Below are 56662 nucleotides of genomic sequence, written 5' to 3' on the forward strand. Positions count from 1 at the left end.
GTCGTCGACCTCGCCCCCGCCGCGCGGCTACTCCAGGTCCGCGATCCCCGGGACGGGGAGTCCCTGGGTACATGGCTCGGGGCGCCCACCCGGCGGGCCCCCCCCGGGGGGGGGGGGGGGCCCCCCGGCCGCGTACGACGGTTCGGGGCGGTTACGCCTCGAACACCTCACGCACCAGCTGCTCCTGCTCCGCCTGGTGCCGCTTGGCGGAACCGACGGCCGGGGACGAGCTGTGCGGGCGGGAGATCCGCCGCAGGCGCTCGCCGTGGGGCACGTCCGCGCCGACCGCGAGGTCCAGGTGGTCGATCAGGTTCAGGGCGATGAACGGCCAGGCGCCCTGGTTGGCCGGCTCCTCCTGGGCCCACAGGTACTTCTCGACGTTCGGGTACTTGTTGACCTCCGCCTGGAGCTCGGCACCCGGCAGCGGGTACAGGCGCTCGACGCGGATGATCGCCACGTCCGTGGTGCCGCGCTTGGCGCGCTCGGCCTCCAGGTCGTAGTACAGCTTGCCCGTGACGAAGACGACCTTGCGGACGTTCGCGGGGTCCGTCACCGTCTCGTCGCCGATGACCGGGCGGAACTGGCCCGTCGTGAACTCCTCCGTCTTCGACGCGGCGGCCTTGAGACGCAGCATCGACTTCGGGGTGAAGACCACCAGCGGCTTGTGGTGCGGGTTGTGCACCTGCCACCGCAGGAGGTGGAAGTAGTTCGACGGGAGCGTGGGCATCGCCACCGTCATGTTGTTCTGCGCGCAGAGCTGGAGGAAGCGCTCGACGCGGGCCGAGGAGTGGTCCGGGCCCTGGCCCTCGTAGCCGTGCGGGAGGAGCAGGGTGACGCCGGACGTCTGGCCCCACTTCTGCTCCGCCGCCGAGATGTACTCGTCGACCACGGACTGCGCGCCGTTGACGAAGTCGCCGAACTGCGCCTCCCACATCACGAGCGCGTCGGGGCGGGCCAGCGAGTAGCCGTACTCGAAGCCCATGACCGCGTACTCGGAGAGGAGGGAGTCGTAGACGTTGTAACGCGCCTGGTCCTCGGCGAGGTACTGGAGCGGGGTGTAGTCCTCGCCCGTCCGACGGTCGATGAGGACCGCGTGGCGCTGGCCGAAGGTGCCCCGTCGGGAGTCCTGGCCGGACAACCTGACAGGCGTGCCTTCGAGCAGCAACGAACCGATCGCGAGCGTCTCGCCCATGCCCCAGTCGATCGTGCCGTCCTCGACCATCGTCGCCCGGCGCTGCAGCTGGGGCAGCAGGCGCGGGTGGACGTGGAAGCTGTCCGGGATGTTGACCTGGGACTCGGCGATCCGCTTGACGACCTCCGTGGAGATCGCGGTGGAGACCGCGACGGGGAACTCGGCCTGCGGGTCCGACATCGGGGCGGCGCCGGGCTGGGCGGTCGCCTCGCGGACCTCGGTGAAGACCTTCTCCAGCTGGCCCTGGTAGTCCTGGAGGGCCTGCTCGGCCTCCTCAAGGGTGATGTCGCCGCGACCGATGAGGGACTCGGTGTAGAGCTTGCGCACCGAGCGCTTCTTGTCGATCAGGTCGTACATCAGGGGCTGGGTGAAGGCCGGGTTGTCCGACTCGTTGTGACCGCGGCGGCGGTAGCAGATGAGGTCGATCACCACGTCCTTGTTGAACGCCTGACGGAACTCGAAGGCTAGCCGCGCGACGCGGACCACGGCCTCCGGGTCGTCGCCGTTCACGTGGAAGATCGGGGCCTCGATCATCCTCGCCACGTCCGTCGCGTACATGGAGGAACGCGAGGACTCCGGGGCGGCCGTGAAGCCGACCTGGTTGTTGATGACGATGTGGATCGTGCCGCCGGTGCGGTAGCCGCGCAGCTGCGACATGTTGAGCGTCTCGGCCACCACGCCCTGGCCCGCGAAGGCCGCGTCACCGTGCAGGGCCAGCGGCAGGACCGTGAAGTCCGTGCCGCCCTTGTTGATGATGTCCTGGCGGGCGCGGACGATGCCCTCGATGATCGGGTCGACCGTCTCCAGGTGGGACGGGTTCGCCGCGAGGGTGACCTTGATCTGCTCGCCGTCCAGGCCGGTGAACGTGCCCTTGGCGCCCAGGTGGTACTTCACGTCGCCGGAGCCGTGCATCGACTTCGGGTCGAGGTTGCCCTCGAACTCGCGGAAGATCTGGGCGTACGACTTGCCGACGATGTTCGCCAGCACATTGAGCCGGCCTCGGTGGGCCATGCCGATGACGACCTCGTCGAGGCGCGACTCGGCCGCGCTGTCGATGACCGCGTCCAGCAGCGGGATGACGGACTCGCCGCCCTCCAGGGAGAAGCGCTTCTGGCCGACGTACTTCGTCTGCAGGAAGGTCTCGAAGGCCTCCGCCGCGTTCAGCCGGCGCAGGATGCGCAGCTGCTCCTCGCGCTCCGGCTTGGAGTGCGAGCGCTCGATGCGGTCCTGGATCCACTTGCGCTGCTTCGGGTCCTGGATGTGCATGAACTCGATGCCGGTGGTGCGGCAGTACGAGTCGCGCAGCACGCCCAGGATGTCGCGCAGCTTCATCAGGGACTTGCCGGCGAAGCCGCCGACCGCGAACTCCCGCTCCAGGTCCCACAGGGTGAGGCCGTGCTCGGTGATGTCCAGGTCGGGGTGCTTGCGCTGGCGGTACTCCAGCGGGTCGGTGTCGGCCATGACGTGACCGCGGACCCGGTAGGAGTGGATCAGCTCGAAGACGCGGGCGGCCTTCGTCACGTCGTTGTCGTGCGAGGCGTCGATGTCCTTGAGCCAGCGGACCGGCTCGTACGGGATGCGCAGCGCCTCGAAGATCTCGTCGTAGAAGCCGCTCTCGCCGAGCAGGAGGTTCGCGACGATCCGCAGGAACTCGCCGGAGGCGGCGCCCTGGATGACCCGGTGGTCGTAGGTCGACGTGAGCGTCATGACCTTCGAGATGCCGAGCTTGTTGAGCGTGTCCTGGCTCGTGCCCTGGAACTCGGCCGGGTAGTCCATGGAGCCGACACCCATGATGACCGACTGACCGGGCATCAGGCGGGGGACCGAGTGGACCGTGCCGAGGCCACCCGGGTTGGTCAACGACACGGTGACGCCGGTGAAGTCGTCCATCGTCAGCTTGCCGTCGCGGGCGCGGCGGACGATGTCCTCGTAGGCCTGCCAGAACTCGAAGAAGTTCAGCGTCTCGGCCTTCTTGATGCCGGCGACGACGAGCTGGCGGTCGCCGTTGGGCTTCACCAGGTCGATGGCGAGACCGAAGTTGATGTGCTCCGGCTTGACCAGGGTCGGCTTGCCGTCCTTCTCCTGGAAGGAGTGGTTCATCGACGGCATGGCCTTGATGGCCTGCACCATCGCGTAGCCGATGAGGTGGGTGAAGGAGATCTTCCCGCCCCGGGCGCGCTTCAGGTGGTTGTTGATGACGATGCGGTTGTCGAAGAGCAGCTTGACCGGGACCGCGCGCACGGACGTGGCCGTGGGCACCTCGATCGAGGCGTTCATGTTCTTCGCGACCGCGGCGGCGGGGCCGCGCAGCGTCACGTACTCGGGGCCGGCGGGGGCCTCGGTCGCGGGCTCGGCCTTCTTCGGCTGGGCGGCCGGAGCCGCCGCCTTCACAGGGGCCGGAGCGGCGACGGGAGCCGGGGCCGGAGCGGCGGCTGCGGGCGCCGGAGCCGGGACCGCCGGAGCCGCGGGCGCGGCAGGAGCAGCCGGGGCCGGAGCCGGGGCTACGGGGGCGGCCTGGGCCGGAGTGGAGGTCCCTGCGGCCCCCGCGGCCGCAGTACCCGCCGAGGTCGAGGTCGGGGCGGAGGCCGCGCCCGGCTTGTAGTCGGCGAAGAAGTCCCACCAGGCTCGGTCTACCGAGTTCGGATCCTGGAGGTACTGCTGATAGATCTCGTCGACGAGCCACTCGTTGGGGCCGAACGCCGCCGCGGGATTCTTACCCGCGGCTTGGTCGGACTCGGTCGAGATGGTCGAGTTACTGGGGGACTGTGACGACACGGCGGCAACCGCCCTCTTCCGCTTCACAAGGTGATGGACAGCGGGAATTAAGGCTACGCCCCCATGAGCGCCAAGGTCAGGTCGGGCCGGTCCATCGTCGCGTAAGTCACACCGGAAAGTGTGTTTCGAGGGCTGAAATGGCGGGAAACAACCGTGGTTCCGCTACAGACGGGGTGAGTTGACGCGGACCGGGCGCACGAACGGCGCGGGCCTGTGCCTGATCACACGTGTCCGTCAGCGCGGACCGCCGTGGATCTTGAGGCTCCGGTTCGAACTTTACGTCAACTTGGCACGGATGACAGTCCCGGAAGGGTGACGATAATCCTGCAGCCGCGGTCGGATTCGGCCACACCGATCCGGCCGCCGTGCAGATCCACCGCCCAGCGGGCGATCGCCAGTCCGAGGCCCGTACCGCCGTCGCTGCCGGGTCCGTGCGGCGAGCTCACCGCTCCCCGGTTGAACCGCTCGAAGATGTGCGCCCACTCCGCCTTCGGGATGCCGGGCCCCTCGTCCAGGACCTCCAGCTCCAGCGACTGCGGCAGCGACCCGCGGCGCGCCCTGACCGTCACCCGGCCGTGCGCGGGGCTGTGCTTCACCGCGTTGTCGATGAGGTTGGCGACGACCTGGTGGATGCGCTCCGGGTCCGCGAGCGCGGTCAGCTCCGGCGGGGACACGTCCAGGTGCAGATGGACATCCGTCCGCGTGTGACTCCCCGAGCCCGACGCGATGCCCCCGCGCGCGGAGGCGACCATGTTGGCCTCCTTGAGCACGCCCGAGAGATACGGCCACACCTCGAAGCGGCGCGTCTTCAGCGGTACGACGCCGTTGTCCAGCCGGGAGAGGTCGAGCAGCGTCTCCACGAGGCGCCCGAGCCGCTCCGTCTGCTTCAGCGCCGTCCGCATGGTCTCCGGATCGGCGGCCGAGACGCCGTCGACGACGTTCTCCAGTACGGCGCGCAGGCCCGCGATGGGGGTGCGCAGCTCGTGCGAGACGTTCGCGACGAGTTCCTTGCGCTGGCGCTCCTGGGCCTCCAGCTCGTCGGCCATGACGTTGATCGTCCCGGCCAGGTCGCCCAGTTCGTCACGGCGGTTCTCGCGCACCCGGCGCGTGTAGTCGCCGCGCGAGATGGACCGGGCCACCGTGTTCATCTCGTCCAGCGGCGCGGTGAGCGAATGGGCCACGAACTGCGTTATCAGCAGTGTGGCGATCATCGAGAAGACCGTGATGAAGCGCAGCTCCGTCGCCGTGCGCATGGCGATCATCATCAGCCCGGTGGTGATGAGCACCGAGATGACGACGAGCGCGCCCAGCTTGGTCTTGATCGAGAACGGGCGTACGCCGCCCCAGGGTTCCCCGGGGCTCCTCCGTGACGTCGGCCCTTCGTTCATGGCGTAGGTGTCTCCAGTGCGTAGCCGACGCCGTGGACGGTGCGGATCCGCTCGGCGCCGATCTTCCGGCGCAGCGCCTTGATGTGGCTGTCGACGGTACGGGTCCCGGAGGCGTCCGCCCAGTCCCACACCTCCGCGAGCAGCTGCTCGCGCGAGAGCACGGCACGCGGGGTGTTCGCCAGACAGACCAGCAGGTCGAACTCGGTGGGCGTGAGGTGCACGTCCTCGCTGCGCACCCGTACCCGGCGCTGCGCGTGGTCGATCTCCAGCTCGCCGAGGCGCAGGATGCCCGAGCGCGGGGTGGACGCGGCCACCACGGCACGCTCCATGCGGCGCAGCAGGACGTGCACCCGCGCCGCCAGCTCCCGCATCGAGAACGGCTTGGTCATGTAGTCGTCGGCGCCGACCCCGAGTCCGACCAGCATGTCGGTCTCGTCGTCGCGCGCGGTGAGCATCAGCACCGGCACCGGGCGGGCGGCCTGCACACGGCGGCAGACCTCCAGTCCGTCGAAACCGGGCAGCATGATGTCGAGGATCAGCAGATCGGGCTGCCATGCCTCGGCGGTGTCGACGGCGGAAGGCCCGTCGCCCGCGGTTTGCACGAGAAATCCCTCGGCGCGCAGACGGGCGGCGATCGCGTCGACGATCGTCGGGTCGTCCTCGACCACCAGTACCCGGCGCTGTGCGCCCGGTGTGGCCGTGGCCGTACCGTTGTGGGAGGTATGTGTCTGCTCCATCGCCCGCCCCTGAAGTGTGCTTTCCGGAACCAGTGGGGTGATCCCATGACTGCGCTCGACGCTTGAATGATCCGCGTCAGGCAGCAGGGTACGGGCAGCGGCAACCCGTTTGCTATCCAGGTCGGACGGCGAGGTGCACGACGTCGGGAACTCCTCGGGCAACGGGGATCTCTTCGGTACGCACCTGTTGGAACCCGGCATTCCATAAGGTTCGCTCAAATTCCGGAGAGGGCTGCGCCGACCATACGGCGAGCACCCCGCCGGGCCTCAACACCCTTGCGCAGCTTGCCAGTCCGGCCTGCGAGTAGAGGCTCTCGTTGCTGTCGGTGACGGTCCAGTCGGGGCCGTTGTCGATGTCCAGGCAGAGCGCGTCGAAAGTGGCGCAAGTCTCATTGACGAATGCGACCAGATCCGTTTTCAGAATGTCGGTGCGCGGATCGGCGAGAGCGGACGCGGAGAGGGCCGACAACGGCCCGGAGCGGTGCCATTCGACGATCGCGGGCTCCCTCTCCACGACCGTGATCCGCCCCCAGCGGCGATCGGCCGCGGCATGCGCCAGCGAGAACCCCACGCCCAACCCGCCGATCAGCACGTCCGGTTCGGGGCGCCCGTCGAGCGCGTCGTACGCGGCGTCGACCAGCAGCCGCTCCGAGCGGCCGTCCGAGGTGTCCATCAGGAAACAGCCGTTGGCGATGATCTGCAGCAACTCCCCGTGCCGGCGCAGCACCACCTCGCCGTAGGGGCCCTCGCGACGGTCCAGGACAACAGGAGTGTCGTACGCGGCGGTCATGTGACCCATCCTGGCAGTTTCACCGGAAAGAGCAGCCGAATTAACCGTGGGGAGACACCTCCGGGTGCAAGCTGTCCGCGGACGCGTAAGAAAGCTCTGGGGTTGCTGTGAATCGGCTCTCGCGTGGCGTCGGTCATAGACAGCGGCGTGGGGGACGGCGAAGGGTGGGCCGAAACGTAAGGAGCGCCTCAGAGTGGAACGGACCGCGACGGCCGGCACAAAGGCCTCCGCCACGCCTTCGGGCACACCCTCGGCCGAGCTGTCCGGGCTGGATCCGGACCTGGATTCGGATCTGGATTCGGGCCTGGATGCCGGTCTGCTGGAGGCGATGCCGAGACAGCGGGAAGTCGCGGCCACGGCCGGGGAGTTGGCCCTCGCCCTCCGGGCCCCGGCGGCCGTGTCCGTCTCGGCGTCCACTCCCGCCGTTCCCGGAGAGTCGTGGCTCCTGCTCGCACTCCGCAGCCTCCACCCCTGGCGACTGCTGCCGACGCCCACCGGGACGCCGTTCACCTTCGCCTACGCGATGCTGCTCCTCGTCACCTCCCTCGTGGCGCAGTACGCCGATGCGACCCTCGTGAACGAACTGCACCAGGCCTCCAGCACCGATGTCGCCCACCTCGTACGCGACCCGCTGCTGGTGCTGGTCGCCAGTGCGCTGTGGATCGTCGGCGGAATGATGTCGCCGTACGCGATCCTCTTCCTGCTCGTGCTGACCGCGCTGGAACGGCGGATCGGCGGGATGCGGGCCGCCGCGGTGTTCGTGTCCGGGCACATCCTGGCCACGCTCGCGACCGAAGGGACCGTGGGAATCGCCGTGTTGGCGGGGCATCTGCCCAACAGCTCGCTGCACCGCCTCGACTACGGCATCAGCTTCGGCGTGGCGACGAGCATAGGAGCGCTGTCCGGTCTGCTGCGGCCGTGGCTCGGCCTGCCGTTGATCGGCCTGTTCGGCTGGTCGCTGGTCGAGGACCTGATCGAGTTCACCGACCCCATGACGAACTGGGGCCACTTGATCTCCCTGACGATAGGCGTCGCGACCTGGCCGTTGATACGGCGCTGGCATCGGGCCGCGCGGGTGACTCGGCTTGAGGCGGCCCGGTTCGAGGCAGCCCGGTTCGAGGTGGCTCCGGTTGAGGTGGCTCGGGTCTAACTGCCCTCCCGTCTGGCGGCGTTCAGTTTCTTCGCCAGTGCCGGGATGCCAAGTCGCGCTTCCTGCGCGGCGGTTGCCGAGTGACGGTCGTCGGAGGTGCCCCTGGGCGAGCCCCACCCCGTGCGCGGAGTGGGACACCCGAGCCGTTCTCCACCACACGGTGGGCGGCATGCGCATCTTCGCCGCCGAACTGAACGACATCGATCCGGGCGCCGAGCACGAGTCCGACTGGCTGGGCGGAGATCCGGAGGGCGCGCTGCCCGGGGGTGAGGCGATGTCCGTCAGCCTGTGGGCGTGCCGATCTGCTTGTGCTCTAGCGCCGAGCGCAGCTTCGAAAGGGCCTGTGCGGCGGCCGACGCCGAGGAGTTGTCGAGAGCGGTTCCGATCAGGTCGGCCACTCCGTCGGTGAAGGTCTTCTCCGCCGCATCGACAAGCTGCGAGCCGTCGTCGGTCAGGGCCAGCAGTGAGGACCGGCGATCGGACGGATTCGGGAGCCGGACGGCCCAGCCCTGCTTTTCCAGACGGTCGACGGTCTTGCTGGTCGCCCCGATGCCGATGGCGAATTCGGCGGCAAGGTCCGCCACGCGGGACTCGGGACGGTCGCGCAGGTAGCGCAGGGCCTCGAACTGCGACGTGACGATCCCATGCCGCTCCCGGAGGCGGTCGTTGAGGGCGTTGTACAGACGTGTCTCACATCGGACCAGGTCGGCGAAGAAGCCCGCGAGGTCGACTGTCCCACTGCTCACTTTGAATGCCACGGCATATAGTTTACGATATATTCCTCGGCATATAGTGCTGTGGAAGTTACTTGCGACGGGAGTGGACGCATGAGCAAGGACCAGCGCGTGCAGGTGGACGCGATGCTGCGACAGCCGCGACCTGAGGGCCCCCGGTCGGTCGAGGCGATCCGAGCGGGGTTCGAGGCGCTGATGGCCCGGATGATCGTGCCCGACGGTATGCGCACCGTGCGGACAACTCTCGGCGGCCGGCCCGCGCTGCATGTCCAGCCTGACAACGGGCCACGCGACAACGGGCCACGCGACAACGGGCCTCGCGACAACGGGCCTCGCGACAACGGGCCTCGCGACAACGGGCCTCGCGACAACGGGCCTCGCGACAACGGGCCTCGCGACAACGGGCCTCGCGCCGGGACGATCCTGTACTTCCACGGCGGCGGCTGGGTGTACGGCTCCCCCGAAAGCGTGCTGTCGCTGACGGGACACCTCGTCGCCAAGACCGGCTTCGGGGCGTACTCGGTGGACTACCGGCTCGCCCCCGAGCATCCGTTCCCGGCCGCGATCGAAGACGCGCTGAGCGCCTACCGCGCCCTCCTCGACGGCGGTCAGGACCCTTCGGCCGTCGTGTTCGCCGGGGACTCGGCCGGCGGCGGCCTCGCCGTCACGACCTGCCTGGCCGCCCGCGACGCGGGCCTTCCGCTGCCCGCCGCCCTCGTGGCGTTCTCGCCGGGCCTCGACGCCACCCGCACGGGCAGGAGCATGGACGCCAAGGAAGGCATCGACCCGATCCTCACCCGCAAGTCCGTGGAACACACCGGAGCCATGTACCTCGCCGGAGCCGACCCCCATCAGCCCATGCTCAGCCCAGCCGTCCTCGCCGACCTGACCGGCTTTCCGCCCATGCTCATCCAGGTGGGCACCAACGAGATCCTCCTGGACGACTCCACACGCCTGGCCGCGCGGGCGAGGGCAGCCGGAGTGGACGTCATCCTGGACGTCACCGCCGACGTACCGCACGTGTTCCAGGCGTTCGCAGGTGTCCTGGACGAGGCCGACGAGGCACTGGACCGTGCGGCTCTCTTCCTCGGTCAGCGCATCCGGGCCGCGGGCGCAGCGCACACGTCAGCAGCGTAGGGCTGCCCCGGCCTCGCTCAGGTCAGGCCTCGGCGCCTCAGGCCTCGGCCCCGGGCCTCCCGCCTGAGGCGCCGAGGAATACGACTCCCCCGCGAGGGTCTGCCCGCTGCCCGCTGCCCGCTGCCGACGGCGGACGGCGGACCGTCGCCACCGAGGAAGTCATCCGCGTCCATTGTGCGCACCCCGCCGCGCGGAGTCCCGGAAGCGTGCGGCCGGAGCGGCCGGAGCGGCCGGAGCTGCCGGTTCTGGCGGGAAGCCGCGACGCCGATTCCGCGTTGACCTCGGGTGAGGCGGTTGTGGAGCGGCTGATCGCTCACGGCGAACAACAGGTGGGGAACAATCGAAGGCGCCCAAGCATTGAGTCGGCATAGCTCAACTTGACTGCCTAAGGGGAGATCATGGCTTCGACGTCCACACCGCTCACCCTGCCCGTGCTGCCGCTCGACGACGAGGTCGTGCTGCCCGGAATGGTGGTTCCGCTGGACCTGAACGACACCGATGTACGCGCCGCCGTGGAGGCCGCCCAGGCCGCCGCGCGGTCCGAGCCCGGAAAGCCCAAGGTCCTGCTGGTGCCACGCATCGACGGGACGTACGCGAGCACGGGTGTGCTCGGCACCGTCGAGCAGGTCGGCCGGCTGGCCGACGGCGACCCGGGCGCGCTGATCCGCGGCCGTAGCCGCGTGAAGATCGGGGCCGGGACCACCGGTCCTGGTGCCGCGCTCTGGGTCGAGGGCACCGCGCTCGACGAGAGCCTGCCCGAACCGTTGCCCGGCTCGGTGACCGAGCTGGTGAAGGAGTACAAGGCGCTGGCCACCGCGTGGCTGCGCAAGCGGGGGGCCTGGCAGGTCGTCGATCGCGTGCAGGCCATTGATGACGTGTCCACCCTCGCTGACAACTCTGGTTACTCGCCCTTCCTGACCACCGAACAGAAGATCGAGCTGCTGGAGACCGCCGACCCGGTCGCCCGGCTGAAGCTCGCCACCCAGCATCTGCGCGACCACCTCGCCGAGCAGGACGTCGCCGAGACCATCGCCAAGGACGTGCAGGAAGGTGTCGACAAGCAGCAGCGCGAGTTCCTGCTGCGGCGCCAGCTCGAAGCCGTTCGCAAGGAACTGCGCGAGCTGAACGGCGACTCCGCCAAGGACGGCGAGGAGTCCGACGACTACCGCGCGCGCGTGGAGGCCGCCGACCTGCCGGAGAAGGTGCGTGAGGCCGCCCTCAAGGAGGTCGACAAGCTGGAGCGGTCCTCCGACCAGTCGCCCGAGGGGTCGTGGATCCGCACCTGGCTGGACACCGTCCTTGAACTGCCGTGGAACGAGCGGACCGAGGACGAGTACGACATCCGGGGCGCCAAGGCGATCCTGGACGCCGAGCACGCCGGTCTGGAGGACGTGAAGGCGCGCATTACTGAGTACCTCGCTGTGCGCAAGCGCCGTAGCGAGCGCGGGCTGGGTGTCGTCGGCGGGCGGCGCGGCGGTGCCGTACTGGCCCTTGTCGGTCCGCCCGGTGTCGGCAAGACCTCGCTCGGCGAGTCCGTCGCGCACGCGATGGGGCGGAAGTTCGTGCGGGTCGCGCTGGGCGGTGTGCGGGACGAGGCCGAGATCCGCGGTCACCGGCGTACGTATGTCGGCGCGCTGCCTGGTCGTGTCGTCCGGGCCATCAAGGAGGCCGGGTCCATGAACCCCGTCGTCCTGCTCGACGAGATCGACAAGGTGGGGTCCGACTACCGGGGCGACCCGGCGGCGGCGCTTCTCGAAGTCCTCGACCCCGCGCAGAACCACACCTTCCGTGACCACTACCTGGAGGTCGAACTCGACCTGAGCGATGTGGTGTTCCTGGCGACGGCCAACGTGCTCGAAGCCATCCCGGAGGCGCTGCTCGACCGGATGGAACTGGTCCGGCTGGACGGCTACACCGAGGACGAGAAGGTCGTCATCGCGCGTGACCACCTGCTCCCGCGTCAGCTGGAGCGGGCGGGGCTCAAGGACGACGAGGTCGTCATCGACGAGAGCGCGCTGCGCAAGCTCGCCGGTGAGTACACCCGCGAGGCGGGCGTCCGCACCCTGGAGCGGTCGATCGCCCGGCTGCTGCGCAAGATCGCGGCCCAGCACGAACTGGGCGAGCGGAAGCTGCCGTTCACGGTGACCGACGCCGATCTGCGCGGTCTGATCGGCCGGCCGCACCACGTGCCCGAGTCCGCCCAGGACCCGGCCGAGCGCCGCACGGCGGTGCCCGGTGTCGCCACCGGCCTCGCGGTCACCGGCGCGGGCGGTGACGTCCTCTACGTCGAGGCGTCGCTGGCCGACCCGGAGACGGGCGCGGCGGGTCTGACCCTGACCGGTCAGCTCGGTGACGTGATGAAGGAGAGCGCGCAGATCGCCCTGTCGTTCCTGCGCTCGCACGGCGCCGAACTGGAGCTGCCCGTCGCCGACTTGAAGGACCGGGGCGTGCACATCCACTTCCCGGCGGGTTCGGTGCCGAAGGACGGCCCGAGCGCGGGTGTCACGATGACGACGGCCCTGGCGTCGCTGCTGAGCGGCCGACTGGTCCGCACGGACGTGGCGATGACCGGTGAGGTCTCCCTGACCGGTCGGGTCCTCCCGATCGGCGGCGTGAAGCAGAAGCTGCTCGCCGCCCACCAGGCCGGGGTCACCACGGTGATCATCCCGAAGCGCAACGAGCCCGACCTGGACGACGTCCCGGCCGAGGTCCTGGACAAGCTCGACGTGCATGCCGTGACGGATGTCCGGCAGGTGCTGGAGCTGGCGCTGTCGCCGGCGACGAACGGCGCGACGTCGGAGGTTCCGGTAGCGGCGTGACGCGGTGTCCCAGAGCGGGCTCCGCCCGCGCGCATCGGTAGGTGAAAGCCCGGGTCCCCTTTCGCGAGGGGGCCCGGGCCTTCGTCGTAGAACGTCGTACCGATGGCCCGTCAGCCGCTGGCGAGTGCCACCACCCGGTCCAGCGCCCCGTTGAACACGTCGTGGGGAGAGTAAGGCGGTGATCCAACCGGCTACCGCCTGGTGGAAGAAGCTGCGCACCGGGAACACCGGGTGGGCAGGGGGTCCGGACGCCGCCGTAGGTCCAGCCCTGCGAAATACTGGCGGAGCTGCGGCGATGACGGCTTTTGGCGGAAACTTTCACGAGCGGGAAAGCGGACCAATGCGTGCTGACGTGCACAAGGACGAGGACAGAAGCGACAGCGGGAGGGACGACAGCGGGAGGGACGACGACGGGAGGGACGACGACGGGATGGGTGACAACGGGATTCCGGACCCCGAATACCTGTCCCTGGAACGCGAGTTGACGTTTCTCCTCCGCCGGGCCCGGGCCAACCAGGGCGAGATGGCCCGTGAGGTCCACCCCGACCTGGAGTCCGCCGCGTACGGTCTGCTGGTGCGGCTGGAGGAGTACGGCCGGCAGCGGGCCACCGAGCTGGCCGCCTACATCGGCGTCGGCAAGGCCACCATGTCCCGCCAGTTGCGCGCCCTGGAGGACCTGGGCCTGATCGCCCGCGAGCCCGACCCGGCGGACGGCCGTGCCTGGCTGGTCGACCTCACCGACGAGGGCCGCCGCCGCGTCACCCACGTCCGCGAGGCCCGGCGGGCCCGCTACGTCACCCAGCTCGCCCACTGGGACCGTCGGGAGGTCGCCGAACTCGCCCGGCTGCTCCACCAGTTGAACGGCGTCATGGAGAAGTAGGAGGGCGACAGGGGCTCACAGCTCGACGTACACGACCGTCGCGTCGTCGTGCGTCTTGCTCCGCCGCAGATACGTCCGGGTCTCCTCGTCGGCGCGTTCCAACGCCCGTACGCGGGCCACCAGTTCCGCCGCCCCCTCCTTCCGTACGAGGGCGAAGCAGTCCGCCCAGTCGCCCTCGTGGAACTTCTCGACCCACCTCGTCGCCCCGTCCGTCAGGGCGGCGAGCGCGCGGGCGTCGGAGCGGGGGAGTGACCCCGTCACCGCCCGTGCCGCGACCGACGGATCGGCGGCGGCCGTGAAGAAGCCGCCCTCCTTGTTGCGGAGCGTGCTGTCGATCAGGGCGTCCGTCGCCAGGGCGCTGCGCGGCAGGCGGGACAGGCGGTCGTCCAGTACGGCGGTCACCTCGCCCGAGGGGGATGCGACGAGCAGGGCCGAGTCGGAGAGGACCAGGTATTCGATCTCCCGGGGTGACCAGCGGGCCAGCACCACCGTTGCCTGAGGGGTGCGTGGGTGAGAAAGGTCACAGGTGTCGGCGTGGGCCTCGGATGTGCGGAGGATCGCCCGGGAGAGAATCTCCGCCAGGGTCAGATCCCGGCAGGAAACGGTCAGTTCGGTCAGGGCCCCGCCCAGCCGCGCGGTGTACCAGGGAACCGAATGGAGACAGCCCGTCTCGCCTCTCGGTGGTGTCACTCCGTCCAGGACGATCAGCGAACCGCCCTGTCCCGAGGCTGGAAGGCCGACACTCGCGAAGTCCTCGTTGGGGCGGGCCGGGTCACCGGGTTCCGACACAAGTTCCGTACGCATTCGGCCAGTCTGCACGACCTCTTCACAGGGTCCGCAAAAGCTTGGCACGCATGGCCGAATCGGCGCAGCCGCGCAGGTCAGACGCCTGGTTTGGGAGGGAATGGATCACTCCGGGAATGCGTGGCGGCGAATCCTGCCAAAGCCCGCCGCTCACGTCCAACCGGCACCCCGCGCAAGGGTGTCGGACCGGCCGCCGGAACTTGCCCGCCAACTCCCCTCCGGGGTTCACTCCTTCGGGTGGCGGCCCGGATGATGCGCGACCGCTGCCCACCGGCACTGGGAGGGTCACCGTACCGGGATGACGGAGCGTCACCCGGGCCCATGGGTATCACGAGTCAGGAATGCGAGCACCGGTGCAGAAAAAGCGGCCTCGGCGCCCAGGCAAGCAGACGGCCCCTCAGGGGAGCGCCACCGGTGCCGCCGCGCCCGACCCCGCGGGCAGGGGGCGCGGCACCCATGTACGCAACCGGCTCATCGTCGCCGTCGCCGTCGTGGCCGCCGCCATCGCCGCGGCCGGTGTCCCCTCACTCCTCACCGCCTCGGGTCAACTCAGCGACTCCCAGGACCTGGTGACGTTCGCCGAGCAGACCCAGGACGCCCTGTCGCTGGCCCACTCCCTCGCCGACGAGCGGGACACGGTCACCCCGTACATCGCCGCCGGACGCCCCAAGTCCCAGGCGCCCGACGAGGACCGCAGCGCCCGAGTCGACCGGCAGGTCCAGGAGTTGCGTGCCGACACCGGCATCTCCGCCGCGCTCCGCTCGGACCTCGACGGCGTCGCCGCCGTACGGCGGGCCGCGCTCACCGGCAAGACCAGCGCGCTGGAGGCGCACGACGCGTACTCCGGCGCCATCACCGAACTGCACCGGCTCGCCGGGCAGTTGGCCGAGAAGACGCCGCCGCGGGCCGGTTCCGGCGCCTACGCGCTCGCCGAACTCGACGCCGCCGTCCAGCAGGCCGCCGCCGCCCGAGGGCTGCTCCTCGCGGCCCTGAAGGTGCCGACGACCACCCAGACGGTCATCAGCCCCATCACCGGCCTCGCGGTCACCGAGACCACCTCCACGAAGGCCCAGTCCAAGCAGCGCGACGCCCTCAGCACCGCCGCCCAGCAGGCCCGGCTGCGCTCGGACGCGGCCCTCGCCGACTTCCGCGAGACCGCGCCGAAGGCGGCCGTCGCCGGCTACGACTCCACGGTCACCGGACCCGAGGTCAACTCCGCCGAGCAGTACCTCGCCTCCCTCACCGACCAGCCCACGCTGTCCGACAGCGAGTTGGACACCAGCACCAAGAAGCTCGACGCGGCGCTCTCCGCCCGGGTCGACCTGATGCGCGGCGACGAGTCCGCGCTCTACGTGGACCGCGTCAAGGACCTCGCCCAGCTGCGCGACGACGACGTCAAGGCGCTGGAACTCCGCGTCGCGATCCTCGGCGCCCTGATGCTGCTGGCCGTGGGCATCGCCACCGCCATGGCCCGCACCCTCACCCGCCCCCTGTCGGTGCTGCGCCGGGGCTCGGCGCGGCTGGCCGGGGCCGAGGACCCGAGCGCCGAAGAGGCCATCAAGTTCACCGGCCGCAACGACGAGTTCGCCCAGGTCGTCCGCTCGGTCAACACCCTGCACGCGCACGCCGCCGCCCTCCACGAGCGCATCGCCACCCTGGAGGCCGACCGCAAGCACCTCGTCGGCCAGCGCCAGAAGATGGCCGACGCCCGCGAGGAACTCCGCGCCGAAGTCACCGACTCCGCCGGTCAGTTGGATCGGCTGCGCACCAGCATCGGCGGCACCTTCGTCAACCTCGCCCTGCGCACGCTGGGCCTGGTCGAGCGCCAACTCGCCGTCATCGAGGGCCTGGAGGAGCGCGAACAGGACCCCGACCGGCTCTCCACCCTCTTCAAGCTCGACCACTTCGCCACGGTCATGCGCCGGCACAGCGAGAACCTCCTCGTCCTCGCCGGCACCGAACACGTCCAGCAGCACGCGGGCCCGGTCCCGCTGGTCGACGTCGTCCGGGCGGCCGTCAGCGAGATCGAGCGCTACGAACGCGTCCGCATCTCGGCACTCCCGCCGCACGCGCACGTGGCGGGCTTCGCCGCGGACGACCTCTCCCACCTCCTGGCCGAACTGATGGAGAACGCCACGTCGTTCTCCCCGCCGGACACCCCCGTCGAGATCTCCGGCTGGCTCCTGGAGAACGGCGAGGTCATGCTCTCCGTCCAGGACGAGGGCATCGGCATGACCGTCAGCCGCCTGAACAGCCTCAACACCCGCCTCACCGAGTTCGACCCGGACTCCCCCTACGACCACGAGGGCGAGGAGGGCCTGGGCCTCGGCCTGTACGTCGTCGCCCGCCTGGCCCACCGCCACGCCGTCCGCGTCCAGCTCCGCGACCAGAAGCAGGGCGGCATCGCGGCGGTCGTGGTCCTCCCGGGCCCCCTGCTGGCACCGGCCCCCGCGTCGGCGGTCCCGTCGTCCAGGCCGGTGACCGGCGACACCCACTCCTACTCCCTGCCGGGCGCGGACGCGGAGGTCAACTCCAATGTCCTGTACGGCCGCTCGGAGCACGGCGACCCCTTGGTCGCCCTCGCGGAGAAGGCGGTAAGGGAGACCACTCCGGCGGAGTCCCCGGCGGAAATGACGATGGAACTCCTGCTACCGCCGGCGCCGGAGGACCGGGCATTCACGGCCGCAGACGAACGGTCGGCCGCCGACGGCGAGTCCGCCCCACAGGGGCCACCCGCACCCGGCAGCGATGCCCGCACGGGCGGTGCGGGTGGGAGTCAGATCACGGCTGAAGGCGAAGCCGAAGCCGTGGAACACGAGCGAGCACCGGACGAGGACCCCGTCACAGACAAGGGCCTCCCCAAACGCACCCCCAAGATCACCCAACCCGCCCAAGCCCCGCGCCAGCGAACCGGCGCCGTGGACGCCGACGCCCTGCGCCGCAGACTGGGCGGCTTCCGCGCGGGCGCCTCCGCCGGCTACCGGGACGTAGAAGCGGAGATCGCCGAGAAGACCGGCCAGAATCCGGTCCCGGCACCGCGAAGCGCAACCGCACGATCCGAAGCAGCCACGGGGGGCACCGTCGAGGAGGCAAGCAGTTGACCGCGCCCAGTACCTTCGGCCTGAGCAGTGAAGCCCGCAACCTGCACTGGCTGCTGAGCAACCTCGTCGAGGAGGTGCCCGGCATCCAGTCGGTGGCGGTCGTCTCCTCCGACGGCCTGCTGCTCCTCTCCTCCGACCCGGGGAGGAACACCGAGGCCCGCGAGGCACTCGAAGCCAGGCGCATTGGACCACGGGGTTCCGCCGCCGACCTGGCCACCATCGTCTCCGGCATCGGCAGCCTCACCATCGGCGCCGCGAAGCTGATGGACTCCGGCCCGGTGAAGCACACGATGGTCGCCATGGAGGAGGGCAGCCTCTTCGTGATGTCGATCAGCGACGGTTCGCTGCTCGGCGTGCACGGCTCCGCGGACTGCGACATGAGCGTCGTGGCGTACCACATGGCGCTCTTCGTGGGCCGGGCCGGCCATGTGCTGACGCCCGAACTCCGCAGCGAGCTACGGAAATCCCTCGAAGACGCGTCCGCCGGGAGCGCCCGATGAGCCGTAAGCCCAACAAACTCCCGGTGCGCGGCGGCGACCGCAAGCCCGCCCGCGTACGCCCCTACTCGCTCACCGGCGGCCGTACCCGCTTCGGCCATGTCCTCCTCGTGGAGACCTTCGTGGCGGCGCTCGAAGCCCCGGAGGAACGCAAGGAGTTGACGAACGGTTCGCTCAACACCCGGGTCATGCCGGAGATGCGGGCCATCGTCGAACTCTGCCGCCGTATGCGCACGGTGGCCGAGATCGCCGCGCTGCTGAAGATGCCGCTCGGTGTGGTCCGCGTGCTCCTGAGCGATCTCGCGGACCAGGGAAAGATCCGTGTGTACGGAACCGGAACCGCGCACGGTACGGGCCGTCCTGACCGCGCTCTGCTGGAAAAGGTGCTGAGTGGACTCCGTCGTCTCTGACGCCGCCGCCTACGGCGTCACCCCGCTCCTCAACGACGAGGAGCAACTGCGGCCCTGGCAGAAGGACCGCACCCGCGCGCCCGTCGCCACGAAGATCGTGGTGGCCGGCGGCTTCGGCGTCGGCAAGACCACCCTGGTCGGCGCCGTCTCCGAGATCGAGCCCCTCCAGACGGAGGCGCTGATGACCGAGGCGAGCGAGGAGACCGACGACCTCACGGCCACCCCCGGCAAGATGACCACCACGGTCGCCATGGACTACGGCCGCCTCACGCTCGACGACGACCTCGTGCTCTACCTGTTCGGTACGCCGGGGCAGCAGCGGTTCTGGTTCATGTGGGACGACCTGGTGCGCGGGGCTATCGGCGCCGTCGTCCTTGCCGACACCCGCCGCCTCAAGGACTGCTTCCCCGCGCTGGACTACTTCGAGAGCTGCGGGCTGCCGTACATCGTCGCGGTCAACCACTTCGTCGGCAGCGAGCGGTTCGAACCGGAGGACGTGCGGGAGGCATTGACGATCCCCGCGCACATACCTGTAATGATCATGGACGCGCGGCGGCGGATCTCGGCCATCGAGACCCTGCTGACGCTCGTCGGCCACGCGCTGGACGTCACCCCCGAGTAGCCCCGAGCAGTCCCTGAGCAGTCGCGACCAAGGAGCCACCACCCGTATGCGGAAGATACTCGTCGTCGGAGCCGGTCAGTCCGGGCTCCAACTCGCCCTCGGACTCCAGTCGCACGGGTACGAGGTCACCCTGATGTCCAACCGGACGGCGGACGAGATCCGCTCCGGTCGGGTCATGTCGACGCAGTGCATGTTCGACACGGCACTGGGCCACGAGCGCGAGCTCCAGGTGAACTTCTGGGAATCCCAGGCCCCGAAGATCGAAGGACTCGGCGTCTCGGTCGCGGCCCCCGGCTCGCACGACCCGGGGCCGACACAGCGCGCGATCGACTGGGCGGGCAAGCTCGACGGGTACGCGCAGTCGGTCGACCAGCGGGTCAAGATGGCCGGCTGGATGGAGACGTTCGCCCAGCGCGGCGGCCAACTGGTCATCCACGGCGCGGCCGTCGGCGACCTCGACTACTTCTCCCGTACGTACGACCTCGTCCTCGTGTCGGCCGGCAAGGGCGAGCTGGTCTCCATGTTCGCCCGCGACCCGGAGCGCTCCCCGTACACCGAGCCGCAGCGGGCCCTCGCGGTCTCCTACGTCCACGGTCTTGGCCCGCGCCCGGAGCACCCGGAGTTCGAGGCGGTCCGCTGCAACCTGGTGCCGGGCGTGGGCGAGTTGTTCGTCATGCCGACGCTCACCACGTCCGGGCGCGCGGACATCCTGTTCTGGGAGGGCATACCCGGCGGGCCGTTGGACGTCTTCAACGGCGTCAAGGACCCGGCGGAACATCTCTCCCTGACCCTGGAACTCATGGAGAAGTTCACGCCGTGGGAGTACGAGCGGGCGCGGGGTGTCGAACTGACCGATGCGGGCGGGACGTTGGCCGGGCGTTACGCGCCCACCGTCCGTAATCCGGTGGGGCAGCTGCCGGGTGGCGGGCTGGTGCTGGGTGTCGCCGACGTCGTCGTCGCGAACGACCCGATCACCGGGCAGGGCTCCAACTCCGCGTCCAAGTGCGCCGCTTCTTACCTCGCGTCGATCCTCGACCACGGGGAGAAGGAGTTCGACGGGGACTGGATGACGGCGACGTTCGAGCGCTACTGGTCGACTGCGCGGCACGTTACGAAGTGGACCAACGCGATGCTGGGTCCGCCGCCGGAGCATGTTCTCAACCTCATTGGGGCGGCTGGGGAGTTGCAGCCGGTGGCGGATCGGTTCGCCAACGCGTTTGATGATCCGGCTGATTTCGAGAACTTCTTCTATGAGCCGGAGAAGACGGGGGCGTACCTGGCTTCTGTGACGGCCTAGGCTGCGGCTTCGTCGTGGCTGGTCGCGCAGTTCCCCGCGCCCCTTCAGTGCGCCTGGTCTGGGCGTACGGCTCCGAGGATCGGGTAGGTCGCGATCGGCAAAACCTGGACCTTCTCGCCTGTGCGCGGAGCCTGGACGATCTTTCCGTCGCCCAAATACATTGCCACGTGTGTCGCCTTGGGGAAGTAGATCACCAGGTCGCCGGGGCGCAACTCCTTCAGTGGGACTCTGGGGAGTTGCGCCCACTGCTCTTCACTGGTCCTCGGGATCGGGGTGCCCGCGTGTCCCCATGCCTCAGATGTCAGGCCGGAGCAGTCGTACGTCTTCGGGCCCTCCGCGCCCCACTCGTACGGCTTGCCGATCTGCTGGACGGCGTAGCGCAGGGCGCGGTCTCCCTCCCGTGAGGGCTCGCGGTTGTCGTCTTCGCCCAGAGCACCCGAAGTGACCAACTTCTGCTGGGCCTTGTCGACGTCTGTCTTCTCGAAGGCGGCCAGTGCGGTGAGTTGGTCGGGGGTGAGGGAGGTGAGGAGCTTCTCGATGTCGTCGAGCCGCTTGCGTACGTCGTCGCGGTCCTTCTTCTGCCGTGCGGCGAGCGTGAGTTGACCGTCCAGCGCCTTGCGGGCCGCGCGGGCCAGGCCGTCGCTCTTCTTCTCGCTGCCGACCAGCCGGCCCACCGTCTCGGCCCGCTCCCGCGCCAACTGCCCGATGACATGGCCCTCGTCGAGCGCGTGCTGCGGATCGCGGGCGAGGAGCAGGCGTACGTACGGGGAGATGGCGGTGCTGTTCTGGTACTGCTCGCGGGCCAGCCGGCCGGCCGCGCCCCGGCTGTCGTGCAGGGTCAGGCGGGCGCGGGCCAGCGCGGAGTCGAGGCGGTCGACCTCGGCGCGCTGCTTCTTCAGCTTCTCCGCGGTGGCGTTGTACGTCTCCGTGGCCTGCTCGGCGTCCCGGTACATCGTCCGAAGGTCCGTCAGCAGCTCGGCCACGGGCCGCTGTCCGGGGGCCTGCGGCTCGGGTACGGCCGCGGCGGGCAGCGGTGCGAGGACGGTGCCGGCCGCCACCGCCGCCGTACAGACCAGACGCGGAAGCCTTCCTGACATGTCATCACCTCCGGTGCGCGGCGGTCCTTCCGCCCCGCACCGTGAGCATCAGTCGCGGGCGCCGGGTCCGCGCGCCGGGTGTGCGCGGTTCGGCGCAACGGGGTCACCCGTGGGTGTCGTCCGGCTTGCCGCCCGGCGTGGCGTCTGGTGCGGAGTCCGGTGCGGCGTCCGGCTTGGACCATGGCCACCGGAGGGTGCTGCCGCTCTTGCCCTGGGGGTCGTACTCGTACTTCCAGCCCTTGGGCAGGCCCAGCCGCTTGCTGTGGCCCCGGGGCACCCGGCGGTACACGAGCACCGTCGGCGGGCCGCCGGCCGCGTCGGGGACCGGGATGCGGTAGGTCTTCGGCGGGGTTCCGGTGGGGCCGAGCAGGATGGGCAGGGAGCGGCCGTCCATGGGGCCGCCCTCGAACGGGGTGTCTTCGCTCTTCACGCCACCAGTGTCAGCCATCCACCGCGAGGCCCCGCACAAGCGCGGCGGTCTGCGGATCCCGCCGGGCCGTCACCGAGAGCACCGCCGCGAACTGCTCGACCAGCCAGTCCCGCAGTTCGTCGACGGGCGGCTGCTTGTCCTCGTCGAGCCAGATGAGGGACGCCGCTTCTACGGCCGTGATCCACATCCGCACGGTCATCCGCAGCCGCGGTCCGGGTTCGGCCACGCCGAGATGGCTGAGGATGTGCACGGCGGCGGCCCGCCGGACCCCGTCCACGATGGCCGTCGTACGGGAGGTCTCCACGACACTTCCGCCCTGGAGCAGCGCGCTGAACCCGGCGTCGTGCTGGTCGACGAAGCCGAGGTAGCGGTCGAGGGCGCGGGAGAGACGGGGGAGGAGCGGGCCCTCGCGGGGTTCGTCGAAGCACTGCTCCAGTTCTTCGGCGGCGGAGCGGAGGGCGGCTTCGTAGAGCTGCTGCTTGCCGCCCGGGAAGTACCGGTACACGAGGGGGCGTGAGACCCCGGCTGCCTCTGCCACGTCGTCGAGGGAGATCTCTTCGGGGGCGCGGTGCGCGAAGAGGGTGAGGGCGGCTTCGAGGAGCTGGCTGCGCCGCTCCTCGACGTTGAGGCGGCGGTAGGCGGGGGTAGGGGCGGCGGGGGTCATGGGGTGCAGCGTAGTCGGGCGGCTGCGGGTCGGTGGGGCTGGTCGCGCCCACGCGGCGGAGCCGCACATCGACACAGCCCCGCGCCCCTCAAAAGCACCTGAACCGGTCCGGCGTTCAGGGGCGCGGGGAACTGCGCGACCAGCCCCCACCGGGCCGCACTGTGAACTCAAGCCAGCAGCCCCGACGCCTTCCACAGCCGTCGCCCGACACCCCGCAGCACCCCGATGTCGTCCAAGAAGTCCGTCAGCTTCTTCGCGCCGCTCTGCATGACCTCCCGCCGATGCCCACTCGCCCGCACCTGCGCCACCGCCTCCCGCTGATCGAGCCCCACGTTCGTGTACACCTCGGGATTCACGAACGCGATCGAGAAGATCCGCGCGAACTCACCGGAGGTGACCCGGGTGAACTCCTGCGACCAGCGCGACGCGGTCACCATCTGGCGCCGCAACTCCTCCCGGGCGTACCGCACATGACGTGCCTCCTCGACGACATGGATCCGCGTGACACCCCGGACCAGCGTCTGCACCCGCTCGTCCGGAAACGTCAACCGCTGCATCCAGTCGAGGACTTCCTCCCCAAGCAGCGTCGCGGTGAAGGAACCGGGCGTGGTGGAGATGGTCTTGAACAACCGCCCCAGGTTCTGGTGGGCGCGGCTCACCGGATACCAGGGCGTGTCCCCGCGCGATATCAGCCGCGCGAACATCTTCGAGTGCCGGCACTCGTCCTCGATCTCGGTGAGCGCGTAGCGGACGTGCGCACTCGTCGCCGCCTTGTCGTAGATGTGCCGGACGAGCAGCTGCATCAGGATCAGCTCGAACCAGATGCCCAGCGAGGCGAGCGCCGCGGCCTCGTGCTGCGAGAGCAGAAGCCGCTGCTCCTCGCCCATCCGCTTCCACAGCGGGGTGTCGTACAGCGACACCAGTTCCGGCGGCCAGAACCACTTGCCCTCCTCGAAGGGCGCGGCCCAGTCGAGTTCCTTGTCGGGGTCGAAGGAGTGCTTCGCGGAGGAGGCGAGCAGCCGCTCGGCGACCTGCTCGCGGTCTCTCAGCAGCCCGAGTGCGTCGCGCAGCCCGACCATGGCGTCCACGTCCGTGAGGCTCGTCATGGCACTTATGAGACTGCTTGTCAGCAAGCCCCGTCAACCCCCTCGCAGGACCCCGCTGTCCTAGACCGAACAGCCCAGCCCCTCCGGGATGTCCACCGGTGCCACCGGCTCGGCACCCTGTGCCGGGAACGACGTCCGCAGCGTGAACGCGTACGGTGTCGGCCCGTGTGCCCGCAGGTGGAGGAGGCGGTCCTCCGCCTCGCGCACCGTGGGCCGGTGGCCCGCCGGTACCCACCACAGGACCGCCATCGCCTCCCGCATCCGCTCGAACCAGTCCCGGCGGCGGGCCAGCAACTCCCGGTGCCGCCCTTGGTACATGAACGCGGTCAGGGCGTTCGTGTCGCGCCACACCGACATGTTGACGATCAGCCAGTCGTCGCCGAGGACGGGGACGTCGGTCGCGTTGCCGGTGTCGGACTGGAGGCGCCACACGAAACCCCCGGCCGTGTCGGCGACGGCGTTCACCGGGTCGAGGGCGTCCACGAAGTCCTTCAACTCCGGGGAATCCAGGGGGAATCGGAGACGGGCGATATTGACCTGGGCGAGTTCGTGCGCGGCTGCTCTCAAGGACTCGGTCGCTCGCAAGGGCTCAGTCATGTACCGAACGGTAGGTCGGGGCCCATGACTCCCGGTACCCCCGTCTCACGAACCGAGCACCGCCTCCATCACCGCCTTCGCGATCGGCGCCGCGTCCCCGCCCCCGCTGATGTCCCCCCGGTCCGCCGACGCGTCCTCCACCACCACCGCGACCGCCACCCTCGGCTCCATGTCCCGCTCGCCCTGCGCCCAGGACACGAACCAGGCGTACGGCGTACCGGAGTTGCCGATGCCGTGCTGGGCGGTACCGGTCTTGCCGCCGACGGTCGCGCCGGGGATCGCCGCGTTCGTGCCGGTGCCCTCGGTGACCACGTCCTCCATGAGTTCCTTCATCTGTACGGCGGTCGCGGGGTGCATGGCCTGGCGGACCGGGCGGGATCCGGCCGTCGAGACGGTCTCGCCGCCGCGCCTCGTCGTCCGCTCCACCAGGTACGGCGGCCGTACCTGCCCCCCGTTCGCGACCGCCGCCGCGACCATCGCCATCTGCAACGGCGTGGCCCGCGTGTTGTACTGCCCGATCGACGACAGCGCCAACTGGGCCTTGTCCACTGATGTGTCGAAGGTGCTGGGGGAGACCGCGAAGGGGATCTTCACGTCGGCGTCGTTGAAGCCGAACGCCTCCGCCGTGGCGCTCATGTTCCGCACGCCCACATCCACGCCCAGCTTCGCGAACACCGTGTTGCAGGACCACTCGAAGGCGGACCGGAGCGGCGCGTCCCCGCAGCCGTCGCCCTCGTTCGTCAGCGTCGTCGACGTGCCGGGGAGGGTGTACGGGTCGGGTGACGTCGTCGCCGCGTCCAGGTCCGTCACCACACCCGCGTCGAGCGCCGCCGCCGCGGTCACCACCTTGAACGTCGAACCCGGCGGATACGTCTGCCGTACCGCCCGGTTGAGCATCGGCTTGTTCGTGTCGGCGTTCAGCCGCGCCCAAGCCCGGTTCGCGGCACGGCCGTTGCCCGACAGGGCCCCGGGGTCGTAGGACGGGGTGGAGACCAGAGCCAGGATGCGGCCGGTGGACGGTTCGATCGCGGCCACCGCGCCGGTGCGTGCGCCGAGTCCGTCGTAAGCCGCCTGCTGTGCGGCCGGGTTGAGGGTGGTGACGACGTCGCCACCGGGGTTCTGGGCGCGGGTCAGGTCGTTCCACAGGGGGAACGGGGAGAGCATCGCGTCGGTGCCGGAGAGGATGTCGTCCTCGGAGTGCTCCAGGAACGTCGTGCCGTACTCCTGCGAGGCGAAGCCGGTCACCGGTGCGTACAACGGGCCGTTCCTGTACGTCCGTTCGTAGCGGAGCTGCTCGCCGGAGTCGCGGGAGCCGGTGACCGGTCGGCCGCCGACGAGGATGGCGCCACGCGGCTGGTCGTAACGGGCGATCGTGGGGCGGCGGTTGGCGGGGTTGCCGTCGTAGGCGGGGGACTGGAAGACCTGGATGCGGGTGGCGTTCACCAGCAGGGCGAGCAGGAGCAGGGTGCAGAAGGCCGCCGCGAGGCGGATGTGCCGGGTCATCGAGCCGTTGCCGGTCATGCGGCCATCTCGCCTTCGTACGGGTACTGACCGCGGGACGAGTCGCTCACCCGGATCAGCAGGGCCACGATCGCCCAGTTGGTGACGACCGAGGAGCCGCCCTGGGCGAGGAACGGCATCGCCATGCCGGTGAGCGGGATCAGGCCCGTCACCCCGCCCGCGATGACGAACACCTGGAGCGCGACGATCGAGGCGAGGCCGACCGCGAGCAGCCTCCCGAAGGGGTCGCGCAGGGCCAGGCCCGCCCGGTAGCCGCGCTCCACGAGAAGGCCGTAGAGGATGAAGATCGCGGAGAGGCCGGACAGGCCCAGTTCCTCGCCCGCCGTCGCCAGGATGAAGTCCGACTTGGCGGCGAAGCCGATGAGGACCGAGTGGCCGAGGCCCAGGCCCGTGCCGAGGATGCCGCCGGCCGCGAACGCGAAGAGGGACTGGGCGAGTTGGTTCGGGCCCTGGCCCGCCTCGATCGACGCGAAGGGATGCAGCCAGTCCTGCACGCGGCTGTGGACGTGGGGTTCGAGCCAGCCGACCGCGACCGCGCCGAGGGACGCCAGCAGCAGGCCGACCGCGATCCAGCCGGTGCGGCCGGTGGCGACGTAGAGGAGGGTCACGAACAGGCCGAAGAAGAGGAGCGAGGTGCCCAGATCGCGTTCCAGGATCAGGACGCCCACGCTCAGCAGCCAGATCGCGACGATCGGGCCGAGGACGCGGCCGGTGGGGAGTTGGAGGCGCCACACGCGGCGGCCGGCGTAGGCGAGCGCGTTGCGGTTCGCCGCCAGGTACGCGGCGAAGAAGATCGCCAGCAGCACCTTCGCGAACTCGCCCGGCTGGATGGAGAATCCGGCGATCCGGATCCAGATCCGGGCACCGTTCACGGCCGGGAAGAGGACCGGGAGGGTGAGCAGGGCGAGGGCGGCGGCGACGCACACGTACGCGTAGCGCTGGAGGACGCGGTGGTCGCGCAGGGCGACGACCACGACGATGAAGAAGGTCACGCCGAGGGTGGACCACACGAGTTGGGTGGGGGCGGCCCGGTCGCCCGGGGTCTCCAGGTCGAGCCGGTAGATGAGCACCAGGCCGAGACCGTTGAGGAGCACGCCGATCGGGAGCAGGAGCGGGTCGGCGTACGGGGCCCGGAAGCGCACCGCGAAGTGGGCCAGCAGGGCGAGCACGCCGAGCCCGGCGCCGTAACCGGCGGCGCCGGGCGGGACCGTGCCGTTCTTGGCGAGACCGACAGCGCAGTAGCCGTACACCGAGAGGAGTACGGCTACGACGATGAGGGTGAGTTCGATGCCACGGCGCCGGGGGAGGCGTACAGCGGTGGTGGGAGCGTCCGCTGTGACAGTGGTTCCGGCGTTGGTCATGTCCGGAACTTACCCAAATGGGACGTGTTGTGTGCCTTGGGTGGGGAGTGTGTCTCGTCCGTCAGCACCAGCGGGGCGCGGGTCCGATGTTGTCGATGTACCGTGCCGAACCCCAGGCCCAGGTGCCGTCCGTGAGGAGGTACCAGAGGTGGTTGCCCTGGACGTTGGAGCCGCTGGTCTTGCAGAAGATCTCCACATGGTCGCCCCGGTAGGCGTACCGGATGATCCTGCTGCCGCGGTCCGGGCGGGAACGCAGGGCCAGTTGGTTCGCCGTGACGACACCCCGGTACAGGCGCGGGTTGTTGTGCTCACCGTGCTCGCTGTGCTCGTCCTGGTCGCCACGGCCGTCGTTGTCGCCCTGCTGGATGTGGTCGCCGCGTCCGTCGGAGTCCTCGTCGCCGCGCTGGTTCCAGCCGTCGTCCTGCTGGCTGACGCCCTGGTCTTCGTCGCCCCATTCGTCGTCGGCCACGGCGGGAGTGACGGCGGCGGCGGTGACGAGCGCACCGGCGGCGACCGCTATGCCAAGACGGCGGAGAGAGAGGCTGAGGGACATGGGGGTACCTCCAGGAAATGGGGCGAAGCTGACTAGTCGCCACATTAGGGGTGGTGGAGTGGGACCCGCTCGTCACACTGGTCCACACGAGCACGGCCCTGTTTTTAGGGGCGCGGGGCTGTGTCGATATGCGGCTCCGCCGCGTGGGCGCGACCAGCCACACACGGCTCGCGGCCGACGGACTACCCGCAGCCCCGAGCTCTCATCGGCCCTTTTAGCGGAGCGTCAGCGTCGCCAACGCCCCACCACCATCCCCGGCGCCCACATTCGAGAACTCCAACCGCGCCCCCAGAACCTCCGCCTGCCCCAACGCGATGGTCAACCCGAGCCCATGCCCCCGAGCCCCACCCTCCGTACGGAACCGCTGCGGCCCGTGGTCCACGAGGTACTCCGGATACCCGTCCCCGTGATCCCGCACGGTCACCACCGCCCCGTCCACGGTGAGGACCACACGCCCCCGCCCATGCCCGTGCGCGTTGGCGACCAGATTCCCCAGCACCCGCTCAAGCCGCCGCCGATCCGTCTCCACCCACTCGTCCCGCACGACCCTGACCTCGGTGTCCGTACCGGAACCCCGCACGACCCGCTCGGCCACCGCCCCCAACCGCTCGGTGTCCAGCTCCAGTTTCTCCCGCCGGGTGTCGAGCCGGGAGATCTCCAGCAGATCCTCGGTGAGGGTGCGCAGCGCGGCCACCCGGTCCCGGACCAGCTCGGTCGGCCGCCCCGGCGGCAGCAGTTCGGCCGCCGCGTGCAGCCCGGTCAGCGGCGTACGCAGCTCGTGCGCGACATCCGCGGTGAACCGCTGCTCGGTCAGCAGCTTGCCCTGCAACGACGCGGCCATGGTGTCGAGCGCGGCGGCCACCGCGGCCACCTCGTCCTGGGGCCGGGTCGCGTCCTTCGTACGGGGATCGTCGACCCGCGCGTCCAGGTCACCGGCGCTGATCCGCCGGGCCACCTGCGCGGTCCCGTGCAGCCGCCGGGTCACCCGGGTCACCGCGAACGCGCCGACCAGCAGCGTCGCCCCGATCGCCAGCGCAGAGGACCCCACGATGGCCCGGTCGAGCCCGGCGATGGTGTCGGCGCCCTGCGAGTAGTCGACCGCGACGGCCAGCACGCGGTCTCCGGAGGCCGGGCCCGCCGCCCACATGGTGGGGCGCCCCCGGTGCCGGCCGACCATCGTGCCGCGCTCCCCGGCCGCCGCCAGCTCCCGCAGCGGCACGGGCACGCCCTCGGGGTCGACGCCGGCGCCGTGCACGAGCGAGTCCCCGGCCTCGTACTGCGCCGTCGCCTGCTTCAGCCGCGACAGCGCGAGGCTACGGGCCTGGCCGACGGTCCGGTCGGTCACCGACTCGTGCACGAGGACGCCGAGCATGGCGGCCAGCGCGCAGCACATCACCGTGATGAACGCGGCGGCCTTGAAGGCGAGGGTCCCGGCCCACCGGGGCGGCGCGAGCCTCATCACGGGGTCGCCGACGGGGTGGGCGCGCGGGTGGGCGTGGGGGTCGCGCGGCGGACTCCGTGCTTACGGCTCCCGTTGCGCAGGAACTCGTCGTGGGTCAGCAGCATCGCCTTCTGCTCGGCGTCCCAGGTCCACTGCACGCGGTACTCGTACCCCGCCAGCTCGGACGGCGAGCGGATGATCACCGAACGCCCGGCCAGTTCGACCCCGCTCACCGCGTCGTCGTTGGCCATGACCTGCACGAGCCGGTGCTTCTCGACGGTGTAGACCCGCACGGCGGTCATCCTGGTCGGCAGGAGACGGAAGCCGAGCGTCATGTCGTCGTGTCCGTCGCCGGTCAGGTCGCGGTAGTACGGCTTGAGGACGGGACACGCGCTCCGGTCCCCGCCCTTCGCGCAGTCGGCGATCCGTTCGGCGGTTCCGTGATACGGCGCCTTGGAGCCGTCGTAGTCACCGGGGTCCGCGGCGATCTCGGCCCGTACGACGGCGACGGGGTCCACCTTGCGGATGTCGTCCCCGGGGACGGTGACGCCCTTCACGATCCGCGTGTCCGCCTCGTCGAAGTCGTAGGCGGGGGAGGCGGCGGGTGACAGATTCGGCCAGAGTCGGGCGGGGCTGGTCGCCGTCGGGGTCGCCCCCGCGCCGCGCAGCGCACCGGTGTCGCCGCAGGCCACCGCGGTCGCGAGCAGCAGGGCGACGACGGCGGTGCGGGCGGCGCGGCTGAGCCTCACTGTTCTCCCGGAGAGGTGCTGGTGTGGGACCCGTACACCCTATTCGTACGGAAGTCCTTTTTGTTCGCGTGCGAGGGCAGGTCGGGGAAACGATTACTCGGCTACTGGCTACTCACTGCTGGCTATTGGCTGTTCGTCTACTCGGCCAGTTCCTCCAGCAGCCGGGCCGTGGAGAGTCCCGCCCGCAGATACTCGACGAAGAGTTCGTTGTGCAGCGCCCACGGGGAGCGGCGGGTGCGGATCAGCCGTATCGCCTCCTCGGTGGAGTATCCCCGGCGGACCAGCGCGTGGGCGACGACCAGGCCCGACCTGTTGTAGCCGTGATAGCAGCGGACGAGAACTTCGCGCCCGTCGTCCAGCGCGTCGCACGCGGCCCGCGCCAGCCGTATCACGCCCGCCAGCTGCGTCCCGTCCAGCGGCCCGTCCGGAATCGGCCACACATGGTGCTCGACGCCGGAGTCGGGCCCGTGTCCCGGCAGCCGCAGCAGCGTCTGCACGAGATCGAACTCGTCCCTTACGACCGCGAACTCCAGTTGCCCCGACCGCCCCCTGAACTCGTGTCCGCCCATCCACAGACCGGTGACGATCTCGCTCCACGGACTGTCCGGAGCGGGTACGTCGGGTTGCCTCCTGCGCGTCCGCAACGGAGCCTCCCCAAGCCCCAGCGACTGACCCAAAGGTAACCGGGTTCTTGCCCCTTGAGCACCCCGCCTGTTCCCATGGTCGAGGGGTGATGACGCATGAGTGGACTACGCGTCGTACCGACCTGGCGCCATGGTCAGGAACGGCTGTACGTCTGTCACACGGACGGAAGGAACGTCGCCTGGTACGACCGGGAGGCGGCCAGGATCAACCTGCTGAACGAGGACCGCAGAGAGGACGTGCTGCACGCCCTCGGTCCCTTCCTCACCGGCCCGGTCACGGTGGGCCCGCCACCGGTGCCGACACCCGCGGAACTCGCCCGGCTCAGTCTCCTCCCGGACGACGACCTCGCCCCCAACCGCCCCGGCGAGGCCCTCCACGTGGCCCTCGACCGGGACCCGGGCCCCCAGCACCGCCTCCGCCCCGACCCGCGCCGCCGCGCCCTGACGGCGGAACAGGCGGTCGGCGAGGCCCTGGACGCGCTCGACGGCGCCGGCTGGCACGCCCTCCACTCGATCCCGCTCCCCGGCGGCGACCGCCTCCACCACCTGGCGATCGGCCCCGGCGGCCTCTTCGCCCTGCACACGCTGTACGCCCGCAAACAACGCGTCCGCATCGCCGACCCCATGGTCACCCTGGGCCGCCGCGACCCCGACCCCCTCCTCCGCCGCATCCGCTCCGACGCGGACCGCGCGTCCTACGCCCTGACCGCCGAGGTCCACCCCGTCCTCGCCCTCGCCGGCCCCGCGGACATCACCGTGACGGCCCCACTCCGCGAGATCCGCGTACTCCAGGACACGGAACTGTCCGGACTGGCGAGGACGGGAGGGGTGTTGAAGCCGGCGGATGTGGAGGCGCTGCATGCGATGGCGAGGGATCGGCATACGTGGGGGAGGGTATGAGGGTCCCTCTTCGGCCGAGGCGGCTTGCGTTCAGCCCGTCCGCCGTCTGAGTTCAGGCCGGCACCATCCATCCCGTCCGGCAACTTCTCAACGAAGGCGGGCTGCACTCGGTCTGTCCGGCAATCTCTCAACATGGGTTGGCTGCACTCAGCCCGTCCGGCGTTTGAGGACGAGGCCCTTTCGGGGCCAATGGGGGTCTGGGGGCGGAGCCCCCAGGCGGGGCCGAAGGGGCGGCAGCCCCTGGGGATGGGACGGGTAGGGGCGGCGGGGGCGAAATTCAAGGCACAACCCCCGCCCGCCCCCCATCGAGCAACGGCCCCAACAAGTCCCCGTACTCCCGCACCCGCCCCTCCAAGTCCGCCGCGAGAAAGGTGAGTTGAGCCACCGCCCCACACCCCTCCACCTCCGCCCACGTCACCGGCGCCGACACCCCCGGCTCCCTCCGCGCCCGCAAGGTGTACGGCGTTGCCGTGGTCTTCCGCGCAGCGTTCTGGCTCCAGTCCACGAACACCTTCCCCACCCGCAGACTCCGCGTCATCCGATGCACGACGAGCCCAGGCATGACCCGCTCCGCCTCCACGGCAAGCGACTTCGCGTACTCCACAGCCCGCTCCGAAGGCACCGGCTCCACCCCCGCCAACAGATGCAGCCCCTTCGCCCCGGACGTCTTGACGTACGCCGAGATCCCGTCGGCGGCGAGCCGTTCCCGCAGCCACACCGCGACCTCGCAGCACTCGACGACCGTCGCCGGCGCCCCCGGATCGAGGTCGAAGACCAGCCGGTCGGCGAGACCCGGCGCCCCGATCACCCACTGCGGCGTGTGGAACTCGGTGACGAGGTTCGCCGCCCAGATCAGGGACGCCAGATCCTGCACCAGCACCATCCGGGCAGGCCCCTCCGACCGGGGCACCTCGGCGGTGGTGACCCAGTCGGGCGTACCCGGCGGCACGTTCTTGGCGAAGAAGACCTGACCGTCGGGCCCGTCCGGGTAGCGCAGGAAGGACAGCGGCCGGTCGCGCAGATGGGGCAGCAGGACCTGGGCGGTCGTGGCGTAGTAGTGCAGGACCTCGCCCTTGGTGAAGCCGGTCGCCGGGTACAGCACCTTCTCCAGGTTGCTGAGCGCGAGCCGTCGCCCCTCCACCTCCGTGATCGGCGTCATACGATAAGAATCACACGAAAACGTAACGAAATATCTGTAACCGTAAACCGAAAGCCGTAACCGAAAGCCGTAGCCGTAGCCGTAGCCGCAAACCGGAAGGCGGGTGCCCCAGGTGCGATCCATATGGAACGGCGCCATCTCCTTCGGCCTGGTCAGCATCCCGATCAAGCTGGTGAACGCGACCGAGAGCCACTCCGTCTCCTTCCGCCAGATCCACACCGAGGACGGCGGCCGCATCCGCTACCGCAAGGTGTGCGAACTGGAGGACCGCGAGGTCACCCAGTCCGAGATCGGCAAGGCGTACGAGGACGCGGACGGCACGATGATCCCGATCACGGACGAGGACCTGGCCCAGCTGCCGATCCCGACGGCGAGGACGATCGAGATCGTGGCGTTCGTCCCGGCCGACCGGATCGACCCGCTCCAGATGGACGCGGCGTACTACCTCTCCGCGAACGGCGTCCCCGCGGCCAAGCCGTACACCCTGCTGCGCGAGGCGCTGAAGCGCAGCCAGAAGGTGGCCATCGCGAAGTACGCGCTGCGCGGCCGGGAACGCCTCGGCATGCTGCGCGTGGTCGACGACGTGATCGCCATGCACGGCCTGCTCTGGCCGGACGAGATCCGCGCCCCCGGGGGCGTCGCACCGGACACCACCGTCACGGTCCGCGACAAGGAACTCGACCTCGCGGACGCCCTGATGGACACACTCGGCGAGGTCGACCTCGCCGACCTCCACGACGACTACCGCGAGGCGGTCGAGGAGATGATCAGCGCGAAGGCCTCCGGCGAGCACCCCGCGGCTTCCCCCTCTCCGGCCCCCGGCGCCAAGGTCCTCGACCTGATGGCGGCCCTGGAGAAGAGCGTCCGCGAGGCGAAGGAGTCGCGCGGCGAGGACACGGGCGGTGCGGAAACGGGAGCGAAGGCCGAGGTCAGACCCATCTCCTCCAGGTCCCCCCGAGCGACCCCGAAGGAGACCACCGGCAAGAAGTCGACCTCCACGGCGACGAAGAAGACGGCGGCCAAGAAGACGACCACCAAGACGACCGCCAAGACGACGACCGCCAAGACGACCGCCAAGACGACCGCCAAGACGACCACCAAGACGACGACCGCCAAGACGACCGCCTCGGGATCCGCGAAGAAGACAGCGCAGGGGACGAAGGAATCCTCCGCGAAGAAGACCCCGGCAAAGAAGGCAACTCCCCGCAAACGGACGGCCTGAGCCGCATCTCCCTCGCCGATGCCCCCACGGCTCCCCGCTCCCGAACACGGAACCTGTTGCGGCGCGGGGCCCCCAAGGCGCGCCGCAATAGGGCGAGTTATCCATGTTGATCACCGAAGTCATGTGTGGAACATCGCCTTCGCGACCACGATCGTCGCCCCCGCGCCCCTTTGTTCCCTGGATTTAACGCGAGACCCTCTGGCAACTCCTTTTCTACGCGCGTAACTTGAGCCGACTCCCCACAGGCACCGGTATCGGCAGCTACACGAAGTACGAGGAGACCGCCAGCGTGTCCAGACCTGAAGGGCGCAGACCCCACGCCCGCCGCACCGCCCAAGCGATCATCGCGGTGGGCGCGGCGGGAGCATTCGCCTTCACCGCCCTGCCCGCCGCGTCCGCAACTCCCTCCGCCTCGGCGGTGATTGCCGAGGTGTACGGCGGCGGTGGCAACTCGGGAGCCACCCTGACCCGGGACTTCGTGGAACTCGGCAACGCCGGTTCCGCGGCCTACGACCTGTCGGGCTACAGCGTGCAGTACCTGCCCGGTACGCCTTCCTCCGGCTCCACTTGGCAGGTCACCGCGCTCACCGGCGCGATCGCCCCCGGCGCCCGCTACCTGGTCGGCGAGGGCACCGGCAGCGGCGGCACCACCGCGCTGCCGACCACCGACGCCGGCGGCTCGATCGCCATGAGCGCCACCTCCGGCACGATCGCCCTGGTCGCCGGCACCACCGCGCTCACCTGCAAGACCGCCGCGGACTGCGCGGCCGACACACGCATCGTCGACCTCGCGGGCTACGGCACCGCGGTCGTCCGCGAGGGCGGCGGCCCGGCCACCGGCGCCTCCAACACGGCCGCCGTCGCGCGCGCCGACTCCCTCGCCGACACCGACGACAACGCGGCGGACTTCACCGCGGGCACCCCGTCACCGGTCAACTCGGCCGGGCAGACGCCCGGTTCGGGCGACGGCGGCGGTGACGGCGGCTCGCCGACCGACCCCGGCACCGTCCGCGTCCACGACATCCAGGGCACGACCCGCCTCTCGCCGTACGCCGGCCGGACGGTCACCCGTGTCCCGGGCATCGTCACCGGCGTCCGTACCAGCGGCTCCCTCGGCTACTGGATCCAGGACCCGACGCCCGACACCGACCCCCGCACCAGCGAGGCCGTCTTCGTCTACACCGGCTCCACCAAGCCCACGGTGACGGCGGGTGATTCGGTCCTGGTCACCGGCAAGGTCAGCGAGTACTACCCGAGCAGCACCAGCCAGTCGAACACCGAGATCACCGGCCCGACCACCACGGTTCTCTCCAGCGCCAACGCCCTGCCGGACGCCGTGACCCTCGATGCCACCTCGGTCCCCGACGCCTACATCCCGACCGCGTCCGGCGGCAGCATCGAGTCCCTCGCGCTCCAACCCACCGTCTACGCCCAGGACTTCTTCGAGTCCCTGGAGGGCATGCGGGTCACGTTCGCCGACGCGCGCGTGGTCGGCGCCTCGGACGCCTACGGCGAACTGTGGGTCACGGTCAAGCCGGACGAGAACGCCACGGCACGCGGCGGCACCCTCTACTCCTCGTACGACCAGCCCAACACCGGCCGTATCGAGGTGATGTCGCTCGACACGACGTCAACCTTCCCCGCGGCCAACGTCGGTGACGAACTGTCAGGTGCCACGACCGGCCCCCTCGACTACTCCACCTACGGCGGCTACAACGTCCAGGCCACCCAGCTCGGCACCCTCGTCGACAACGGCCTGAAGCAGGAAGTGACCCATCGTCAGAAGAGGGACGAGCTGGCGGTCGCCACGTACAACGTCGAGAACCTGGACGCGCTCGACACCCAGGAGAAGTTCGACCGGCTGGCCCAGGGCGTCGCGGTCAACCTCAACTCGCCCGACATCGTGGCCCTGGAGGAGATCCAGGACGACAACGGCGCGACGGACGACGGCACGGTGACGGCCGAGGGCACCCTGAAGCGCTTCACGGACGCGGTCCGTGCGGCCGGCGGCCCGGCGTACAAGTGGCGTTACATCTCGCCGACGAACGACCAGGACGGTGGCGAGCCGGGCGGCAACATCCGCCAGGTCTTCCTCTTCAACCCCAAGCGGGTCTCCTTCACCGACCGCCCGGGCGGCGACGCGACCACGGCCACGAGCGTGGTGAAGACCCGCAGAGGCGTCGAACTCACCTATTCCCCGGGCCGTATCGACCCGGCCAACGCGGCCTGGGAGGACAGCCGCAAGCCGCTGGTGGGCGAGTTCACCTTCCAGGGCGAGCAGGTCTTCGTGATCGCCAACCACTTCATCTCCAAGGGCGGCGACCAGCCGATCCACGGCCGCTACCAGCCCCCGGCCCGCAGCTCCGAGACCCAGCGCGCGGCCCAGGCGGCCGAGGTCAACACCTTCGTCAAGTCCCTGCTGGCGGCCGACAAGAACGCCAAGGCGGTCGTCCTCGGTGACCTGAACGACTACGAGTTCTCCCAGACGGTGACCACCCTGACGGCCGACAAGGTCCTCACGCCCCTGATCACCACCCTCCCCGCCGCCGAGCGCTACACCTACGTCTACGACGGCAACTCCCAGACCCTGGACCACATCCTGACCAGCCCCGCGGTGACGTCGTTCACCTACGACGTCGTGCACATCAACGCGGAGTTCGCGGACCAGGCGAGCGACCACGATCCGCAGATCGTCCGGCTCGACCTCTCGAAGTGCCTTAGGCACTAAGGGAGTTGGGCAGTGCCGGTGGGGCGGGACGGAGCACATCCTCCCGCCCCACCGCCATGACCAGCCCCCATCTCGCTCCCCATCTCGTTCCCTGTCCCGTTCCCTGTCCTGTTCCCTGTCCCGCTCCCTTCTCTCCGTCGCCCTGCTGACCGGAGCCTTCGCGACCACCGGCCTCACCCCCCTCGGCACCCGCGTCGGCCGCCTCCGCCCCGAACGCCTGGTCCGCCCATGTCTTCGCCCCCTACTTCGACACGGGCACGGGAAACGTTTCCCTCGCCGATGCGGCCAACAACTACGGCACCAAGTTCTTCACCGCCGCGCTCGTCGACGGCCCCGGCTGCCAATGGCAGGTGCCCGGACAGGCCGCCCTCCAGACACAGATCGAGAACGTCATCACCACCTTCAACCTCTCCCACGTCGACGTCGACGTCGAGTCGGCCTCCCTCACCAACCCGTCCGGCATAGACCGCCGCCTCCCGGGGGATCGCCCTGACGGCGTACTGGTCGCAGAACCGCGACAACGGCGGCTGCGCGGGCTCGACTTCGGCCCGGAGCACGTGCAGCGGCGTCAGCCAGAGCGCCGGTGGCTTCGCGCGGATCCTCCAGACGTTCACCTCCGGCGACAACGGCTCGACTGTGCAGGCGCTGCCCGGGACTTGGGCCCAGTGCGCGAGCGAGAACGGCACCTGCGCGGTCAGCGGGACGACGGCCGTGGCCTACGGCGCGAGCGCCAGGTTCACCTACGCGACGGAGACCGGCTCCACGCCATGCGCCAACGCGGTCTTCGGTGACCCGGCGTCAGGATCGGCGAAGAACTGTTACTGCCAGTAATAGTGCGCAGGTGAGAGGCTCACCGTTACCCACTTTCGGGTGACGCCCTCGGCGGACCCGGGGTGGCGCACCCTGGCGATCACGGACCTGGGGTCAGTTCCCGCAAGAACTCGGGGCGTCAACCTGGTGCATCACGCGCATACATGGACAGTGCAGTCGAGAGTCACGGAAATGCGACTGACCCGTAACGTGATTCTCGTATCGCCCATATCCCGTCGGCACGGTGGAGAAGGTGTGGGTGTGCGGCCAACAGGCCGCCACCCGCACACCGCACAGCCCGGGGTCCGGCAACTGCCGTATCCAAGGATGTGCCCGCACCATGCTGGGGGAACCCGTGACCTCTTCACCTTCCGTGTCCGTCCGCCGTCTGGCCGCAGCCGCTCTGGCGGCCGGTGCTCTCGTCGGCGCGGCGGCACTGCCGGCGACCGCGGCCGACCACGCGGCCCGGCCGAGCGTGGAGATCAGCCGCGTGCAGTACGACTCGCCGGGATTCGACGACCGCTCCGCCCGTTCCCTGAACAACGAGTGGATCGAGATCACCAACCAGTCCCGCCACAGCGTCAACCTCGACGGCTGGAGGCTCTCGAACAGGGAAGGCCAGACCTACACCTTCCGCCACTACCGCCTCGACGGCCACGCCACCGTCCGCGTCCACACCGGCAAGGGCCACGACGACAGCCACGACGTCTACCAGGACCGCCGGGACTACATCTGGGACAACCGCTCGGACACCGCCACCCTGCGCAACGACCACCGACGCCTCGTGGACGACAAGTCCTGGGGTGAGCACCGCGGTGGCGGTCACGAGGGTGGCGGCGGCCGCAACGGTGGTGGCGGTCACGAGGGTGGCGGCGGTCACAACGGTGGCGGTGGCCACGAGGGTGGCGGCGGCCGCAACGGTGGCGGTGGCCACGAGGGCGGTGGCGGTCACAACGGTGGTGGCGGTCGCGAGGGTGGCGGCCACGAGGGGGGCGGCCACCACTGACCACCCGCACCGTGACAGCCGAGCTGTGACGTAGCACCCCCGGCGCGCCACCCCATCCAGGGGCGGTGCGCCGCTGTACGTGTGGATAACCTCGTGCCAACAGCACGGCGAGGCGGGGGAGTTCACGCGATGGCGAAGAAGCCGGTACGGGCGGCGCTGGGGGATGTCTGGCTCAAGTGCCAGGTCTGCAAAGGGGATCTGTTCCGGGAGCGGGGTGTCCTGCTCAACAGCACCGGCATGGAGTTCATGAGAATGGCCTGGGCCGACGAGAACGCCACCGGCCTGATCTGCTGGCGCTGCGGCTACGTCCACCTCTTCGTCAACAAGGACATCAAGCTCTACCGGGCGGACAAGTAGAGGACAAGTAGCGGAAAAGTAGCGGACCCAGCCGAGGCGGCCGATTCTCCGAGCCGTGTCAGTGGCCCGTGGCACGATCGCCGGCATGACATCGATCGACGAACGGCTCGTCCTGGAGACGGCCGCCGAATACGGCGTACCCGGCCCCGTCGCACAGGAGTTGATGGCAGGGACCCGGCCGTGCCTCTACCTGGTGCAGCACAAGGAAGTGCCCGCGTCCCTGCGGGAGAACGCCCGCCCCGCCGCACGAACGGGCGGGCTCCCCGCACTGCCGGACGGGGCGGAGTGGCCCGAGGGGAGGGAGCCGCTCGTGCTGAGCGTCGACTGCGCGGCCCTGCCCCACGACGCCCTGGACATCGAACTGCCCGCCGATGGGCACCTGTTGTTCTTCACTGAGATCTCGTACCCGCCCGAGTCGTCCGTGGTGCTCCATGTCCCCGCCGGAGCACGGACCACGGAGCGCGCGGCGACATACGAATTCAGAGGTGAGGCCATGGAGACGAGGGTCTACGAACCACGCGTCCTGTACCCCGTGCCCGGACTGACCCTCGACTCCGACCGGCAAGAGGGCCCGCAGACAAGCGAGTTCCTGAACGGTGACGGGGCCGAGGAGGCGCTGGAGAGATTCGAGGAAGCCGTCCGCGACCTGGCCTTCGGTGGACAACGCGCCGGCGCCTGCGTGCAGATCGGCGGGTTCTCCGAGTCGTGGGACATGGCACCGGACGAGGGCGACCTCGTACTCTTCGCGCAGATGGCCGGGCAGGCGATCGACTACACGGTGTACACCATGAACCTGATCGTGGGCACACGGGAGGACATCGCCGCCCGGCACTATCCAGGCCTCCAGTACGAGCAGCAGACCTGAGGGCGGGTTTCCTGGCAGGCCTGCGTCCCGTTGTGCTTGCGGGTTCGCCAGTCGAGGTCGTCCAGGTGGATCCGGCCCTGTTGACCGTGCTGGGTACCGAGCGGTTCGCCACCGGCGGCCAGTGACTCTCTCGTACCCCGTTGCCGACACCACCGTCCAACTCCCGTGCCACCGGCCGGAGTTACCCCTACCGCAGCATCCAGCGCTCGGCCTGACGCACGGTGGCGCGGATGTTCCGGCTCGCGCCGCGCGGGAGGCGCCGCAACAGCTCGCGGACGGCGTGCCGGAGACGGTGGTCGGCGGCGGTGCGCAGCAGGAGCCGGCGGGTGGTGCCGATCCGGCCGGATCCGCCTACGGCGAGCCGGAGTTGGCCGCCGGGACCGGCCCAGGTGGGGGAGACGAGACGCGCGGGTGCGCCGACGGCGACGGTGCCGAGGGCGATACGGCCACGACCGGGGGTGGGAGTCAGCCGGGGTCTGCGGCCGACCCCCAACAGCTGCGCGCTGGCCCAGACTTGATAGGCGCCGGGGTCCATGGGCTCGCCACCGGCGAGGCTCGACGGATCGATGACGGTCTCACCGGAGACGACAACCCGATGGCGACCTCCGCCGAGCGCTTCCAGGGACGGCGTCAACTCCCCGTCGGGGTACCACCAGTGGTCGCCGGCGCTGTCGTGCACGACGAGTTCCCCGTACGCGTACGAGAAGGGGTCGGGTACCTCCCACCCCTCCGCTCCCTCGATGCCGTCGAGGAGTTCGGGATCGAGCAGCAGGCGTGCACCGCGCTCCACGACGGTCAGCGGCTGCCCGTCGCCCCGGACCATGCCGATCCGGGACCGGATCACCACCTTGCCGTTCCGCCAGCGCATGTCGTCGACCTCGACGTGCGCCCTGATCCGCTCGGTACGGCGGGCGAGTTCGACCAGGGACTCCAGCCGCCCCCGCACCAGCAGCTCCGCCCGCAGCCGGCTGATCGCCGGGAGCCCTTCGCGCACCCCCGGCGGATAACTGGTCATCGCCATCCGCCGTACGGTGGTGAAGTACTCCTCCAGATCCTTCCCGGTACGCCGCAGCACCCGGGGCTCGCTCACCGGCCGCAGCAACTCCACCCGGTACGAACGGCGCAGCAGCCGGTCCTGGAGATCGCCCGGCCGGGTGCCCTCCTTGATCGCCTCCACGACATTGCCCAGGTGGCCGTAGTAGTCGTCGGCGGTGATCCGGCGACTGCTGTTGTTGCCGCCGTCCTCACGCCGATTCCAGCGGTAGCAGGGGTAGTTGCCGAGTATCGAGACCGTCTTGGCCCGCACGTAGGTGCGCGCCATGAACAACTGGTCCTCCAGCCTGACCCGCCCCTCCGGGAACCGGATCCCGTGCTCCCGCAGGAACTCCCGGCGGAACATCTTGTGCGGCGTCAGACTCTCGAACAGCGGCGCGTCGGCGGCCGTACACCGCTCGACCGTCCGCTTGAACACATTGCTGGGCCCCTGCATCGTCCCGTGCACCTTGCCGAGCACGATGTCCGACCCGTTCCGCTCGGCCAGCGCGTACAGCCGCTCCAGCGCCTCGTACGACAACTCGTCGTCCTGGTCGACGAATTGGACGTACTTCCCCCTGGCCCGGTCGATCCCCACGTTCCGCGGCTTGCCCGGCCACCCGGAGTTCTCCTGCCGGTAGACCCGCACATGCGCATGCGCCTCGGCCAACCGCCCCAGCCGCTCCGCCGAGTCGTCCGTCGACCCGTCATCGACGTACACGACCTCGTACGCCCCGGCCCCCAGACTCTGGTTGACGAGTGACGGCGCGCAACGCTCAATGTAGGAACCGGCGTTGAAAACCGGCACGACAACGCTCACTTTGATCAAGACATCCCCCCCGGGACAAGTGCTGTTGCGGTACCAGACACTTGTTGTTGGGGAGAAGTTGTACGGCTCTTGGGGTACACGTTGCGGTACACCCCGGCTCTCGTGCGGTGTCCACTTTTTGCCGGGTTCGGCTGTGGTGTCAGGGGCGATCGCGGGGGAACCCGTTCTGGACCAGCGGCTCAGGAGACGGAACATGAACACGGACGTGAACATGAACACGAACACGAACAAGATCCATGCGGCCGATATCCGCGAGTGGCGCAACCGCAACGTCGTCGACTCCGAGGGTCACAAGATCGGCGTACTCGAATCGATCTACGTCGACACCGCCACCGACGAGTCGGCCATGGCCACCGTCCGCATCGGACTGCCCACGCGCCAGAGGCTGGCCTTCGTCCCCCTGGACAACGCGACCCTCGGACCCGACTACGTCAAGGTCGCCCACGCGAAGGCCCAGGTGAAAAAGGCCCCGTCGATCGGCACGGACGACATCCTGCCGGCCGAGGGCGAGGAAGCGATCTTCCAGTACTACGGCTTGGACTACCGGCCCGGCGCAGGCGGAGAGCGGCAACTCGCACGCCGCTGACCCGCCGTTCCCTGTCCCACCCGAAGGTGGTGTTCCGTGATGGTTCTCTTCCTGCTCCTCGTCCTGATCGCCCTCGTCCTGGGAATCATCGGCGCGACCGCGAACGGCCTGGGCTACCTGCTGGTGATCGGCATCGCGGTCCTCGTGGCGGCCCTGGCCCTCGTCGCGGTGCGCTGGTCCCGACGCTCCGGCAGCCGCCCTATTCGATAGGGGTGTGAGAGTGCGACAAGGGTGTGAGAGTGCGCCGAGGGCGTGCGGATCTTCCCCTCGTGCTGACTGGTAAGGCACTCGGAGAGATCGCCGTCCTGTGCCGGACGGCCACCGACTTCGCCCAGCTCGCATCCGGATTCCGCGTGGACCTGCCCCCAGCCGTACCGCCGCGCGAAGTCAAGAACCAAGCTGCGGAGGAACGTCCGATCGCACGAGGTGGACTCGCGCGGCTGGTATGCGGCCGGGCAGGTAGACGAATCCGTTGCCGTTGTCGAGGAGCGACCCCTCATCCATGCCGTCCACGGACCAGAGATCAACCGGCCCACCGGTGTTGTTGATCTGGAGGAAGAACTCTGCTTCCTCGTCGCCCCGACAGACGAAGATCCCCTCCACCTCCGGGCGGCGGCTGCCGGCGATTCCCGGTGCGGCGCTCATCCGGGCCCAATCCAGGCCATGCTGTGCGATCGACTGCCGATTGCGCGTGGACGAAATGTGGAAGAAGTTCGACGTGTCAAACACGTCAGGAGTATAGGAGGCAGTGGGTCTTCCTCCTGGCCTGCTGGAGGGCGGGGGCGAGGACGGCCAGGAGCCAGAGAGGAAAAGACCGGATCCTGAAAGGTCTGGGAGAGGAGGGTGGCACCTCCGAAAAGCGAAACGGTCCGCAGGACCGATCGACGCGAAGCCCCGGAGAGATCCCGGCTTTCGTCAGGCCCGCACTCCTACGCCGGGGGAACTGAAAGCAGCGCATGGCCTGCACGCGAAGGATCCGAACCTGCGCACACGTCCGGAGGCCGTCGGCTTCCCGGCCGTTTTCGCAGGTCAGCGACCTATCTGACAGACTGTCGGGCCCGAGCTCGGGCAGCCGTCAGGTGGGCATTTCGTACAACAGTGCCATGCTCGCCTGCCGGAATTCCTTGAGGATCAGTCCGCTCACCCGGGCGAAGCGCGGGCGGTGACCCGGCGGAATCGCGTCGATGTACTCCTGCATGTCGATGTACTCCTGCATACGGTCCATGGCCCATGGTGGTCCCCCCCGCGGCAGCCCCCGCTGCGGCTCGGCCGGTCGTGCCGGAGCGTCGCGTGGCTGATCAGGGCGGATGGAGAACTGGAACGCGAGTATCTAGGGTCAGCACGTGGCTTTCATCATGGTGTGCGAAGACGACGCGGCGGTCCGCGGCATCCTCAAGCGTGCCCTGGAGCACGACGGCCACACCGTCTCCGTCGCCGCCACGGCCGACAGCCTGCTGCGGCAGCTCGCACCGGCGCCCCAGCTGGTCGTCCTGGATCTCGGGCTGCCGGACGCCGACGGTCGCGATGTCTGCCTGGCACTACGGGCTCGCGGCGTCGATGTGCCGGTGTTGATGCTCACCGCCTTGGACGGCCTGCATCACAAGGTGGGCGGCTTCGAGGCCGGCGCCGACGACTACATGACCAAACCCTTCGACATCCCGGAACTGCTGGTCCGTGTCCGGGCGCTGCTGCGCCGGGCCACCGTGGCGTCCACTCTGCACGAGGTCGTCCTCGATCCGGCGAAGCACGTGGTGACCTACGATGCGGTGAGCATGAGCCTGACCCCGACCGAGTTCCGGCTACTGGGCCGCCTGATCGCCTCGCAGGGCGACGCGGTACGCCGCCACGCCCTCGTCGCCGCCGGCTGGCCGCACGGGGCCCAGGTCAGCGACAACACCCTCGACTCCTATGTGCGCCGGCTGCGGACCAAGCTCGGTCCGCTGGGTGTGGCCGATCGGCTGGCGACCGTCCGCGGCGTGGGCTACCGATGGCAGTGACGGGATTCCGCCGAAGCGTCGTCGCGCTCACCGTGCTGATCGCCACCGCAGTGGTCGCGATCCTGGTGGTGGTTTCGCACGTGCTGCTGAGCAGGGTGACGGATGCCGACGCGCACGATCTGGCCCGTACGCGCGCCGAGGGGGTCGCGGCGAACGTCAGCGCCCAGGGCGGCCGTGTCGTGCTCACGGAGAACAGCAGCGAGGCGCTGGACGAGGTCGCCTGGGTGTATGCCGATGGCCGTCTTATCGACGGGGACGTGCCGCCGAGCGTGGTCGGGCGCGTCGAGGAGCTTGCGGACTCGGGGCGATCGCAGACCGCGACCGTCGGTGACTACCTCCTGTTCGCGCGGCCGGTTCCGACCGGCGGCCACCACGTCATGGTGATCGTCCGGGTGGACCTTACGCCCTACGAGACGTCCGAGCAGCGCAGCCTGACCTTGTCGCTGATTCTGGGCGGCCTCACGATCCTCCTCGCCGGCGGTGTCGCGCACCTGGTGGTGCACCGCGCGCTGCGGGTCGTGCACGAGATGGCCGCCCTCGCCGACGACTGGGGTCATCACGAACCCGGGCGCCGCTTCAACCTCGGAGTCCCCCGTGACGAGTTCGGGGAACTGGGACAGACCCTGGACCGCCTCCTGGAGCGCGTTGACAACGCGCTGGCGGACGAACGCCGGCTCACCGACGAGATCGCCCACGAGCTGCGGACACCGCTCACGGTCCTGCGGGGCGAGGCGCAGCTGGCGCAGCTGTCCGGCGAGCCGGTGGTGCCGGAGGTGGTGCTGAGCGAGGTCGACCGCCTCAATGCGGCGATCACGACGATATTGCGCGCGGCGCGCGCACGGACGGAGGAGGGGACCCGGTGTGATCTCCGCTCCGCCGCACGGCAGGCGATCGGCAGCCGCGCGGTCGAGGTCGCCTTCCCGGCGAAGGTCGAGGTGGCTTTGGCGCCCGACGTCGCTGTGTCGCTGCTGTCACCCCTGCTGGAGAACAGCCTGCGGCATGCGAAGTCCCGTGTGTGGATCACCGCGCGCAGCCAGGGCGAGGTCATCGTGGTGGATGTCCTGGACGACGGCCCAGGGTTCGATCCCGCTGAGGTCGACCGGGTCTTCGAACCGGGCGTGACCGGCGGCGGCGGGTACGGGCTGGGGCTGCCGGTGGCCCGGCGTATCGCTGCCTCGGCCGGTGTGGAGGTCCGGGCGATCGCGGACGGCCGCGGTCACGTCCAGGTGACACTCCCGGCCGCGAAGGCGGCCACGTAGTCAGGTTGCTTGCAGGTTCCCCGCGTAAACCTCCCTGCATGACAACGACAACGGAAGCACGCCCACGCAGCGGGCGCCTCATGCTCAACAAGGTCCCCGAGGTCACCGTCTGGTTCTGGGTGATCAAGATCCTGTGCACCACCGTCGGTGAGAGCTTCGCCGACTGGATCAACATGAAGCTGGGCGTCGGCCTGGTGAACACGGCCTGGATCTTCACCGCGGTGTTCGTCGTGGTCCTGGCCGTCCAGATGCGGCTCAAGCGGTACGTCCCGTTCCCGTACTGGCTGACCGTGGTCGTTGTCAGCGTCACGGGCACCCTGTACACCGACATCCTCACCGACCAGCTCAATGTGCCGCTGTGGATCAGCTCCGCCGTGTTCTCGGTTCTGCTCGCCGTGGTCTTCGGCGTGTGGTGGCTGCGTGAGCGCACCCTCTCGATCCACTCGGTCACGACGCTTCCGCGTGAGTCGTTCTACTGGCTCGCGGTTCTCGTCACCTTCGCGCTCGGCACCGCGACCGGGGACTGGACCCTGGAGCTCACCGGCTGGAGCCCGGGCGCCTCGGTGATGCTGCCGCTCGGCCTCATCGCGGCGATCACGCTGCTGTGGAAGTTCGGCGCGAACCCGGTGCTGTCCTTCTGGCTCGCCTACATCCTGACCCGCCCGCTGGGCGCGAACATCGGCGACTGGCTCGCCTCCCCGAAGGTCGCTCAGCCGGGCGAGCCGACCGGCCTCGCGCTGGGCACCTTCACCACCAGCCTGATCTTCCTCGGCCTGATCCTGGCCACCGTGGTCTACCTGACGGTGACACGCTCGGACGTGACCGAGACCTACGAGGCCGCCCACGCCGCACCTACCGCACACGTCACCGGCGACCCGCGCAAGGAGCGCGTCGGTCTGGCCGGCTTCGGACTGCTCGCCGTCGCCACCATGGGCCTGCTGATCTGGGCCCACAACCAGCCGCACACCGGCCCGGCGCCGGAGGCCGACAACACCTCCGCCGTCCAGATGGCTCCCGGCCAGGCGGTGAAGAAGTTCCCGCCCGCCAAGGTCGCCGCGCTGAAGAACCTCGCCTCCACCTCGCTCAAGGACGCACGCTCGGGGAACGCGAAGGGAGCGCACACGGCCGCCCAGTCGCTGCGTGACCTGTGGGACGCCGACCAGGCATCGCTGCAGCCGCTGGACAACACGGGCTGGACCTCCATCGACGCCCAGATGGACAAGGTGCTGGGGGCCTTCGGCATCGACCACTCGAATCCGCCGATGCCGCCTGCGCAGCAGGAGAAGGAACTGAACGCCCTCCTGACGGACATGGGCTGACAGAACCCCCTTCGCCCGGCGACGGGTCGAGTGTGCGGGGCCGCGCCGAGAACCGCGCCGCCTCGGCACACGCCGACGCGCTGTGGTCAGTGCAGGCCGCCGTCTGTGTCGGCCCGGGCATGTCCGCGGACCTACGTGGGCGGTCGAAGCCGGCGTCTCCATGGCTTCGACCGCCCGCTGTTCCTCCAAGCTCATCGAGGACGAGCCGCTTCATGAAAGGCGGTGTCCGATTCCGCGCGCCGTGCCGATGGTCAGCGTGCTGCCGGCCTCACGCAGCTTCCGCCGCAGCCGGGTCAGGCACTGGTCCAGTGTGTTGTCACTGACCTGGGCACCCTCCGGCCGGCCCGCCGCGACCGGTTCGCGGCGCCGAACGACGCTCCCGCCCGCGGCCACGAGTGTGGCCGGCAGCCGGAACTCCGTGGGGGACAGGGCGACGGCCGTGCCGTGCACGGTGACGCGGTGGCCGACCGCGTCCAGAATCAGGTCCCCGACCGCGATCGCCGCGGCCCGCTTCACGGACGCACGCAGCCGGGCGGTGAGTTCGGCCAGATGGAAGGGCTTGGCCAGGTAGTCGTCACCGCCTGCCGAGAACCCCGACAGCCGGTCAGCGAGCTGTTGCCGGGCGGTCAGGAAGATGACCGGGGCCAGGAAGCCGTTGGTGCGCAGCGCCTGGCACACGTCCCGACCGTCCGCGTCGGGCAGCCCGATGTCCAGGACAACCGCCGCGATGTCGCCGGTGGCCAGCCGCAGGGCGGTGGCACCGTCGGCGGCGAGGACGGGCTCGAAGCCCACCTGACGTAGGTGAACGGGCGGATATGAATGACTACAAAGGTGTAGATGTTCGTCGCGCTGTAGACGATCGGCGAGTGGGAGGCTTTCCCGGCCTTGTGCGCCCTTACCTGTCCGTCGGCTCGGCGGCGTCATGCTTGCCGGGACATCACTTCGGTACGGACCGCCATGATTCGCCTTTCCTCGTGCCCATCACTTAGACCTCGACGAGTACGGCACCCCGGTCCCAGCGGCCTTCTATTGGCGTGGCGTGGCGTGGCGTGGGCCGAGGTGTCGGCGGGCTCGGGACCCGGCTGTCTCCTTCGGTGGCAGACTCTCCCTGACCGGCCGCCGTCCCACCGCGTTCACCGTGCTGGTGCTGGTGCCGGTGTGTCAGGACGGGACCTGGGACAGGACAGGGGGCGGAGACGGCTGAGGACGCCGGACCGCCGTTCCGGACCGGGCGTGCGCTCGTGTCACAGAGCCCGGTGGGAGACGGTGAGCAGGTAGGTGCCGTAGAAGAGGGAGACGCCGGCCAGGGAGGTGAGCAGGACGACGATGGTGCGCAGGCGGCTGCGCGCCAGATGCAGGGCGAGCGGGAGCAGCAGGGGGAAGGCCGGCAGCAGGAGCCTCGGCTTGCTCGTGAAGAAGTGGGCGCCGCCGACGGCCATCACGATGAGGACGGCGCAGTACGTGAGCAGGGGAAGGGGCTGTCCGTTCAGTGCGCAGAAGAGGAACAGCAGCAGGGAGCCGAGGATGATCGCGGCGGTCGCGTAGACGACGAGGGTGTCGTGTCCGACGATCAGATGCCTGAACGTGTGGGCGGTGTAGTGGCCGAAGTCGAATCGGGAACCCCAGAGGCTCTGCACGTGGAAGTATCCGGCGGGGTTGTGGGTCCTGAGTCCCACCCAGCCGATGTAGCCCAGCCATCCGAGAGGAGCGGTGACGGCAGCCGCCCAGGCGCGCGGAGCGGTGGGCTCCCCGGTGCGGCGCAGCTGCCAGAGGTGAGCGACGGCGCCGGTGACGACGGCGACCGCCACGGCGAGGCCGTTGGGACGGCACAGCCCGGCCAGCACCGCCAGCGTCCCCGCGGTCAGCCAGCGGCGGCTCAGCACGGCGTGGAGCGACCAGGCGGCGAAGGCGGTCATCAGGGGTTCCGTGTACGCCGTCGTCAGGATGATCGCGTGCGGCAGCAGCGCCCACAGGACGACGAGGATGATCCCGACGCGCCGTCCGTGCAGCAGCTCGCCGATCGCGTACACGCCCCAGGCCGCCACCAGGGCGGCACTCCATGCGATGAGCAGCGCGGCGTTGACCGGGCCGATCGGGAGCAGTGTGCTCACGGCGCGGATCAGACCCGGGAAGAGGGGGAAGAACGCCAGGTCGTTGTAGACGCTGTGGCCCCCTTTGCCGTGGACGATGAGGCCGTAGCCGTACTGGGAGATGTGCCAGTACCAGCGGCCGTCCCATTCCAGGCCGAACACGGTGCGCGGGTGCCTGCCCAGGTGCAGCGACCACAAGGTCGCCATGACCACACCGGTCAGCCGCACGGCGGCGAACGACATCAGCGCCGGCAGGGCTTTCCCCAGCTCGAAACGCCACCCTCGCCGCTGAGACGGTGGATCGAGAATCGGCGCGAACCTGCGCGTGAACGCGTCGATCGTCTTCACGGGATTGCCACCGATTTCGACCTCCTTCTCCGTCCTGTAGGAGGGAGAGATGGGGAGGCCGGGTTCCAATGTCGTGAAATCTCTTACTTCACGAGAATCGGTCATATTTATAGTTAATTTCGCCCTTGCTTTCCAAGACGGTGAAGCCACTCCGACCACACCGTTCAGGCACCCGGGCGCGAGTTTTGGTGCCGTCGGTGGGCTGGGCGGCGGGGTGAATCTCGGCCCTTCAGAGCAACTTCTTCAAGGTCATGCAGGTCAGGAGTTTTTTCCGGAGTGCCCCCGGCAGGATTCGAACCTGCGCACACGGCTCCGGAGCACAATCAGAATTGAGCGTGTGAATGGCCTCTGACCAGCGAGTTCCTTGATCGCAAGCGGTGTTCGGTGCCTACCTGTATCGCAGATAGTGCGAGATGGGGCGACCTGCGGTCGGAGGGGGCCGCCGTGCGCGGGGCTACAGGTCGTACGGCAGCAGCTCGAACGCGGGCACGTGGTTCGGCCGTACGACGCTGAAATGCCGCCGGTCGACTGTGGCGACCTGCTTGGCCTGCCAGCGTTCCGCGATGGCGACGACGCATGCGTCCGTGCCGCCGAGCGGCAGGCTGGCGTACTGCCGTACGAGGTGGGCCATGCGCTCGATGTCTTCGGGCATGATGCCCGTGACCGTGCCGAGTTGACCGGCCGCGCGTGCGTCGAGGAACGCGGCCTCCACCTGCGCTCCGCAGCGTGTGCCGATCAGGTGGCAGGCTTCCGCGATGACCGGCGCCGGGATCACGAGGTTGCGGGGGTGGACGCTGTCTTACCAGCGGGTGCACGCCGCATGGTGGTCGTCGTCGGCGTCCGCGAGGGCCACGAGCGGGCCCGTGTCGACCACGATCACTCGCCGAACCCCGTCTCCCGCAGAATCTCGTCAGCACGCGCTGACGTGTCGGAATGCCCGGACCGGCCCATGCCGATGAACGAGGGTCGCGCCGGGCGGGACGCGGCGAGGGTCTTGTCGGTGACAGGGTCGCCGACGACAGTGTCCCAGCCGTCTCCGTCGGTGAGGTCGGCCAGCAGGTTCTGGAACACGAGGGCTGCAGTGGTACCGGTTGCGGTGAGGTGCCACATGCTGTCGGAGAGAGGTCCTGGAGATCTCGGCCTCGGCCGTGTGGAGCGGGGACTGGGGAAGCCCGCTGAGGGGCAGCCGGTTCCGGCCGCCCCTCCTGGGTGGCTATGGGGTGCGCTTGAGGTGGGAAAGTACGCCCATGCCTCCGCTGAAGGCGGCAGCGAAGGCACTGCCGCTCGCACCGAAGGTCGCGAGGGGGTTGCCGTGGAAGGCCATCACCACGATGACCGCGACGAGAGAAACCACAACAGCACAGAGACTGACGATCGCAACATCACGCCCGGGGTGCGTACAGGCGAGCTGCTGCGTCGAGTTGGCCGGCACTCGGTACCTCCATTGACTTGTTCGCTATCTCCGCTGGATCTGGACGCACTTGACCTGGGTCAAGTGGTCTCCAGCGGTACGCAGCAGGGCTTAGGGCACCCCAGGACAGCCGTTCGGCTGTGTCCACGTATGAAGCGACGAAGTCAAGGAGCCTCCTGTGAGGAGTGGGCAGGGCGAGTCTAGCGATCCGTCAAATCCGTTGCAACGGACGGTCGTTCAGCGTCTCGGGTGGAGTAAGGGACCGCCTCGGCAGGCAGATTGGGCAGTCGCATTGCTGGCGTTCCTTGTCCACATCACCGGCTGCCTCCGCGGCCCGCAGTCCTACCAGCGACCATCGAACATCAGTTGTGCGTTCGATGGCGTAAGCGGAGCGGGAACTGAGGGCCCGGCGTTCGGGCGGAGACGGCAACGACCCACCAGTGCGCGGCCGGTACGATCCCCGGGCGGGCTCGTGGTGCAGATGGCCGTCGTGGTGACGAGGTCATGCGGCAAGATGAGGACATGACGAATCGCGGTGTGCGCTGGCTGGTTGAGTCCGAGTGGCAGTACAGCGTTACCTTCGCCCGCGGGATCACGCCGGACGAGCTGGCCGTCCGGCTCGGCGCTTCACCGGGCGGCGCGAAACCTCTGGCAACCGCCTGGGAAGCCGTCGGCCTTCTTACCGATGCAGATATCGGCGTCGCACGGGTGGGGGAAGCCCAGGGGTGGGCGTTCGCCGCCGAATACGGGGAAGCCCCCGGGGCCAGGCATGACGTCCTCAAGAGGATTTCACGTAACGGTGTCGAGGCGGTAAATCTCGATCCCCAGGCATTCCACCCGCCTCCCTTCTTCTCCTACGCCGCCGACAGCGAGTTGCTGTGCTCGTTCGGTCTTGGCGAGGAACGGAGGCGCTGGGGATCGCAGCCGGATCTTCTCCAGGGGGAGCTGGAAGCGGCGGGCATCATTCTTCCGACGGGCGACTATCTTCAGGTGAGCGGCGCGCGGCACAGCCTGCGGATCGCCATGTCGCTGGGTGTGATCGAGAAGCATTTCGGGATCTCATTGCCACGCGAGCTGCTGGAGGAGGGCAGGCTACCGTTGGTAGTAGTCAACGGAAGTCCTTCTCTCGACTTGCTGAGCGACAACGTGTGAATGCTTGAGTGAGGGGGTGGCATCCGCCCCCCGGATGCCACCCCCTCATGTGTCACCAGGTGCCGGCCCGGAAAATCCGGCTAGGGGTTCGTGCGCTGGAAGGTGCATGTGATGTCTGCCGATGTGCAGTGGTCGAACCCCGGCGTGGCTAGCCAGAATGGATCATCTCCAAGCATCCGGTTGTACCAGACGAAGCCTCCGGTGCGACCGAATGGAGCCAGGGCGCCAGTGTTCTGGGCCAACGGGATGCTGGCCCGGCCGCACTTCTCTGACCAGGTGGGCAGAGGGTAGTTGTCGTCGAAGTACAGCGTCCAGATGGTGTCGTTCAGCGGCGTGGCGTAGTACTGCGCGCACTGGTCGCCAGAAGTGACGCCATTGGCCGGAACGCCGCCGCTCTCTTTCGTTGTGGCGAAAGCGTACTCGTCGCAACTGACGTCCGGAGTCTCGATGCGTCCCTGCCAACTGTCGGGGCACACCACCTCCCGGTTATCGGTTTGCCCGTCCGTCAAGTAATGCAGCGGCGTGTTGTGCGTCCTACTGCCGAAATGGTTGCTGTTCTTTTCTTTCATGAGCCAGTAATAGGCGCCGGCCGCCGGGTAGCGGTCGGTGTTGACCGTGTACGTCGGGGTGTAGGAGGGGAAGACGCATCCGGCGTTCGCGGCACCTTTGGTCATGTCATCGCAGCGGACGTCCAGATCCCCGATAGTGTTTCCGAGATCGGCCTCGTCCGATACTTCTGGGAGCGCGGAGATACTCCCCGTGATACTCCACCCGAGGGTGATCCCTTCCTTGCCGGTGCCGTTCCACAGGGTCTGGAAGGAGGCGTTTCCGACGTGGCCGTCCTCCGGGCCGGCCCATGTCAGGGCTCCGTCCGTCTGCTGCTGGGACTGCGCGCAGTCGGAACAGTCCGATGCGGCATTCCAGCGCAGTGTCACCGCCCCCAGGGTGGGGTCGATCTCGGTAGTCATGCGCGCCACCGCATTGTGGTGCTCCCCGTTGCAGTACCCCGTGATGTGTCGACGGGTCCGGTGCACCCTGAGCGGGATGCAGCCGAGGTTGCGGACCTAGCATGTGGCCTGCCGTCAACCAGCCGCATGGTACGGCCAATTGAGCAACGGAGGGGAATCGGTGCCGACATATCCGGTGACGGACCTGGTCGTGGTCCTGCCCGGCATCATGGGCAGCGTCCTTGCCAAGGACGGGTACGAGGTCTGGAATCACACGCTCGCGGTGGCCGGACGTCATGCGCTGGGACGGCTGAACGAGGTGCGGGCGCTGGCGTTGCCGCGCGACATCGGGGACGCCGATCCTGGGGACGGTGTCGAGGCAGTGGGCCTGATCAAGGGGCTGCACGTCCTGCCGGGCGTCTCCGCGATTGATGGCTACGGCACACTCCTGACCTTCCTGGAACGGCGGTTGGGCGTGTCCGAGCGGAACGGCAACCTCCTCTCCTTCCCGTACGACTGGCGGCTCTCGGTCCGGCGGAACGCACACAGGCTCGCCGCCCGGGTGGAACCGGCACTCGCCGCCTGGCGCGCCCGCACCGGTGACCCCATGGTGCGAACGGTGTTCGTGGCCCATTCGCTGGGTGGCTTGGTGGCCCGCTACTACCTGGACGTCCTGGGCGGCAGCCGGCATGCTCGCAGCCTTGTCACCATCGGTACGCCCTACCGGGGTTCGGTTTACGCGCTCACCTCGCTGCACGGGGGACTGGCACCGCGTCTGGGTCGGCTATCGGATCCGTTCACCAGACTGGCACGCTCCATGCCGTCGCTGCACCAGCTTCTGCCGACCTGGCGATGCCTGGTCGGCGCGGACGGCTGCGTTCCCCCCTGGGCCGGGCCCGTGTCTCCGGCGTGGACGAGGACCTGGCCGCCGACGCGCTTTGGTTGCACGAGGAGTTGGACCGGGCTGACGGCAACGGTTATGCCCTGCACGTCTTCGGCGGTTACCGCCAGCCCACGCGCCAGTCGGCGCGGCTCACCGCGTACGACCTCGACGGCCTGCGGGATCTGGACGGCACCGACCACTTCGGCGACGGCACAGTCCCTCGGTTCTCCTGCTTCCCGGCTCAATTGACGGACGACTCCACCGTGCGCTTCTTCGCCCAGAAGCATGGGGCCCTGTAGAACGAACGGGCACTGCTCAACCAGGTAGAGGCCCTTCTCACCGCGCGAGATCCACGTGAGTTCCTCGACGGGAGGCGGGAGTTGACCGTCGACGTGCCCGAGGTCGTCGCCGGAACGGAATGCCACGTGGAAGTGACGGCTGACGACGACCGGCTGCTGCTGTCCGCCAGTGCCGAGGATGTCGAGACGGGCCGCACCGGCATACATAAGACCCTGCGCAATCACGGGGACGGTACCTACGGCTCTCATCTCACGGTCCCTGGCCCGGGGACCTGGCGGGTGACCGTGGGAGATTCCGTCAACGCCGGGCGGGTGCACGAGGTGAGCAGTGTCGTGTTGGTGGCACAGTCGTAGCACTTGCCCGTGCCGCAGGCGCGGAACGCAGGAGCCGTTTCCGCCAGGCGGTTTGGAGCCTTCAGTGCCCAGGGCCTGCCCCGGGAGGTACTGCTGCTGACGAAGATGAACTCGAACTCGGCGCGGTTCGCTGAGCGGCTGCCGGTCACGGTCCGATTCGCAGGCGAGGTCGGTGCCCTCCTGCGCGATCTCTCTGACGACTACGAGCCCGAAGCGAAGTACGCCTTCTACACGTAGCGCCGGATCACACCGAGCCCACGGCCGAGTCGGCGTTCCGGGAAGGCGTTGCAGAGGGCGGCCGGGCTCGTGCTGGCGTCCCAGTGGGATCAGATCTTGATGACGGTGGCGTGCCTGCCGCACAGCACCAGGATGTCCTCCGGATCGGAGGTCAGGATCGTGATCGGACCGGGGGCGGCGAGGGCGGTGGCGCTGAGCATGGCGTCGATGGCGTACTTGTGGCCGTGTAGGCCGGCGTCGGCGAGGAGGGCGGCGGCGTGGCGGGCGATGGGCTCGGTGACGGGTTCGATGACGAGGCGGGACAGGGTCCATTCCAGGGCTGGGCGATTGATCCGGGGGTGGATCACTTCCACGAGGGTGGCTGCGGAAGTGATGACCCGTAGGTCGTCGGCGCGGGCGAGGGCGAGCCAGCCGGTGACGGTGCGGTCGCGCAGGACGGCTTTGGCCAGCCCTTCGCTGTCGAGGACCAGGGTGCCGCCGGGGGCGGCGGGCGAGGGGGTCACGCGGCGTTCGCCCCGCCTTGGGTCTGTTGCTCTCGGGCTTGGTGGAGTTGGTCGCGCAGAGCATGGATCTCTTCGTCGGTGATGGGGCCGTGTTCGGCCTCTGCCACCGTGATGAGTTCGTTGAGGTTGTCCCGCTCGATCTGGCGGGCGACGGCTGCGGCGACGTAAGCGGACAGGCCGGAGGGGCCACTGCGGGCCTTGGCGGCTTCGGCGATGTCGCGCGGCATGGTGATCGAGTACTTGCCGGTAGGCTCACTCATGCTACCTATCCTACCTTTCATCCTCCCCTGGTCGAATGGGGCTGGCAGAGACAGTCGCGAGGCGCGGGTCCGATCCGAGCTCGAATCTGGGTTTGGGTGCACGTCGGGACTCCAGAGTGCGTTGTTGCTGCCGGGCTTGATATGGGCGTCCGGGACGTTCACATGGCAGAGAGGTGGTGGACGTCATGAGGATCTCGAAATCTCAGGCGCGCGGCGTCCCTGGCCAGAGACGTGTGGGAAGGGCCGTGGCGAGTCGGCGCACAGCGGGTGCGACGGATATCAGGGCGCTGGCCGATGACCTGGGCGCCGTGCTTCTCCGTGCCGTTCGACAAGGCGTCGCGGATGAGTTCCCTGTGGGTATCAGCCGTGGCTTGCCACAGGGCCGCGCGGTTGGGGTCAGTTGGTATGCCTTTGCTCTGGAGTACATGGAGATGAGGTGGCCGCTGATCGCGGCGAAGACCCGCGACGAGACCAACGACGCGCTGTGCGCCATCACCCGGGTGATGCTCCGGGACGTGCGGGGCCGTCCGAGCGATGAACTGCTCCGGCGGGCGATGCGGGGCTGGGCGTTCGTCGTCCCGCGGCCGGAGCCGCGTCAGATGCCGGCTGACGTCCGGCTGGCCCTGCGCTGGGTTGCGGGAGCCTCACGTTCGCTAGCCGATCTGATGGATCCGGCGGTAATGCGGTCCCTGTTGACAGCACTGCGACTCAGTCAGGATGGCGAGGTGGCGGCGGCCGAGACGCAGCGGCACAAGCACAAGGTCCTGGTCAACGCCGTGCGGTACGCCGTCGAGCAGCGCAAGTTGCCCGCCGACCCACTTGCTCCCATCAAGTGGACCGTGGCTGAGACCGTTGACCAGGTCGACCCGCGAGTGGTCGCCAACCCGGGCCAGGCGCGTTCCTTGCTGTGCGCGGTCTCCTACGTCGGCGGTTTCCGGCGTGCTCGTGGGCGGCGTCTGGTCGGGCTGTTCGCCGGGATGTACTACGCCGGGCTTCGCCCCGCCGAAGCGCTCGGGGTGTCTCTGCCCAACTGCGTGCTGCCCGTAGAGGGTTGGGGCCAGGTGACCGTGCACCGCACATTGCCGCAGGCGGGCAAGCGGTGGACCGACACCGGAAGAGCCCACGACGAACGCGGTCTCAAGGGCCGTCCAGCTGACGACACCCGGCCAGTACCACTGCCGCCCGAACTGGTAGCCCTCTGGCGGGAGAGCATCGACACCTTCGGCGTCGCGGACGACGGGCGGCTGTTCTTCAATGAGCGCGGCGGCATCGTCGGGTCCAGTACCTACGATCGTGCCTGGCACGAGGCCCGTGAACTCGGCCTTCCGCCGGATCTGGTGTGCTCGTTGCTCGCGGCCCGCCCATACGATCTGCGCCACTCGGCACTCTCCACCTGGCTCAACGCCGGCGTCGACCCGACCGAAGTGGCGGAGCGTGCCGGTAACAGCGTCGAGGTGCTCATGACCACGTACGCCAAGTGTCTGTATGGGCGGCAGGAGATCGCCAACCAGCGCATCGACAAACTCCTGCGCGAATACGAGTAGCGCTCGCGGGCGGCTGATTTTGGCGAGGCGGCCGACAATGAATCATTCCGGGATGGGTGGAGCCTCCTC

At 69.3% G+C, this 56662-nt stretch carries 55 protein-coding genes; 26 read left to right on the plus strand and 29 right to left on the minus strand.

What is annotated here, in order from left to right; translation table 11 throughout:
- Positions 1-151: 151 nt before the first annotated feature.
- From ACIQBL_RS04530 to ACIQBL_RS04545, 4 genes are all read right to left on the minus strand, one after another.
- The gene (locus tag ACIQBL_RS04530; protein WP_401936663.1) at positions 152-3967 is read right to left on the minus strand and encodes a multifunctional oxoglutarate decarboxylase/oxoglutarate dehydrogenase thiamine pyrophosphate-binding subunit/dihydrolipoyllysine-residue succinyltransferase subunit; all 3816 of its coding nucleotides are present in this window, start codon (positions 3965-3967) and stop codon (positions 152-154) included.
- Between the two features lie 281 nt (positions 3968-4248).
- Positions 4249-5355, minus strand: a complete 1107-nt coding sequence (locus ACIQBL_RS04535) for a sensor histidine kinase (protein WP_401936664.1) — start codon at positions 5353-5355, stop codon at positions 4249-4251.
- Positions 5352-6092, minus strand: coding sequence for a response regulator transcription factor (locus ACIQBL_RS04540; RefSeq protein ID WP_043674338.1), 741 nt, complete (start codon positions 6090-6092; stop codon positions 5352-5354). Before ACIQBL_RS04540 ends, ACIQBL_RS04535 begins: the two co-directional genes overlap by 4 nt.
- Before the next feature lie 112 nt (positions 6093-6204).
- Positions 6205-6882 (minus strand): spermidine synthase, encoded by a 678-nt coding sequence (locus tag ACIQBL_RS04545; RefSeq protein ID WP_401936667.1) that lies wholly within the window; start codon positions 6880-6882, stop codon positions 6205-6207.
- A gap of 193 nt (positions 6883-7075) precedes the next feature.
- On the opposite strand from ACIQBL_RS04545, the gene ACIQBL_RS04550 reads away from it, so the two are divergent.
- Entirely contained in the window at positions 7076-8032 is a 957-nt protein-coding gene (locus tag ACIQBL_RS04550; RefSeq protein WP_401936669.1) for a rhomboid-like protein, read from the plus strand.
- Between the two features lie 281 nt (positions 8033-8313).
- On the opposite strand, the gene ACIQBL_RS04555 is transcribed toward ACIQBL_RS04550, so the two are convergent.
- Positions 8314-8790 carry a MarR family winged helix-turn-helix transcriptional regulator gene (locus ACIQBL_RS04555; protein ID WP_401936672.1) on the minus strand — a complete coding sequence of 159 codons (477 nt, stop codon included), beginning with the start codon at positions 8788-8790 and terminating at the stop codon, positions 8314-8316.
- Between the two features lie 69 nt (positions 8791-8859).
- On the opposite strand from ACIQBL_RS04555, the gene ACIQBL_RS04560 reads away from it, so the two are divergent.
- The 3 genes from ACIQBL_RS04560 (at position 8860) to ACIQBL_RS04570 (ending at position 13602) form a co-directional block, all read left to right on the plus strand.
- Entirely contained in the window at positions 8860-9903 is a 1044-nt protein-coding gene (locus ACIQBL_RS04560) for an alpha/beta hydrolase fold domain-containing protein (protein WP_401936675.1), read from the plus strand.
- Positions 9904-10301: 398 nt separating this feature from the next.
- On the plus strand, positions 10302-12722 hold the full coding sequence (gene lon, locus ACIQBL_RS04565) for an endopeptidase La (RefSeq protein ID WP_401936678.1): 2421 nt from the start codon (positions 10302-10304) through the stop codon (positions 12720-12722).
- Between the two features lie 430 nt (positions 12723-13152).
- Entirely contained in the window at positions 13153-13602 is a 450-nt protein-coding gene (locus ACIQBL_RS04570) for a MarR family winged helix-turn-helix transcriptional regulator (RefSeq protein ID WP_401937053.1), read from the plus strand.
- A gap of 15 nt (positions 13603-13617) precedes the next feature.
- Here ACIQBL_RS04570 and ACIQBL_RS04575 read toward each other — a convergent pair whose 3' ends face one another.
- Positions 13618-14406: a protein phosphatase 2C domain-containing protein gene (locus ACIQBL_RS04575; protein WP_401936679.1), complete on the minus strand. Its 789-nt coding sequence runs from the start codon at positions 14404-14406 to the stop codon at positions 13618-13620.
- Positions 14407-14759: 353 nt separating this feature from the next.
- On the opposite strand from ACIQBL_RS04575, the gene ACIQBL_RS04580 reads away from it, so the two are divergent.
- Genes ACIQBL_RS04580 through ACIQBL_RS04600 form a run of 5 tightly spaced genes read left to right on the plus strand, consistent with a single transcriptional unit; the run spans position 14760 to position 20333 of the window.
- Positions 14760-17507: a nitrate- and nitrite sensing domain-containing protein gene (locus tag ACIQBL_RS04580; RefSeq protein ID WP_401936681.1), complete on the plus strand. Its 2748-nt coding sequence runs from the start codon at positions 14760-14762 to the stop codon at positions 17505-17507.
- Positions 17504-18007: a roadblock/LC7 domain-containing protein gene (locus tag ACIQBL_RS04585; protein WP_401936683.1), complete on the plus strand. Its 504-nt coding sequence runs from the start codon at positions 17504-17506 to the stop codon at positions 18005-18007. Before ACIQBL_RS04580 ends, ACIQBL_RS04585 begins: the two co-directional genes overlap by 4 nt.
- Positions 18004-18414: a DUF742 domain-containing protein gene (locus tag ACIQBL_RS04590; protein WP_401936686.1), complete on the plus strand. Its 411-nt coding sequence runs from the start codon at positions 18004-18006 to the stop codon at positions 18412-18414. The genes ACIQBL_RS04585 and ACIQBL_RS04590 overlap by 4 nt, the downstream gene beginning before the upstream one ends.
- Positions 18395-19036: a GTP-binding protein gene (locus ACIQBL_RS04595; protein WP_401936688.1), complete on the plus strand. Its 642-nt coding sequence runs from the start codon at positions 18395-18397 to the stop codon at positions 19034-19036. The genes ACIQBL_RS04590 and ACIQBL_RS04595 overlap by 20 nt, the downstream gene beginning before the upstream one ends.
- Positions 19037-19082: 46 nt before the next feature.
- Complete coding sequence (locus ACIQBL_RS04600) at positions 19083-20333, plus strand: styrene monooxygenase/indole monooxygenase family protein (RefSeq protein ID WP_401936690.1); 1251 nt, start codon at positions 19083-19085, stop codon at positions 20331-20333.
- A 44-nt stretch (positions 20334-20377) separates the two neighbouring features.
- Here the strand turns inward: ACIQBL_RS04600 and ACIQBL_RS04605 are convergent, their stop codons facing one another.
- From ACIQBL_RS04605 to ACIQBL_RS04655, 11 genes are all read right to left on the minus strand, one after another.
- Positions 20378-21430: a C40 family peptidase gene (locus ACIQBL_RS04605; RefSeq protein ID WP_401936692.1), complete on the minus strand. Its 1053-nt coding sequence runs from the start codon at positions 21428-21430 to the stop codon at positions 20378-20380.
- A gap of 103 nt (positions 21431-21533) precedes the next feature.
- Positions 21534-21860, minus strand: a complete 327-nt coding sequence (locus ACIQBL_RS04610; protein ID WP_401936694.1) for a hypothetical protein — start codon at positions 21858-21860, stop codon at positions 21534-21536.
- Between the two features lie 10 nt (positions 21861-21870).
- Positions 21871-22524, minus strand: coding sequence for a TetR/AcrR family transcriptional regulator (locus ACIQBL_RS04615; protein WP_401936696.1), 654 nt, complete (start codon positions 22522-22524; stop codon positions 21871-21873).
- A 167-nt stretch (positions 22525-22691) separates the two neighbouring features.
- A complete protein-coding gene (locus tag ACIQBL_RS04620) occupies positions 22692-23630 on the minus strand; it encodes a diiron oxygenase (RefSeq protein WP_401936699.1) in 939 nt (312 codons plus the stop codon).
- 60 nt (positions 23631-23690) lie between these two features.
- Positions 23691-24227, minus strand: a complete 537-nt coding sequence (locus ACIQBL_RS04625) for a DUF3291 domain-containing protein (RefSeq protein ID WP_401936702.1) — start codon at positions 24225-24227, stop codon at positions 23691-23693.
- Positions 24228-24272: 45 nt separating this feature from the next.
- Positions 24273-25730, minus strand: a complete 1458-nt coding sequence (locus tag ACIQBL_RS04630) for a penicillin-binding transpeptidase domain-containing protein (protein WP_401937055.1) — start codon at positions 25728-25730, stop codon at positions 24273-24275.
- A 14-nt stretch (positions 25731-25744) separates the two neighbouring features.
- Positions 25745-27109 carry an FtsW/RodA/SpoVE family cell cycle protein gene (locus tag ACIQBL_RS04635; protein ID WP_401936705.1) on the minus strand — a complete coding sequence of 455 codons (1365 nt, stop codon included), beginning with the start codon at positions 27107-27109 and terminating at the stop codon, positions 25745-25747.
- 61 nt (positions 27110-27170) lie between these two features.
- On the minus strand, positions 27171-27662 hold the full coding sequence (locus ACIQBL_RS04640) for an SH3 domain-containing protein (protein ID WP_401936708.1): 492 nt from the start codon (positions 27660-27662) through the stop codon (positions 27171-27173).
- A gap of 214 nt (positions 27663-27876) precedes the next feature.
- Complete coding sequence (locus ACIQBL_RS04645; protein WP_401936711.1) at positions 27877-29121, minus strand: ATP-binding protein; 1245 nt, start codon at positions 29119-29121, stop codon at positions 27877-27879.
- The gene (locus ACIQBL_RS04650) at positions 29121-29852 is read right to left on the minus strand and encodes a hypothetical protein (RefSeq protein ID WP_401936714.1); all 732 of its coding nucleotides are present in this window, start codon (positions 29850-29852) and stop codon (positions 29121-29123) included. Before ACIQBL_RS04650 ends, ACIQBL_RS04645 begins: the two co-directional genes overlap by 1 nt.
- 137 nt (positions 29853-29989) lie before the next feature.
- On the minus strand, positions 29990-30496 hold the full coding sequence (locus tag ACIQBL_RS04655) for a dual specificity protein phosphatase family protein (protein WP_401936717.1): 507 nt from the start codon (positions 30494-30496) through the stop codon (positions 29990-29992).
- A 96-nt stretch (positions 30497-30592) separates the two neighbouring features.
- On the opposite strand from ACIQBL_RS04655, the gene ACIQBL_RS04660 reads away from it, so the two are divergent.
- Entirely contained in the window at positions 30593-31396 is an 804-nt protein-coding gene (locus ACIQBL_RS04660) for a nuclease-related domain-containing protein (RefSeq protein ID WP_401936720.1), read from the plus strand.
- A gap of 277 nt (positions 31397-31673) precedes the next feature.
- Here the strand turns inward: ACIQBL_RS04660 and ligD are convergent, their stop codons facing one another.
- Positions 31674-32555 carry a non-homologous end-joining DNA ligase gene (gene ligD / locus ACIQBL_RS04665; RefSeq protein WP_401936722.1) on the minus strand — a complete coding sequence of 294 codons (882 nt, stop codon included), beginning with the start codon at positions 32553-32555 and terminating at the stop codon, positions 31674-31676.
- Positions 32556-32658: 103 nt separating this feature from the next.
- On the opposite strand from ligD, the gene ACIQBL_RS04670 reads away from it, so the two are divergent.
- The 6 genes from ACIQBL_RS04670 to ACIQBL_RS04695 all read left to right on the plus strand — a co-directional run bounded on the left by ACIQBL_RS04670 (position 32659) and on the right by ACIQBL_RS04695 (position 39543).
- On the plus strand, positions 32659-33777 hold the full coding sequence (locus tag ACIQBL_RS04670; RefSeq protein WP_401936725.1) for a Ku protein: 1119 nt from the start codon (positions 32659-32661) through the stop codon (positions 33775-33777).
- A gap of 349 nt (positions 33778-34126) precedes the next feature.
- A complete protein-coding gene (locus tag ACIQBL_RS04675) occupies positions 34127-36505 on the plus strand; it encodes an endonuclease/exonuclease/phosphatase family protein (protein WP_401937057.1) in 2379 nt (792 codons plus the stop codon).
- A gap of 636 nt (positions 36506-37141) precedes the next feature.
- Positions 37142-37336 (plus strand): hypothetical protein, encoded by a 195-nt coding sequence (locus ACIQBL_RS04680; RefSeq protein ID WP_401936728.1) that lies wholly within the window; start codon positions 37142-37144, stop codon positions 37334-37336.
- A gap of 319 nt (positions 37337-37655) precedes the next feature.
- Positions 37656-38321, plus strand: coding sequence for a lamin tail domain-containing protein (locus tag ACIQBL_RS04685; RefSeq protein ID WP_401936730.1), 666 nt, complete (start codon positions 37656-37658; stop codon positions 38319-38321).
- Between the two features lie 129 nt (positions 38322-38450).
- Positions 38451-38678, plus strand: a complete 228-nt coding sequence (locus ACIQBL_RS04690; RefSeq protein WP_043674251.1) for a hypothetical protein — start codon at positions 38451-38453, stop codon at positions 38676-38678.
- 85 nt (positions 38679-38763) lie between these two features.
- Complete coding sequence (locus ACIQBL_RS04695; RefSeq protein WP_401936733.1) at positions 38764-39543, plus strand: DUF1963 domain-containing protein; 780 nt, start codon at positions 38764-38766, stop codon at positions 39541-39543.
- Positions 39544-39730: 187 nt separating this feature from the next.
- Here ACIQBL_RS04695 and ACIQBL_RS04700 read toward each other — a convergent pair whose 3' ends face one another.
- Positions 39731-41383, minus strand: a complete 1653-nt coding sequence (locus tag ACIQBL_RS04700) for a glycosyltransferase (protein WP_401936736.1) — start codon at positions 41381-41383, stop codon at positions 39731-39733.
- Between the two features lie 214 nt (positions 41384-41597).
- On the opposite strand from ACIQBL_RS04700, the gene ACIQBL_RS04705 reads away from it, so the two are divergent.
- On the plus strand, positions 41598-41990 hold the full coding sequence (locus tag ACIQBL_RS04705; RefSeq protein WP_401936738.1) for a PRC-barrel domain-containing protein: 393 nt from the start codon (positions 41598-41600) through the stop codon (positions 41988-41990).
- Between the two features lie 36 nt (positions 41991-42026).
- On the plus strand, positions 42027-42200 hold the full coding sequence (locus tag ACIQBL_RS04710) for a hypothetical protein (protein WP_401937067.1): 174 nt from the start codon (positions 42027-42029) through the stop codon (positions 42198-42200).
- A 177-nt stretch (positions 42201-42377) separates the two neighbouring features.
- Here ACIQBL_RS04710 and ACIQBL_RS04715 read toward each other — a convergent pair whose 3' ends face one another.
- Both ACIQBL_RS04715 and ACIQBL_RS04720 read right to left on the minus strand, forming a co-directional pair.
- Positions 42378-42719 (minus strand): hypothetical protein, encoded by a 342-nt coding sequence (locus tag ACIQBL_RS04715; protein ID WP_401936741.1) that lies wholly within the window; start codon positions 42717-42719, stop codon positions 42378-42380.
- 346 nt (positions 42720-43065) lie between these two features.
- A complete protein-coding gene (locus tag ACIQBL_RS04720; RefSeq protein WP_401936744.1) occupies positions 43066-43215 on the minus strand; it encodes a hypothetical protein in 150 nt (49 codons plus the stop codon).
- 118 nt (positions 43216-43333) lie between these two features.
- Here ACIQBL_RS04720 and ACIQBL_RS04725 point away from each other — a divergent pair, with 118 nt between their 5' ends.
- From ACIQBL_RS04725 to ACIQBL_RS04735, 3 genes are read left to right on the plus strand one after another with little or no spacing between them, the layout of a single operon-like run.
- Positions 43334-43987, plus strand: coding sequence for a response regulator transcription factor (locus ACIQBL_RS04725; protein WP_401936747.1), 654 nt, complete (start codon positions 43334-43336; stop codon positions 43985-43987).
- Positions 43978-45246, plus strand: a complete 1269-nt coding sequence (locus ACIQBL_RS04730; protein WP_401936749.1) for a sensor histidine kinase — start codon at positions 43978-43980, stop codon at positions 45244-45246. Before ACIQBL_RS04725 ends, ACIQBL_RS04730 begins: the two co-directional genes overlap by 10 nt.
- 38 nt (positions 45247-45284) lie before the next feature.
- Entirely contained in the window at positions 45285-46565 is a 1281-nt protein-coding gene (locus ACIQBL_RS04735; RefSeq protein ID WP_401936750.1) for a hypothetical protein, read from the plus strand.
- A 210-nt stretch (positions 46566-46775) separates the two neighbouring features.
- Here ACIQBL_RS04735 and ACIQBL_RS04740 read toward each other — a convergent pair whose 3' ends face one another.
- From ACIQBL_RS04740 to ACIQBL_RS04760, 5 genes are all read right to left on the minus strand, one after another.
- On the minus strand, positions 46776-47357 hold the full coding sequence (locus ACIQBL_RS04740; RefSeq protein WP_401936753.1) for a response regulator transcription factor: 582 nt from the start codon (positions 47355-47357) through the stop codon (positions 46776-46778).
- A gap of 452 nt (positions 47358-47809) precedes the next feature.
- Positions 47810-49003, minus strand: a complete 1194-nt coding sequence (locus ACIQBL_RS04745) for a hypothetical protein (protein ID WP_401936756.1) — start codon at positions 49001-49003, stop codon at positions 47810-47812.
- A gap of 454 nt (positions 49004-49457) precedes the next feature.
- Positions 49458-49778: a type II toxin-antitoxin system VapC family toxin gene (locus ACIQBL_RS04750; protein ID WP_401936758.1), complete on the minus strand. Its 321-nt coding sequence runs from the start codon at positions 49776-49778 to the stop codon at positions 49458-49460.
- Between the two features lie 101 nt (positions 49779-49879).
- Positions 49880-50074: a hypothetical protein gene (locus tag ACIQBL_RS04755; protein ID WP_401936759.1), complete on the minus strand. Its 195-nt coding sequence runs from the start codon at positions 50072-50074 to the stop codon at positions 49880-49882.
- A 142-nt stretch (positions 50075-50216) separates the two neighbouring features.
- Complete coding sequence (locus ACIQBL_RS04760; RefSeq protein ID WP_401936762.1) at positions 50217-50435, minus strand: hypothetical protein; 219 nt, start codon at positions 50433-50435, stop codon at positions 50217-50219.
- Between the two features lie 501 nt (positions 50436-50936).
- On the opposite strand from ACIQBL_RS04760, the gene ACIQBL_RS04765 reads away from it, so the two are divergent.
- Positions 50937-51566 carry a DUF6461 domain-containing protein gene (locus tag ACIQBL_RS04765; protein ID WP_401936764.1) on the plus strand — a complete coding sequence of 210 codons (630 nt, stop codon included), beginning with the start codon at positions 50937-50939 and terminating at the stop codon, positions 51564-51566.
- 80 nt (positions 51567-51646) lie between these two features.
- Here ACIQBL_RS04765 and ACIQBL_RS04770 read toward each other — a convergent pair whose 3' ends face one another.
- Positions 51647-52534 (minus strand): hypothetical protein, encoded by an 888-nt coding sequence (locus ACIQBL_RS04770; RefSeq protein ID WP_401936766.1) that lies wholly within the window; start codon positions 52532-52534, stop codon positions 51647-51649.
- Positions 52535-52694: 160 nt separating this feature from the next.
- Between ACIQBL_RS04770 and ACIQBL_RS04775 the strand changes: the two genes are divergently transcribed.
- The 3 genes from ACIQBL_RS04775 (at position 52695) to ACIQBL_RS04785 (ending at position 54286) form a co-directional block, all read left to right on the plus strand.
- On the plus strand, positions 52695-53645 hold the full coding sequence (locus ACIQBL_RS04775) for a lipase family alpha/beta hydrolase (RefSeq protein ID WP_401936769.1): 951 nt from the start codon (positions 52695-52697) through the stop codon (positions 53643-53645).
- Positions 53646-53776: 131 nt separating this feature from the next.
- Positions 53777-54049 carry a hypothetical protein gene (locus ACIQBL_RS04780; protein ID WP_401936771.1) on the plus strand — a complete coding sequence of 91 codons (273 nt, stop codon included), beginning with the start codon at positions 53777-53779 and terminating at the stop codon, positions 54047-54049.
- A 105-nt stretch (positions 54050-54154) separates the two neighbouring features.
- Complete coding sequence (locus tag ACIQBL_RS04785; RefSeq protein WP_401936773.1) at positions 54155-54286, plus strand: hypothetical protein; 132 nt, start codon at positions 54155-54157, stop codon at positions 54284-54286.
- A gap of 89 nt (positions 54287-54375) precedes the next feature.
- Here ACIQBL_RS04785 and ACIQBL_RS04790 read toward each other — a convergent pair whose 3' ends face one another.
- Both ACIQBL_RS04790 and ACIQBL_RS04795 read right to left on the minus strand, forming a co-directional pair.
- Positions 54376-54789 (minus strand): PIN domain-containing protein, encoded by a 414-nt coding sequence (locus ACIQBL_RS04790; protein WP_401936775.1) that lies wholly within the window; start codon positions 54787-54789, stop codon positions 54376-54378.
- A complete protein-coding gene (locus ACIQBL_RS04795) occupies positions 54786-55049 on the minus strand; it encodes a CopG family transcriptional regulator (RefSeq protein WP_401936776.1) in 264 nt (87 codons plus the stop codon). The genes ACIQBL_RS04790 and ACIQBL_RS04795 overlap by 4 nt, the downstream gene beginning before the upstream one ends.
- 425 nt (positions 55050-55474) lie before the next feature.
- On the opposite strand from ACIQBL_RS04795, the gene ACIQBL_RS04800 reads away from it, so the two are divergent.
- Complete coding sequence (locus ACIQBL_RS04800; RefSeq protein WP_401936778.1) at positions 55475-56593, plus strand: tyrosine-type recombinase/integrase; 1119 nt, start codon at positions 55475-55477, stop codon at positions 56591-56593.
- Positions 56594-56662 lie beyond the last annotated feature (69 nt).

It is taken from the genome of Streptomyces sp. NPDC088350 (genome assembly GCF_044753545.1).
GTDB lineage: Bacteria > Actinomycetota > Actinomycetes > Streptomycetales > Streptomycetaceae > Streptomyces.

Excerpts from the sequence above, each read along its gene's own strand:
- ACIQBL_RS04620 (WP_401936699.1), bottom strand. The coding sequence starts at position 23,630 with ATGACGAGCCTCACGGACGTGGACGCCATGGTCGGGCTGCGCGACGCA.
- ACIQBL_RS04660 (WP_401936720.1), top strand. The coding sequence starts at position 30,593 with ATGAGTGGACTACGCGTCGTACCGACCTGGCGCCATGGTCAGGAACGG.
- ACIQBL_RS04645 (WP_401936711.1), bottom strand. The coding sequence starts at position 29,121 with ATGAGGCTCGCGCCGCCCCGGTGGGCCGGGACCCTCGCCTTCAAGGCC.
- ACIQBL_RS04685 (WP_401936730.1), top strand. The coding sequence starts at position 37,656 with ATGCTGGGGGAACCCGTGACCTCTTCACCTTCCGTGTCCGTCCGCCGT.
- ACIQBL_RS04615 (WP_401936696.1), bottom strand. The coding sequence starts at position 22,524 with ATGACCCCCGCCGCCCCTACCCCCGCCTACCGCCGCCTCAACGTCGAG.
- lon (WP_401936678.1), top strand. The coding sequence starts at position 10,302 with ATGGCTTCGACGTCCACACCGCTCACCCTGCCCGTGCTGCCGCTCGAC.
- ACIQBL_RS04625 (WP_401936702.1), bottom strand. The coding sequence starts at position 24,227 with ATGACTGAGCCCTTGCGAGCGACCGAGTCCTTGAGAGCAGCCGCGCAC.
- ACIQBL_RS04735 (WP_401936750.1), top strand. The coding sequence starts at position 45,285 with ATGACAACGACAACGGAAGCACGCCCACGCAGCGGGCGCCTCATGCTC.
- ACIQBL_RS04635 (WP_401936705.1), bottom strand. The coding sequence starts at position 27,109 with ATGACCAACGCCGGAACCACTGTCACAGCGGACGCTCCCACCACCGCT.
- ACIQBL_RS04575 (WP_401936679.1), bottom strand. The coding sequence starts at position 14,406 with ATGCGTACGGAACTTGTGTCGGAACCCGGTGACCCGGCCCGCCCCAAC.
- ACIQBL_RS04535 (WP_401936664.1), bottom strand. The coding sequence starts at position 5,355 with ATGAACGAAGGGCCGACGTCACGGAGGAGCCCCGGGGAACCCTGGGGC.
- ACIQBL_RS04545 (WP_401936667.1), bottom strand. The coding sequence starts at position 6,882 with ATGACCGCCGCGTACGACACTCCTGTTGTCCTGGACCGTCGCGAGGGC.
- ACIQBL_RS04640 (WP_401936708.1), bottom strand. The coding sequence starts at position 27,662 with ATGTCCCTCAGCCTCTCTCTCCGCCGTCTTGGCATAGCGGTCGCCGCC.
- ACIQBL_RS04800 (WP_401936778.1), top strand. The coding sequence starts at position 55,475 with ATGGAGATGAGGTGGCCGCTGATCGCGGCGAAGACCCGCGACGAGACC.
- ACIQBL_RS04795 (WP_401936776.1), bottom strand. The coding sequence starts at position 55,049 with ATGAGTGAGCCTACCGGCAAGTACTCGATCACCATGCCGCGCGACATC.
- ACIQBL_RS04630 (WP_401937055.1), bottom strand. The coding sequence starts at position 25,730 with ATGACCCGGCACATCCGCCTCGCGGCGGCCTTCTGCACCCTGCTCCTG.
- ACIQBL_RS04785 (WP_401936773.1), top strand. The coding sequence starts at position 54,155 with ATGAACTCGAACTCGGCGCGGTTCGCTGAGCGGCTGCCGGTCACGGTC.
- ACIQBL_RS04590 (WP_401936686.1), top strand. The coding sequence starts at position 18,004 with ATGAGCCGTAAGCCCAACAAACTCCCGGTGCGCGGCGGCGACCGCAAG.
- ACIQBL_RS04600 (WP_401936690.1), top strand. The coding sequence starts at position 19,083 with ATGCGGAAGATACTCGTCGTCGGAGCCGGTCAGTCCGGGCTCCAACTC.
- ACIQBL_RS04540 (WP_043674338.1), bottom strand. The coding sequence starts at position 6,092 with ATGGAGCAGACACATACCTCCCACAACGGTACGGCCACGGCCACACCG.
- ligD (WP_401936722.1), bottom strand. The coding sequence starts at position 32,555 with ATGACGCCGATCACGGAGGTGGAGGGGCGACGGCTCGCGCTCAGCAAC.
- ACIQBL_RS04560 (WP_401936675.1), top strand. The coding sequence starts at position 8,860 with ATGAGCAAGGACCAGCGCGTGCAGGTGGACGCGATGCTGCGACAGCCG.
- ACIQBL_RS04765 (WP_401936764.1), top strand. The coding sequence starts at position 50,937 with ATGACGAATCGCGGTGTGCGCTGGCTGGTTGAGTCCGAGTGGCAGTAC.
- ACIQBL_RS04730 (WP_401936749.1), top strand. The coding sequence starts at position 43,978 with ATGGCAGTGACGGGATTCCGCCGAAGCGTCGTCGCGCTCACCGTGCTG.
- ACIQBL_RS04570 (WP_401937053.1), top strand. The coding sequence starts at position 13,153 with ATGGGTGACAACGGGATTCCGGACCCCGAATACCTGTCCCTGGAACGC.
- ACIQBL_RS04770 (WP_401936766.1), bottom strand. The coding sequence starts at position 52,534 with ATGACTACCGAGATCGACCCCACCCTGGGGGCGGTGACACTGCGCTGG.
- ACIQBL_RS04605 (WP_401936692.1), bottom strand. The coding sequence starts at position 21,430 with ATGTCAGGAAGGCTTCCGCGTCTGGTCTGTACGGCGGCGGTGGCGGCC.
- ACIQBL_RS04695 (WP_401936733.1), top strand. The coding sequence starts at position 38,764 with ATGACATCGATCGACGAACGGCTCGTCCTGGAGACGGCCGCCGAATAC.
- ACIQBL_RS04690 (WP_043674251.1), top strand. The coding sequence starts at position 38,451 with ATGGCGAAGAAGCCGGTACGGGCGGCGCTGGGGGATGTCTGGCTCAAG.
- ACIQBL_RS04705 (WP_401936738.1), top strand. The coding sequence starts at position 41,598 with ATGAACACGGACGTGAACATGAACACGAACACGAACAAGATCCATGCG.
- ACIQBL_RS04720 (WP_401936744.1), bottom strand. The coding sequence starts at position 43,215 with ATGGACCGTATGCAGGAGTACATCGACATGCAGGAGTACATCGACGCG.